Source organism: Methylocella sp. (assembly GCF_041905455.1).
GTDB lineage: Bacteria > Pseudomonadota > Alphaproteobacteria > Rhizobiales > Beijerinckiaceae > Methylocapsa.
Genome location: NZ_JAYRLA010000003.1, coordinates 165,218 through 212,405, shown reverse-complemented (window position 1 = coordinate 212,405; position 47,188 = coordinate 165,218). Strand labels below are relative to the sequence as shown.

45 protein-coding genes and 1 pseudogene (1 of these 46 only partly in view) are annotated in these 47,188 nt (G+C 71.4%); 24 read left to right on the top strand and 22 right to left on the bottom strand.

The features are described 5' to 3' along the window. Window positions 1–110: pseudogene (locus tag ACE3OG_RS04435) on the top strand (IS5/IS1182 family transposase); the annotation flags it as partial. Between the two features lie 255 nt (window positions 111–365). Then, window positions 366–2,069, top strand: a complete 1,704-nt coding sequence (locus ACE3OG_RS04430; RefSeq protein ID WP_374306307.1) for a chloride channel protein — start codon at window positions 366–368, stop codon at window positions 2,067–2,069. 65 nt (window positions 2,070–2,134) lie between these two features. On the opposite strand, the gene ACE3OG_RS04425 is transcribed toward ACE3OG_RS04430, so the two are convergent. Next, window positions 2,135–3,403, bottom strand: coding sequence for an adenosylmethionine--8-amino-7-oxononanoate transaminase (locus ACE3OG_RS04425; RefSeq protein ID WP_374306306.1), 1,269 nt, complete (start codon window positions 3,401–3,403; stop codon window positions 2,135–2,137). 115 nt (window positions 3,404–3,518) lie between these two features. On the opposite strand from ACE3OG_RS04425, the gene bioF reads away from it, so the two are divergent. After that, the gene (bioF, locus tag ACE3OG_RS04420; RefSeq protein ID WP_374306305.1) at window positions 3,519–4,667 is read left to right on the top strand and encodes an 8-amino-7-oxononanoate synthase; all 1,149 of its coding nucleotides are present in this window, start codon (window positions 3,519–3,521) and stop codon (window positions 4,665–4,667) included. After that, entirely contained in the window at window positions 4,664–5,329 is a 666-nt protein-coding gene (gene bioD, locus ACE3OG_RS04415) for a dethiobiotin synthase (RefSeq protein ID WP_374306304.1), read from the top strand. Before bioF ends, bioD begins: the two co-directional genes overlap by 4 nt. Before the next feature lie 15 nt (window positions 5,330–5,344). Here bioD and ACE3OG_RS04410 read toward each other — a convergent pair whose 3' ends face one another. After that, entirely contained in the window at window positions 5,345–6,460 is a 1,116-nt protein-coding gene (locus ACE3OG_RS04410) for an ATP-dependent RecD-like DNA helicase (protein WP_374306319.1), read from the bottom strand. 87 nt (window positions 6,461–6,547) lie between these two features. Between ACE3OG_RS04410 and ACE3OG_RS04405 the strand changes: the two genes are divergently transcribed. Then, complete coding sequence (locus ACE3OG_RS04405; protein ID WP_374306303.1) at window positions 6,548–7,072, top strand: DUF3455 domain-containing protein; 525 nt, start codon at window positions 6,548–6,550, stop codon at window positions 7,070–7,072. Between the two features lies 1 nt (window position 7,073). On the opposite strand, the gene msrP is transcribed toward ACE3OG_RS04405, so the two are convergent. Continuing rightward, window positions 7,074–8,063 (bottom strand): protein-methionine-sulfoxide reductase catalytic subunit MsrP, encoded by a 990-nt coding sequence (gene msrP, locus ACE3OG_RS04400; protein ID WP_374306302.1) that lies wholly within the window; start codon window positions 8,061–8,063, stop codon window positions 7,074–7,076. A 243-nt stretch (window positions 8,064–8,306) separates the two neighbouring features. Between msrP and ACE3OG_RS04395 the strand changes: the two genes are divergently transcribed. Next, window positions 8,307–9,110, top strand: coding sequence for a DUF2189 domain-containing protein (locus tag ACE3OG_RS04395; protein ID WP_374306300.1), 804 nt, complete (start codon window positions 8,307–8,309; stop codon window positions 9,108–9,110). Window positions 9,111–9,132: 22 nt separating this feature from the next. On the opposite strand, the gene ACE3OG_RS04390 is transcribed toward ACE3OG_RS04395, so the two are convergent. The 6 genes from ACE3OG_RS04390 to ACE3OG_RS04365 all read right to left on the bottom strand — a co-directional run bounded on the left by ACE3OG_RS04390 (window position 9,133) and on the right by ACE3OG_RS04365 (window position 13,672). Next, window positions 9,133–9,549, bottom strand: a complete 417-nt coding sequence (locus tag ACE3OG_RS04390; protein WP_374306299.1) for a cytidine deaminase — start codon at window positions 9,547–9,549, stop codon at window positions 9,133–9,135. Between the two features lie 106 nt (window positions 9,550–9,655). After that, window positions 9,656–9,940: a KGG domain-containing protein gene (locus ACE3OG_RS04385; RefSeq protein ID WP_374306298.1), complete on the bottom strand. Its 285-nt coding sequence runs from the start codon at window positions 9,938–9,940 to the stop codon at window positions 9,656–9,658. A gap of 111 nt (window positions 9,941–10,051) precedes the next feature. Continuing rightward, entirely contained in the window at window positions 10,052–10,324 is a 273-nt protein-coding gene (locus ACE3OG_RS04380) for a hypothetical protein (protein WP_374306296.1), read from the bottom strand. Window positions 10,325–10,472: 148 nt separating this feature from the next. Then, window positions 10,473–11,219: a 6-phosphogluconolactonase gene (pgl, locus tag ACE3OG_RS04375; RefSeq protein WP_374306295.1), complete on the bottom strand. Its 747-nt coding sequence runs from the start codon at window positions 11,217–11,219 to the stop codon at window positions 10,473–10,475. Window positions 11,220–11,253: 34 nt separating this feature from the next. Next, the gene (locus ACE3OG_RS04370; RefSeq protein WP_374306294.1) at window positions 11,254–12,915 is read right to left on the bottom strand and encodes a Na/Pi cotransporter family protein; all 1,662 of its coding nucleotides are present in this window, start codon (window positions 12,913–12,915) and stop codon (window positions 11,254–11,256) included. A gap of 106 nt (window positions 12,916–13,021) precedes the next feature. After that, a complete protein-coding gene (locus tag ACE3OG_RS04365; RefSeq protein ID WP_374306293.1) occupies window positions 13,022–13,672 on the bottom strand; it encodes a MarC family protein in 651 nt (216 codons plus the stop codon). On the opposite strand from ACE3OG_RS04365, the gene ACE3OG_RS04360 reads away from it, so the two are divergent. Then, window positions 13,671–15,152 carry a sodium:proton antiporter gene (locus ACE3OG_RS04360; protein WP_374306318.1) on the top strand — a complete coding sequence of 494 codons (1,482 nt, stop codon included), beginning with the start codon at window positions 13,671–13,673 and terminating at the stop codon, window positions 15,150–15,152. The genes ACE3OG_RS04365 and ACE3OG_RS04360 overlap by 2 nt on opposite strands. A gap of 181 nt (window positions 15,153–15,333) precedes the next feature. On the opposite strand, the gene ACE3OG_RS04355 is transcribed toward ACE3OG_RS04360, so the two are convergent. Next, the gene (locus tag ACE3OG_RS04355) at window positions 15,334–15,543 is read right to left on the bottom strand and encodes a cold-shock protein (protein WP_374306292.1); all 210 of its coding nucleotides are present in this window, start codon (window positions 15,541–15,543) and stop codon (window positions 15,334–15,336) included. Between the two features lie 328 nt (window positions 15,544–15,871). Between ACE3OG_RS04355 and fae the strand changes: the two genes are divergently transcribed. Next, window positions 15,872–16,411: a formaldehyde-activating enzyme gene (gene fae, locus ACE3OG_RS04350; protein ID WP_374306290.1), complete on the top strand. Its 540-nt coding sequence runs from the start codon at window positions 15,872–15,874 to the stop codon at window positions 16,409–16,411. A gap of 17 nt (window positions 16,412–16,428) precedes the next feature. After that, window positions 16,429–17,412, top strand: coding sequence for an MBL fold metallo-hydrolase (locus ACE3OG_RS04345; RefSeq protein ID WP_374306289.1), 984 nt, complete (start codon window positions 16,429–16,431; stop codon window positions 17,410–17,412). Here ACE3OG_RS04345 and ACE3OG_RS04340 read toward each other — a convergent pair. Further along, a complete protein-coding gene (locus ACE3OG_RS04340) occupies window positions 17,399–18,769 on the bottom strand; it encodes an L-serine ammonia-lyase (protein ID WP_374306287.1) in 1,371 nt (456 codons plus the stop codon). The genes ACE3OG_RS04345 and ACE3OG_RS04340 overlap by 14 nt on opposite strands. Window positions 18,770–18,805: 36 nt before the next feature. Then, window positions 18,806–19,759 carry a DUF5996 family protein gene (locus ACE3OG_RS04335; RefSeq protein ID WP_374306285.1) on the bottom strand — a complete coding sequence of 318 codons (954 nt, stop codon included), beginning with the start codon at window positions 19,757–19,759 and terminating at the stop codon, window positions 18,806–18,808. Between the two features lie 213 nt (window positions 19,760–19,972). On the opposite strand from ACE3OG_RS04335, the gene ACE3OG_RS04330 reads away from it, so the two are divergent. After that, window positions 19,973–20,701 carry a type 1 glutamine amidotransferase gene (locus ACE3OG_RS04330; protein WP_374306283.1) on the top strand — a complete coding sequence of 243 codons (729 nt, stop codon included), beginning with the start codon at window positions 19,973–19,975 and terminating at the stop codon, window positions 20,699–20,701. Window positions 20,702–20,723: 22 nt separating this feature from the next. On the opposite strand, the gene ACE3OG_RS04325 is transcribed toward ACE3OG_RS04330, so the two are convergent. Further along, a complete protein-coding gene (locus tag ACE3OG_RS04325) occupies window positions 20,724–21,455 on the bottom strand; it encodes a 2OG-Fe dioxygenase family protein (protein WP_374306282.1) in 732 nt (243 codons plus the stop codon). A 152-nt stretch (window positions 21,456–21,607) separates the two neighbouring features. On the opposite strand from ACE3OG_RS04325, the gene ACE3OG_RS04320 reads away from it, so the two are divergent. Together ACE3OG_RS04320 and ACE3OG_RS04315 are read left to right on the top strand one after the other, a co-directional pair. After that, window positions 21,608–21,874 (top strand): hypothetical protein, encoded by a 267-nt coding sequence (locus tag ACE3OG_RS04320; RefSeq protein ID WP_374306281.1) that lies wholly within the window; start codon window positions 21,608–21,610, stop codon window positions 21,872–21,874. A gap of 27 nt (window positions 21,875–21,901) precedes the next feature. Continuing rightward, window positions 21,902–22,894 carry an MDR family oxidoreductase gene (locus ACE3OG_RS04315; protein ID WP_374306280.1) on the top strand — a complete coding sequence of 331 codons (993 nt, stop codon included), beginning with the start codon at window positions 21,902–21,904 and terminating at the stop codon, window positions 22,892–22,894. A 60-nt stretch (window positions 22,895–22,954) separates the two neighbouring features. Here the strand turns inward: ACE3OG_RS04315 and ACE3OG_RS04310 are convergent, their stop codons facing one another. Continuing rightward, complete coding sequence (locus ACE3OG_RS04310; RefSeq protein ID WP_374306279.1) at window positions 22,955–24,949, bottom strand: elongation factor G; 1,995 nt, start codon at window positions 24,947–24,949, stop codon at window positions 22,955–22,957. Window positions 24,950–25,242: 293 nt separating this feature from the next. On the opposite strand from ACE3OG_RS04310, the gene ppc reads away from it, so the two are divergent. The 3 genes from ppc (at window position 25,243) to adhP (ending at window position 30,674) form a co-directional block, all read left to right on the top strand. Beyond that, window positions 25,243–28,014 (top strand): phosphoenolpyruvate carboxylase, encoded by a 2,772-nt coding sequence (ppc, locus tag ACE3OG_RS04305; protein WP_374306278.1) that lies wholly within the window; start codon window positions 25,243–25,245, stop codon window positions 28,012–28,014. 34 nt (window positions 28,015–28,048) lie between these two features. Beyond that, window positions 28,049–29,563: a threonine ammonia-lyase, biosynthetic gene (ilvA, locus tag ACE3OG_RS04300; protein WP_374306277.1), complete on the top strand. Its 1,515-nt coding sequence runs from the start codon at window positions 28,049–28,051 to the stop codon at window positions 29,561–29,563. A gap of 73 nt (window positions 29,564–29,636) precedes the next feature. Continuing rightward, a complete protein-coding gene (adhP, locus tag ACE3OG_RS04295; protein ID WP_374306276.1) occupies window positions 29,637–30,674 on the top strand; it encodes an alcohol dehydrogenase AdhP in 1,038 nt (345 codons plus the stop codon). A gap of 3 nt (window positions 30,675–30,677) precedes the next feature. Here adhP and ACE3OG_RS04290 read toward each other — a convergent pair whose 3' ends face one another. The 5 genes from ACE3OG_RS04290 to ACE3OG_RS04270 form a co-directional block, all read right to left on the bottom strand. Continuing rightward, window positions 30,678–32,483, bottom strand: coding sequence for a PHA/PHB synthase family protein (locus tag ACE3OG_RS04290; protein WP_374306275.1), 1,806 nt, complete (start codon window positions 32,481–32,483; stop codon window positions 30,678–30,680). Window positions 32,484–32,594: 111 nt separating this feature from the next. Further along, entirely contained in the window at window positions 32,595–33,311 is a 717-nt protein-coding gene (locus ACE3OG_RS04285; RefSeq protein WP_374306273.1) for a helix-turn-helix domain-containing protein, read from the bottom strand. Window positions 33,312–33,416: 105 nt separating this feature from the next. Further along, entirely contained in the window at window positions 33,417–33,809 is a 393-nt protein-coding gene (locus tag ACE3OG_RS04280) for a response regulator (RefSeq protein WP_374306272.1), read from the bottom strand. A 132-nt stretch (window positions 33,810–33,941) separates the two neighbouring features. Beyond that, on the bottom strand, window positions 33,942–34,556 hold the full coding sequence (fixJ, locus tag ACE3OG_RS04275) for a response regulator FixJ (protein ID WP_374306271.1): 615 nt from the start codon (window positions 34,554–34,556) through the stop codon (window positions 33,942–33,944). Next, complete coding sequence (locus ACE3OG_RS04270; RefSeq protein WP_374306269.1) at window positions 34,549–36,444, bottom strand: PAS domain S-box protein; 1,896 nt, start codon at window positions 36,442–36,444, stop codon at window positions 34,549–34,551. The genes fixJ and ACE3OG_RS04270 overlap by 8 nt, the downstream gene beginning before the upstream one ends. A 79-nt stretch (window positions 36,445–36,523) precedes the next feature. Here ACE3OG_RS04270 and ACE3OG_RS04265 point away from each other — a divergent pair, with 79 nt between their 5' ends. After that, window positions 36,524–36,844, top strand: a complete 321-nt coding sequence (locus ACE3OG_RS04265) for an alcohol dehydrogenase catalytic domain-containing protein (protein WP_374306268.1) — start codon at window positions 36,524–36,526, stop codon at window positions 36,842–36,844. A gap of 16 nt (window positions 36,845–36,860) precedes the next feature. On the opposite strand, the gene ACE3OG_RS04260 is transcribed toward ACE3OG_RS04265, so the two are convergent. Next, window positions 36,861–37,841, bottom strand: coding sequence for a cation diffusion facilitator family transporter (locus ACE3OG_RS04260; RefSeq protein WP_374306267.1), 981 nt, complete (start codon window positions 37,839–37,841; stop codon window positions 36,861–36,863). 169 nt (window positions 37,842–38,010) lie between these two features. Between ACE3OG_RS04260 and ACE3OG_RS04255 the strand changes: the two genes are divergently transcribed. The 6 genes from ACE3OG_RS04255 to rplT all read left to right on the top strand — a co-directional run bounded on the left by ACE3OG_RS04255 (window position 38,011) and on the right by rplT (window position 43,260). Continuing rightward, entirely contained in the window at window positions 38,011–39,360 is a 1,350-nt protein-coding gene (locus tag ACE3OG_RS04255) for an MATE family efflux transporter (protein WP_374306266.1), read from the top strand. A 79-nt stretch (window positions 39,361–39,439) separates the two neighbouring features. Further along, window positions 39,440–40,309 carry a DUF937 domain-containing protein gene (locus ACE3OG_RS04250; protein WP_374306265.1) on the top strand — a complete coding sequence of 290 codons (870 nt, stop codon included), beginning with the start codon at window positions 39,440–39,442 and terminating at the stop codon, window positions 40,307–40,309. Window positions 40,310–40,467: 158 nt separating this feature from the next. Then, window positions 40,468–41,841 carry a glutamate--cysteine ligase gene (locus ACE3OG_RS04245; RefSeq protein ID WP_374306263.1) on the top strand — a complete coding sequence of 458 codons (1,374 nt, stop codon included), beginning with the start codon at window positions 40,468–40,470 and terminating at the stop codon, window positions 41,839–41,841. Window positions 41,842–42,135: 294 nt separating this feature from the next. Continuing rightward, window positions 42,136–42,492, top strand: coding sequence for an SWIB/MDM2 domain-containing protein (locus tag ACE3OG_RS04240; RefSeq protein WP_374306262.1), 357 nt, complete (start codon window positions 42,136–42,138; stop codon window positions 42,490–42,492). Between the two features lie 175 nt (window positions 42,493–42,667). Continuing rightward, window positions 42,668–42,868: a 50S ribosomal protein L35 gene (gene rpmI, locus ACE3OG_RS04235; RefSeq protein WP_374306261.1), complete on the top strand. Its 201-nt coding sequence runs from the start codon at window positions 42,668–42,670 to the stop codon at window positions 42,866–42,868. A 32-nt stretch (window positions 42,869–42,900) separates the two neighbouring features. After that, window positions 42,901–43,260, top strand: coding sequence for a 50S ribosomal protein L20 (rplT, locus tag ACE3OG_RS04230; protein ID WP_374306259.1), 360 nt, complete (start codon window positions 42,901–42,903; stop codon window positions 43,258–43,260). A 101-nt stretch (window positions 43,261–43,361) separates the two neighbouring features. Here rplT and ACE3OG_RS04225 read toward each other — a convergent pair whose 3' ends face one another. Together ACE3OG_RS04225 and pheT are read right to left on the bottom strand one after the other, a co-directional pair. Next, window positions 43,362–43,811 carry a hypothetical protein gene (locus tag ACE3OG_RS04225; protein ID WP_374306258.1) on the bottom strand — a complete coding sequence of 150 codons (450 nt, stop codon included), beginning with the start codon at window positions 43,809–43,811 and terminating at the stop codon, window positions 43,362–43,364. A gap of 4 nt (window positions 43,812–43,815) precedes the next feature. After that, window positions 43,816–46,245 carry a phenylalanine--tRNA ligase subunit beta gene (gene pheT / locus ACE3OG_RS04220; protein ID WP_374306256.1) on the bottom strand — a complete coding sequence of 810 codons (2,430 nt, stop codon included), beginning with the start codon at window positions 46,243–46,245 and terminating at the stop codon, window positions 43,816–43,818. Between the two features lie 201 nt (window positions 46,246–46,446). Between pheT and ACE3OG_RS04215 the strand changes: the two genes are divergently transcribed. Then, complete coding sequence (locus tag ACE3OG_RS04215) at window positions 46,447–46,824, top strand: hypothetical protein (RefSeq protein ID WP_374306255.1); 378 nt, start codon at window positions 46,447–46,449, stop codon at window positions 46,822–46,824. 130 nt (window positions 46,825–46,954) lie between these two features. After that, a protein-coding gene (locus tag ACE3OG_RS04210; RefSeq protein ID WP_374306254.1) for an SDR family NAD(P)-dependent oxidoreductase crosses the window boundary here: on the top strand, window positions 46,955–47,188 show its 5' portion. The gene runs 564 nt beyond the window's last position; 234 of the gene's 798 nt are visible here — the first part of the coding sequence; the start codon lies at window positions 46,955–46,957; its stop codon lies beyond the right edge, outside the window.

Here is a 47,188-nt window from a genome sequence, read left to right as displayed (position 1 = left end):
GCTTCAACAAGCTCAAGCACTTCCGCAGGTTCGCGACACGCTACGATCGACGCGCCAACCTCTATCTCGCATTCATCCACCTCGCCGCAATCGATCTATGGCTGCGTTGAATGTGGATTCGTCCTAGTCTGGTCTTGCGACCGTCCTCTTCGTCCGTCTGACGCACGATCAAGCCTAATCCGCCAACGCGGCGTAGTCGTCGTCATGCAGAGCCTCGGGCTTCTTCGACATCGATTCGTCCAGGATTGAATAATATCGTAATACGATATAATAGGAGCGCGCCGCCCTAAAGGACAAAGATGAGCTTTCCCTCCCGCTCCGCCGTCGAGAGCCACCGCCTCGCCGATCACAGCGCCGATTTCAGGATGATTCTGCTCGCCGCGATGGCGGCGCCCGTGGGCGCCGGCGGCGCCTGCGGCGCATGGGTTCTGACGAAGCTGATCGCGCTGGCCGCCAACGTCTTCTGGCTCCGCCGGTTTTCGACGGCGCCGGCGTCGATCGCCGACGCCGCGCACGGCTGGAGCACGCTTTTCATTCCCGTAATCGGCGGCCTTGTCATCGGGCTCATGGCGCGCTTCGGATCGGAGAAAATCCGGGGCCATGGCATCCCTGAGGCGATCGAGGCGATACTCTACGGAGAAAGCCGGCTGTCGCTGAAAGTGGCGATCCTCAAGCCTGTCTCCTCGGCGATCTCGATCGGCAGCGGCGGCCCGTTCGGCGCGGAAGGGCCGATCATCATGACGGGCGGCGCAATCGGCTCTCTCTTCGCGCAATGTTTCCACCTGAGCGCCGCCGAACGCAAAACCCTGCTGGTCGCGGGCGCCGCCGCAGGCATGACGGCGATCTTCAACACGCCGCTCGCGGCGATCCTGCTGGCGGTCGAGGTGCTGCTGTTTGAATGGAAGCCGCGCAGCTTCGTTCCTGTGGTGGCCGCGGTTCTTGTCTCCTCGGTTTGTCGCCCGCTGATGATAGGCGCAGGGCCCATGTTCACGTTCGCGGCCGCGACGCCGTCCGCCGCATGGGCGGTCGCCGCGGCTTCGGGAGTCGGAGTCATTTCAGGTCTGCAGGCCACGTTGGTCTCGAGCGCCCTCTACAGGGTCGAGGATGTCTTTCATCGCCTGCCCATTCACTGGATGTGGTGGCCGGCGATCGGCGCCGTCGTGGTCGGCTTTGGCGGACTGATAGACCCTCGCGTTCTGGGCGCCGGCTACGCCAATATACAAGCGTTGCTCGACAGTTCGTTGACGACGCAAGCTGTGATCACGCTGCTGGCGGTGAAGGCGGCGGTGTGGCTGGCGGCTTTGGGATCGGGCACTTCGGGCGGCGTGCTGGCCCCGCTGCTCATCCTGGGCGGCGCCTTGGGCTGTCTCGTCGGCTACGCCCTTCCGGGCGACGCAGGCCTTTGGGCGATGGTCGGAATGGCCGGAATCATGAGCGGCGCCATGCGCGCGCCGATAACAGGCGCGCTGTTCGCCGTCGAGCTGACGGATCATTTCGAGGCGTTGCCGCTCACCATCGCCGCAGCCGGCGGCGCCTATGCGGTGAGCGTTCTGCTCATGCGGCGCTCCATCCTCACCGAGAAGCTCGCGCGGCGCGGGCGGCATATCCTTCAAGAATACACGGTCGATCCCCTCGACTTCATGCAAGCCCGGCAACTGATGACCTGCAACCCGGCGACGCTTCCGGGAAGCATGCTGGTCTCCGACATGCTGGCGTTCTTCGGCAAGGACGCGACGTACCGGAGCTACCCTGTAGTCGACGACGAGGGCCGGCTCCTCGGTCTTGCGTCCCGCACGGACGCATTGCGGTGGCAGGGCCGCGACAGTCCTGCGGCGACGCTAGCCGAAGCGCTGTCGGACGCTTCGCTGCCCGTCGCCTATCCCGATACGCCCAGCAGCATTCTCGCGGACCTCATCATCGAGACCGGCGTCGGACGCATTCCGATCATCGATCCTGCGACGCGCCGCGTCGTCGGCATCCTCTCGCGGCAGGATCTTCTCCAGGCCCGCCATATCCACCGCAGGGCCGAAACACATCGCAGCCGCTTCGACGAGCGACGAGGCCAATAGATCATGATTTCATTCGCGCGAACCGCCGTCCAGTGGGACGCCGAGCGAACGGGCCGAGCGGCTTTCTAACCCTTCTCCGCCAGCGCGGCGACGATCGCCTGCGTCAGCGTCGCGAGCTCGTCGTCGGAAATGGTGAAGGCCGGCGTCAGATAGACGATCCGGCCGAACGGGCGCACGAATACGCCGCGCTCGACGAAGCGCCGCTTCAGCCCGGCGAGGTCGGAAATCTTTTCGAGCTCGACGACGCCGATCGCCCCCATCGCGCGCACGTCGACCACGCCCTTCAGATCGCGGCAGGGCTCGAGCCCGCGCGCCAGCAGGGCGGAGACATGCGCGACCTGATCGAGCCGCGGCTCGCGCTCGAAGAGGTCGAGCGAGGCGTTGGCCGCAGCGCAAGCGAGCGCGTTTCCCATGAAGGTCGGCCCGTGCATCAGCGCATGCGCCGGATCGTCCGACCAGAAGGCGTCGAACACCTCGCCCGTGGCGATGGTGGCGGCGAGCGGCAGGGTTCCGCCGGTCAGCGCCTTGGACAGGGTCAAGATGTCGGGGACGACGCCCGCCGCCTCGCAGGCGAACATCGTCCCGGTGCGGCCGAAGCCGGTGAAGATCTCGTCGAGGATGAGCGGAACGCCGATGCTGTCGGCGGCGCGGCGCAGGCGGCGCAGGACTTCGGCGTCGTGAAAGATCATGCCGCCCGCCCCCTGGACCAGAGGCTCGGCGAGGATCGCGGCGAGTTCGCCCTCATGCGCGGCGAGCGCCGTCTCGAACGCCTTTTCGCTCTCTTCGTCGCGCGGCAGGTCGACGACGACCTGCGCCGGGACGACGCCGGCGAAGGCCGCGTGCATACCCTCGTCGGGATCGCACACCGACATGCAGGCGAACGTGTCGCCGTGATAGCCGCCGCGGAAGGAAAGGAATTTCACGCGGCCGCGCTCGCCCCGGTTGAGATGGAGCTGCACGGCCATCTTCATCGCCACCTCGACGGCGACCGAGCCCGAATCGGTGAAGAAGACGCGGTTCAAGCCGCCCGGCGCGAGCTGCGCGAGCCGTCGCGCGAGGGTCAGCGCCTGCTCGTGGACGAGGCCGCCGAACATCACATGCGGCATCGCCTCGAGCTGGCGGCGCACCGCCTGCGCGATATGGGGATGATTGTAGCCGTGGCAGGCCGTCCACCAGCTGGCGATCCCGTCGACGAGCTCGCGCCCGTCGGCGAGTTTTATGCGCGAGCCTTGCGTCGCGACGGCCGCCAGCGGCGGCGGCGTCGTCTTCATCTGCGCATAGGGCAGCCAGACATGGGGCAGCCCTTTCGCGAACCAGGGCGGAGGCTCGATCATTCCTGAAGCTTCCCGCGTCGCGCCGCGCATTTGATCCGGCGCGCCGATTGCGCGAAAACCGCGTAAGTCAACACGGCCTTCCGCGTCAAACGCGCCGGCCCGCCCGCAGGCGCCTATGGACTCCCTCGACCGTTTCGCCGCGCAAAAGCTCGAGGAGCTCGAGGCCGCGCATCTGCGCCGCCGGCTCGTCCCGACCGCGCGCGAGGACGGGGTCCATGTGCTGCGCGAGGGGCGCCGGCTCGTCTCCTTCGCCTGCAACGACTATCTCGGCCTTTCCCATCATCCTGAGGTCAAGGCGGCGGCGGTCCGGGCGATCGAGCGCTACGGAACCGGCGCCGGCGCCTCGCGCCTCGTCACCGGCGACTGCCCGCTCATCGAGGAGCTGGAGGAGCGGCTCGCGCGCTTCAAGGGAAGCGAAGCGGCGATCGTGTTCGGCTCGGGCTATCTCGCCAACGCCGGGATCGTCCCGACGCTCGCGGGCGAAGGCGACCTCATCCTCATCGACGAGCTGGCGCACGCCTGCCTGTTCGCCGGAGCGCAGCTTTCCCCGGCGAGGACGCTGCGCTTCCGCCACAACGACGTCGCGCACGCCGCCGAACTGCTCGAAGCCCATCGCGGCGGCGCGCGGCGCGCGCTGATGCTGACCGACGGCGTGTTCTCGATGGACGGCGACCTCGCACCGCTCGCCAGGCTCGCGGCTCTGTGCGCGGCGCATGACGCCTGGCTGATGAGCGACGACGCGCACGGGCTCGGCGTGCTGGCGCAGGGGCGCGGCTCGGCGGCGCTCGCAGGCTGCGCGCCGCCCCTGCAGATGGGCACGCTGTCGAAGGCGGGCGGCGGCTATGGCGGCTATCTCGCCGCCTCGCGCCCCGTCGTCGAGCTTCTGCGCACGCGCGCGCGCACTTTCGTCTATTCGACCGGCCTGCCGCCGGCGAACGCGGCCGCCGCCCTCGCCGCGCTCGAAATCATCGAATCCGAGCCGACGCTGACCGCCCGCCCGCTGGCGCGCGCCCGCGACTTCTGCGAGGCGCTCGGCCTGCCCGCGCCGCAAAGCCCGATCGTGCCGCTCGTGCTCGGCGCGCCGCAGGCGGCGCTCAACGCCTCGGCGCGGCTCAAGGAGGCCGGCTTCCTCGTCGTCGCGATCCGTCCGCCGACGGTGCCAGAGGGAACGGCGCGCTTGCGCTTCGCCTTCAGCGCCCTGCATGGCGAGGACGACGTCGCCCGCCTCGCGCTGGCCGTCGCCGAAATCGGGCGCGCGGCGTGAGCGCCTGCTTCGTCACCGGCTCCGGCACCGACGTCGGCAAGACCTTCGTCGCCGCCGCGCTCATCCGCGCGCTGCGGGCGATGGGGCGCGGTTGCGCCGCGCTGAAGCCGGTGGTCAGCGGCTTCGATCCGCTGGCGCCTCAGGGGAGCGACCCGGCCGTGCTGCTCGAGGCGCTCGGCCTTGCGCCGGACGAGGAGGCGATCGCGAAAATTTCGCCGTGGCGCTTCCGCGCCCCGCTCTCGCCCGACATGGCGGCGGCGCGCGAAAACCGCGCCATCGATTATGACGAGCTCGCGCGCGCCTGCCGGCGCGCCGTCGCCGCCTCGCCGGGCGTCCTGCTGATCGAGGGGGCGGGCGGCGTCATGGTCCCGCTCGCGCCCGGCCGCACGACGCTCGACCTCATGACCGCGCTGCGCCTGCCGCTCGTCTTCGTCGCCGGCTCCTATCTCGGCGCGATCAGCCACGCGCTGACGGGGCTCGAGGCGGCGCGCTCGCGCGGCCTTGCGGTGCGCGCCGTCGTCGTCAACGAGACGCCGGGCTCGGGCGTCGGACTCGAGGAGACCTGCGCGGCGGTGGCCGGCTTCTGCGCCGCGCCCGTGCTGGCGCTGCGGCGCGGCGAGGACGCGGCGCAGGCGCTCGCTCCGCTCGCGCGGGCGCTGTAGCGTCGAGGCGGACGTTCACACGACGACCGTCAGCCGCTCGGCGGCCCGCGTGACGCCGGTGTAGAGCCAGCGGCTGCGATGCTCGCGGAAGGCGGCGCTCTCGTCGAACAGGGCGACCGAGCCCCATTGCGAGCCCTGCGCCTTGTGCACGGTGAGCGCGTAGCCGAAATCGAACTCGTCCGACTCGCGGCGTTGCTGCGGCGTCAGCTCCTCCTCGCGACCCAGAAAAAACTCCGGCCGCACGCCGACGCGCAGCGGCTTGCGCGCAGGCTCGTCCTCGGGCGTCACATGCAGGACGAGCTTCGCCTTGCGCGTCGTCCCGGCGGTCTTGACGGTCCACACGCCGCCGTTGAGCAGCCCCTTGGCGCTGTCGTTGCGCAGGCAGACGAGCCGGTCGCCCGCCTCGGGAAGCTCCGAGGCGTAGCCGTAGAGCTCGCGCAGGCGCCTGTTGTAGGCGCGCCGCGTGCGGTTGACGCCGACGAGCACCTGGTCGCAGGCGGTCACCGTCGCCGCGTCGATGTTCCCGCGCCGCACGACCTTCGCCTCGCCCCAGTCGCCGGGCTCGAGGCGGGCGCCCTCGCGCACCTGCATGGAGAGGCGGATGATCGGATTGTCCGCCGCCTGGCGGTGGATTTCGGTCAGCATGACGTCGGGCTCGGCGTCGGTGAAGAAACCGCCGCCGCGCACGGGCGGCAGCTGCGCCGGATCGCCCAGCACCAGCACCGGCTTGCCGAAGGAGAGCAGGTCGCGCCCGAGCTCCTCGTCGACCATCGAGCATTCGTCGACGACGACGAGGCTCGCCTGCGCGAGCGCGGAGTCGGCGTTGAGCGTGAAGCTCGGCGCCTCGTCCTCGGCCTCCATCTCGCGCGGACGGTAGATCAGGCTGTGGATGGTGCGGGCGCCGCGGCAGCCGCGCGCGCGCATCATCAGCGCCGCCTTGCCGGTGAAGGCGGCGAAGATCGTCTCGCCGTCGACGTCCTCGGCGACGCGGCGGGCGAGCGTCGTCTTGCCGGCGCCGGCGTAGCCGAACAGGCGGAACACCTGCGCCTGCTTCCGCGTCGTCCATTCGGCCCGCTTCAGCCAGGCGGACACCTCCTTCAGCGCGCGGTCCTGCTGCGGCGAGAGGCTCATGCGCGGCGGCTCGCCCGATTTCGGCGCTGGCGCAACCCAGGCGGCTTCGCTAAGCTGCGCCGCGCGCGCCGCACGAAAGAGAAAGCCGTGCACCCTTCCATCCCCGCCAGCCCCCGCCTCGCCCGCCTCGTCGCAGTCGGCCTCGCCGCAACGCCCTGCGCCGCGCGGGCGCAGGATGCGCCAGCCGCCCCCGGCGGGTCAAACCTCGTCCTTTCGGCCGTCGCGGACGGCGTGCAGATCTATGTCTGCGCGAAGAAGGGCGACGCCTTCGTCTGGACCTTCGACGCGCCGGCGGCGGCGCTGTTCGACGCCTCGGGCCGCGAGATCGGGCTGCACGGCAAGGGGCCGGTCTGGCGTCTGTCGGACGGCTCGGCGGTCGCCGGCGAGACGGTCGAGACGCGGCAGGCGCCGGACGGGCGCTCGATTCCCTGGCTGACGCTGAAGGCGACGGCGCATCCGGGCGATCCCGGCAGGCTCAGCCGCGTGACGAGCGTGCGCCGGATCGACACGGTCGGCGGCCTCGCGCCGCAGGGCGGCTGCGACGGGGCGCGCCTCGGCGACACGGCGCGCATGCGCTACTCGGCGCGCTACGAATTCTACGGCGACAATTGACCTACATGAACAGCCGGCCCTGCGGCATGCCCGCGTAGAGCTGCGCGACGAACTCGCCGTAGCCGTTGTAGATCAGCGTCTTGCGCCGCTCGCCCGCGCCAAGGACCTCCTCGCTCGCCTGGCTCCAGCGCGGATGCGGCACATCCGGGTTGACGTTGGCCCAGAAGCCGTACTCCGACGCCTGCAGCCCCTCCCAGAAGGTCTTCGGCTTCTCCGCGACGAAGGAGATCCGCACGATCGACTTGATCGACTTGAAGCCGTATTTCCACGGGACGGCGAGGCGCAGCGGCGCGCCGTGCTGGCGCGCGAGCGGCGCGCCATAGGCCCCCGTGACGAGGAAGGCGAGGTCGTTTCCCGCCTCCTCGATGGTCAGCCCCTCGACATAGGGCCAAGGGTAGAAGGCGCGCTGGCCCGGCGCCATGGCGCGGTCGAGGAAGGTCTCGAAGCGGACGAATTTCGCGCCCGAGAGCGGGCGCGCCGTCGCGACGAGGCTTTTCAGGGGAAATCCCGTCCAGGGAATGGCCATCGACCAGGCCTCGACGCAGCGATGGCGGTAGAGCCGCTCCTCGAGCGGAAAGGCGCGGACGAGGTCGTCGATTCCCATCTCGCGCGGGGCCTCGACGAGGCCGTCGATCTTCACCGTCCACGGCCGCGTCCTCAGCGCCTGCGCCGCGGCGGCGATGTCCTTGACCATGCCGAATTCGTAGAAATTATTGTAATGGGCGTTGATCTCCTGCGCCGTCACCGCGCGGTCGAGGACGTAGGCGCCGTTGCGCCTCGCCGGATAGAGGTCGGCGGTCGGATCGGGCGGCGCCGGCGCGGCCGGCTTCTCCTCCCCGCCGAACCATGAGAAGGCGGCGGCGGGCCGCGTCGCCGCAACGACGAGCCCGGCGACGCCCGCCTCGAGCGCGCTCCGGCGCGAGAAGGCGATTTCAGGCGGCGTCGCCTCGCTCTCGGGTATTTCCCAGCCCTTGCGGCGATGAAAGCGCATGGCGTCGCTCCGTGCGTGTGAACTGCGCGAGATTACGTCGGCGCGACGCGCTTTGTTGCGGACGGCGCGGTCACGAGCAGGTGAACGGCGCGCCTCGCGCCCAGCCTGGCCGCGACGCAGGCGTTGCCAAACCGCTTCGGGCGTGCGTTCATGGCCGCGACAGCGCGTCGCACGCTGAATGTCGGCCCCCGTCCCGGAGGCCGTGCGCGTGCGCGTGAAAAAATGCGCGTGGAGGAGAAAATAGTGAGCGACAGACTTCCGACCGACGGGACGGCTGCGGCCGGAGCCGTCGCGACGCCTCCAGAAGTCAGAAGCGTTTCGACCGAAGACATCCTCGACGCGCTGCGGCGGGGCTGGCGCGACTTCGAGGAGGCGCCGTTCCATGGCCTCGTGTTCGGCGCGGTCTACGCTCTCGGCGGCCTGGCGCTGGCCTTCTGGGCGTTCGAGAGCGGCCTCAGCTATCTGATGTATCCGGCGATCATCGGCTTCGCGATGCTCGGCCCCTTCGCAGCCGTCGGCCTCTACGAGATCGCGCGCCTGCGCGAGAAGGGCGTGCGGCCCACCTGGGGGGCGATCCTGCGCACGCTCAAGGCGCAGGGCGGCGCGGAGCTCGCCTGGATGGCCTTCGTCACCCTCTTCGTGTTCATGGCGTGGATGTATGCGGCGCAGCTGCTCGTCGCCATCTTCTTCGGGCTCGACCATTTCTCGACGTTCGGCGAATTCCTTTCGCTCATCGCCACGACCGGCGAAGGCTGGCTGTTTTTCGTGATCGGCAACGCGCTCGGCGCGGCGGCGCTGTTCGTGGTGTTCTCCCTGACGGTGATCTCGGTGCCGCTGCTGCTCGACCGCGAGGTCGACTTCGTCACCGCCATGCTGACCAGCCTGCGCGCGGTCGCGACGAGCCCGAAGCCGATGCTGGTATGGGCGGGAATCGTCTTCGCGATCCTGCTCGTCGCCGCGCTGCCGGCTTTCCTCGGCCTTCCCGTCGCCATCCCCGTGCTCGGCTTCGCCACCTGGAGGCTCTACAGGAAGATCGTCGCGCAATAGAACGGGAGCGCGCCGCCTCCGGCTAGCGGCCGAACGCGGCGGGACCGAAGGCGTGAGGCAGAAGCGCGCGCGCGGAGAAGGCGAGGCGCGTTCCGTCCGGCCCCATGACATGGACGACCGGATCGCCGTCGCCGGCGAACTCCAGGATGCGCTGGCGACAGGCGCCGCATGGCGTCGTCAGCGTCCCGGCCTCCCCGACGACGGCGATCTCGACGAGCCGCCGCTCGCCGGCGAGGGCCATCGCCGCGAGGGCGACGGCCTCGGCGCAGACGCCGACCGGATAGGAGGCGTTCTCGACATTGGCGCCGCGAAAGATCGCGCCGCCCGCCCCGCGCGCCGCGGCGCCCACGCGAAAGCGCGAATAAGGCGCGTAGGCCTTCGCCCGCGCCGCCGCCGCGGTTTCGAACAGCTCGTCGAGAGCGGCGTCAGGATCGCGCACGGCGATTTCCTTGAATAAAGGCGCGAAAGAAAACGGCGGCCGGACGGCCGCCGCTTCCTTGCTCCATACAGGCCTGGCGCGCCGCCCGGAAGCCGGCGCCCGAACCCTAGTCTTCGCCCGTCTTCTTCGGGCCGCCGTGGGAGGCGTGGCCGCCCTTGCGGCCGGCCTCGGACGCGAGCATGTGGTTGCGCGAGAAGCTGCGCTTATTGGGGTTCACGCTCTGCCCGCCCTTGCGGCCCGCCTCCGCGGCGAGGCCCGGGTTCTGCGAGAAGCTACGCTTCTCATGCGGAACGCTCTCGCCGCCCTTGCGCGCGATGGCGCGCTGTTTCTCGGGATCCATCGAGGCGAAGCCGCGCGTAGACGTCTTCTTCGGGGTTTCGACTGCGCTCATGATCATGTCTCTGCGAAAATCGAACTGAGTTGCAGATGTAATGTCTGGCGCCGGCAAAGGTTGCGCAGATGTGATCAAACTCACGTCATGGAGGCGGCGGCCGTGTGGCCGTTAGTAGCCGACGCCGAGGATGATCACCCCTGGGCAGGCGATCGAATCGCAGGGCCTTTGCGTCTGCGTCGCGCGCGCCTCGCGCAGCGCGCGGCCTTGCGCCGCGACCCGCAGGCGGCGCGCGATGCGCAAGGTCGCCTCCGGCGCGGCGGAAAAGACCGGCGAGAGCGGCGTCTCGCAGGCGTCGAAGGCGCGCGCCGGGGAGACGATGGCGAGCGCGGCGGCGAGCGCGGCCGCTCCCCGCGTCAGACCTCGTCCAGCAATTTCCGCCAATCCAGCGACCTCCGCGCCATCCGCGGCGAACGCGCGTCAAGCCGGAGGTTGCGGACGCAATCCGGCGCGACCAGAGCGCGCCGTCGCTTTCCGCACACTCCGCGCCGCGACGGGCGCGCTCCGTGCGCCTGCGCACATCGCGCGAGGCTCAGATGGGAAACGCGGCGCGGTCGGCGAAGATCCGCACGGCGCCGAGCGGCGCGTCGCGCGTCGCCGCGCTCGCCAGCACGCGCGAGGCGGGCAGGCTCGGGTCGCCGTCGAGAACGCGGCGCAGCGCCTGCCGCTTGGCCTCGCCGCAGACGAGGAAGGCGATCTCCGACGAAGCCTCGAGGGCGCGATAGGTGAGGCTCACCCGCGCCTCCGGCATGACGCCTTCGACGGCGACGGCGAGGCGCTCGTCGGCCGAGAGGGCCCTTGAACCCGGAAACAGCGAGGCCGTGTGGCCGTCGGCGCCGAGGCCGAGCAGGGCGAGGTCGAACAGCGGCCGGCCCGGGTCGAGTCGCGGCGCGCCGTAGAATTCATGCAGCAGCCTGTCGTAGCGCGCCGCCGCCTCCTGCGGCGTCGGCGCCTCGACATCGAGCGGATGCACCTGCTGGCGCGGGATGGCCACGCGGGCGATCAGCGCGTCCCACGCCATACGGTAGTTGCTGCGCTCGTCGTCGCGCGGCACGAAGCGCTCGTCGCCCCAGAACAGATGCACGCCGCTCCAGTCGACGCGCTCGCGCAGCGGCGCGGCGGCGAGGCGGGCGTAGACGTCGCGCGGGGTCGAGCCGCCGGAAAGGCACAGCGCGAAGCGTCCGGGCGCGGCGGCGATCCTGCCGGCGATCCAGGCGGCGGCGCGCGCGCCGAGGTCGTCCGCGTCCTCGGCGACGTCGATGATCGGCTCGAAGCTCATCAGGTCCTCGTTCGGCCAGCGGCTCCCGCGGCCGTCATTCGCCGCTCGAGGCGAGCCGGGTCGGCAGCAGGTCGCCGGTGCGCTCGAGCACCGGATAGGCGGCCGCCGAGACGATATGGCTGTTGATCATCTTCATGTCGCGCAGGAGGTCGAGGTAGAGGGAGCTCGTCTCGATGGCGTCGAGGCGTCCCCTGCGCATCGCCTCGAAATGGGCGCCGGTGGCGCGCGTCTCGGCGTCGCGGAAGGTCGCCTTCTCGGCCGCGAGCAGCCGCGCCGCGCGCGCGTCCTCGGTCATCAGCAGCGAGGCGCTGGCGCGCAGGTTGACGACGAGGCGCTCCATCAGGGCGCGGATCTCGTCCTCGCTCTCCTTCGGCAGCGCGAGGCCGCGCTTGAGGCGCTTGGCGGCGTGCGGCAACAGGCTGCGGTCGACGACGTCGCCGGCCTGCTCGAGATTGGTCGAGAAGACGAGGATCTCGGTCATCCGGCGGTGGTCGTCGCGGGAGAGCTCCTCATGGTCGAGCGAGGACAGATAGGCCTTGATCGCCCCGTTCAGCCGGTCGAGCACGTCGTCGAGGCGTCTTGCGTCGGCGATCTGGCGCCGGTCGCCCTGCACCAGCGCGTCGAGCGCCCCCGTCAGCATGGCCTCGAGCGCGTCGACGAGGCGCAGCGCCTCGCGCGCCGCGGCGCCCAGCGCGACGATCGGCGTCTCGCGCGCGTTGGCGTCGAGATAGAGCGGGCGCGAGGGATCGGCGGGAGAGATGCGCGCGGGGATGAGGCGGCGCAGCAGCGCCGCGTAGGGGGCGAGCAGCGGCAGGAAGAGCGCGGCCAGCGCGACGTTGAACAGCGTATGGAAGTCCGCCGCCGCCCGCGCCGGATCGGGCTCGAGCGTCACCATGAGCCGGCTCGCCGGCGCGAGCAGGGCGAGGCCCGCGGCGACGCCGAGCGCGCGGTTGAGGAGATTGCCGATGGTGAGCCGGCGCGCCGCCGCGTCGTCGCCCGCGGGGCCCTCCAGCACGGGATTGAGCGCCGTGCCGAAGTTGGCGCCCAGAATCATCGCGAAGGCGGTCTCCGGCGGCACGACGCCGCGCGCGGCGAAGGACATCACGAGCAGCACGACGGCGACGCTTGAATGCAGCGCGAAGGTCGCCGCGGCCGCGAGGAAGGCGGCGAGCAGCGGAACGCTCGCCACCGCGCCGAGGAACATGCGCAGGCTCGGCTCGTCCTCGTAGGGGGCGGCGAGGGCGATGATCTGATGCAGCGCCAGCAGCATCAGGCCGAAGCCGATGAACACGCGCCCGAGGTCATGGACGAGCGGCGAGCCGGCCCGGCGGAACAGGACGTAGCCGACGAGCACGAGCGCCGGCGAGAAGGCCGCGACGTCGAAGGAGAAGGCCTGCGCGATCAGCGTCGTGCCGACGTTGGCGCCCAGCATGACGGCGAGGGCCGGAACGAGGTCGACGAGACCGCCGGCGACGAAGCCCGCGGTCATCAGTCCGGTCGCGGTCGAGCTCTGCAGCGCGGCGGTGACGCCGAGGCCGGCGAGGAAGGCGCGCAGGCGCCCCTTGAGCGCGCCGCCGAGCACGGCGCGCAGCCGCGGACCGAAGGCCCGCTGCACGCCGGTGCGCACCATATGCGTCCCCCACAGGAGGAGCGCCGCGGCGCCGGCGACGCCGACGAGGGGAAGCGAAAAGTCCAACGAGCGCCCTTTCGCCAAAGGCGCCGGGCGGCTGTCTCCGCGCGGCCGTGGAATTTGCGCGCCGGGGCGCGCCAGCCGGGATGATAACGCGCCGCCGCGCGGCGCGCTACATATGCGCGAGGACGCCGTGCTCGCGCAGCCCCTCGACGACGCCGTTGAAGACGAGGCCGACGCCGATCGCCGAGACGAAGAAGCCGACGATGCGCGTCGCCGCGTCGATGCCCATCGGGCCGAGCTTTTCGGCGAGGCGGCCCGCGTAGGAGAGGCAGACGAAGGTGACGACCATCGCGGCGAGGATCGCGCCGGCGATCGCCGCGAAAGCCATGACCTCCTGCGGCGACTGGCGGATCTGCGACTGCATGCCGAGCACGGTGGCGATCGCCCCCGGCCCGCACATGATCGGCATCGCGAGCGGCACGAAGGCGACGTTCGCCGCGGCGCTGGACGACGCAGGGATGATCGAGGCCCCGGGCGAGGGCGCGAACAGCTCGAAGCCGATCTTGGTCAGGATGATGCCGCCGACGATGCGCACCATCGAGAGCGGCACGCCGAAGACGTTGAGGATGAACGCGCCGAATATCAGGAAGAAGAACAGCAGCAGCGTGGCGTAGACGCAGGCGCGCAGCGCGACGCCGCGATGGGAGGCTTGATCCTTGCCTTCCATCAGTTGCAGATAGACCGGCAAGGCTTGAAGCGGGTTGATGATGGCGAGCAGGGTCGTGAAGGTGCCGATGAAGAGCGCCCATTCCTTGTTCATGCCCGTCCTCCTCGCGTCATGGCTCAGCCTCTTGCCACGGGCCTTCCCGCCTCACAAGGGCGCCCGCCTTCTCGCCGCGTCCGCCGCCGTCTTTCTTTGCCCGGCCGCTCCCGCGCGCGCGGCGCAGGCGCTCGACGGCGCGGCGCTCCCCGTCGCGCTCGCGCTGCCCTTCGCGGGCCTGCTCCTGACCATCGCCCTCGCCCCGCTCCTCGCGCCGAAATGGTGGCACGCCCGCTATCCGCTCGCCGCCGCCGCCTGGGCGCTGGCCTCGATCGCCGCGCTCGTCGCGGCGGCGGGACCGTCCGCGGCGGCGGCGGCGCTGCTCCACGTCTTCGCGCTCGACTACGTCCCGTTCATCCTGATGCTGTTCGCGCTGTTCACATGCGCGGGCGGCCTCGCGCTCACTGGCGCGCTGCGCGGATCGCCGCTCCTGAACTGCGCCATCCTCGCGCTCGGCGCGGCGGCGGCGAGCGTCGTCGGCACGACGGGCGCGGCGATGATCCTGATCCGGCCGCTGATTCGCGCCAACGCCGGACGCCCGTTCAACGCCCATGTCGTCGTGTTCTTCATCTTCCTCGTCGCCAACGTCGGCGGCGCGCTGACTCCGCTCGGCGACCCGCCGCTGTTCCTCGGCTTCCTGCACGGGGTCGACTTTTTCTGGCCGGCGCGTCATCTGTGGCCGGCGACGCTCGGCCTCGCCGGCGCGCTGCTCGCGCTGTTCCTCCTCGTCGACTGGTTTTTCGCGCAGCGGGACGGGCTTCCCGGCGCAGCGCGCGAGGCGGGGGCCGAGCCGCCGGGCGTCGTCGGGCTCGTCAACGTTCCGCTCATCGCCTGCGTCGTCGCGGCGATCGCGGCGAGCGGGCTCCTGCGCTGGCCGCCGGCCTTCGAGGCGATGGGCGTCGCGGTCCCGTGGCGGAACGTGCTGCGCGAGGGCGTCATGCTCGCCGCAGCCCTCGCCTCGCTCCGGCTGACGCCGGCGGCGGCGCGGGCGGCGAACGGCTTCGACTTCGAGCCGATCCGCGAGGTGGCGATCCTGTTCGCCGCCATCTTCGCCTGCATCGTTCCGGTCATGGCCATGCTGCAGGCGGGCGGGTCGGGGATCTTCGCGCCGATCCTCGCCCTGCTCGAGCGGGCGGACGGCGCGCCGAACGCGGCCACCTATTTCTGGGCGACGGGGCTCTTGTCCTCGCTGCTCGACAACGCGCCGACCTATCTCGTCTTCTTCGAGCTCGCGGGCGGCGACCCGGCGCAGCTGATGGGCGAAGGGGCTCTGACGCTCGCGGCGATCTCGTGCGGGGCGGTGTTCATGGGGGCGCTCACCTATGTCGGCAACGCGCCCAATTTCATGGTCTACGCCATCGCCCGCGGCGCAGGCGTGAAGATGCCGGGATTTTTCGGCTACATGCTGTGGTCGGGGGCGATTCTTCTGCCGCTGTTCGCGCTGGTCACGCTCGTCTTCTTCCGTCAGGCGCCGGCCTGAGCGGACGCGGGAGGGGAGGCGAGGAGCGGGAAGAGGCGCGAGGGAAAGCGAAGCGGCGACGGCGGCGGAGCGCCGGTCCCGTCAGGTTCGATCCGCGCACGGCTAATCCGGCGCGCCGCCCGCCAGAGGCCGCGCAAGCGCGCCGATCAGAGGCCCCGGCGGAGCCGGGGCCGTCGAGGGCTCAGGCGGCCCGAAGATTGTCGGCGGAAGACTTGCCGGTGCGCTTGTCGGCGACGACCTCGAAGTTGATCTTCTGGCCTTCCTGCAGGTGACGCAACCCGGAGCGCTCGACGGCGCTGATGTGGACGAACACGTCCTTCCCGCCGTCGTCAGGCTGGATGAAGCCGTATCCCTTGTCCGGATTGAACCACTTCACAGTTCCAGTAGTCATTTAGTGCATCCCTAGAGTCTATTCAGGCGAGCGTCAGTCGATGACGCCGATGTCGCATCGTCTTTTTCAGAAGTCGTCAGCGGACGCAGAACTGCGATAGCCAAGTCGTAGGTCGAAAACACGACATTCTTCACCATACGGGCGGACCGCCGCGAACACAAGGGCGCTGCGGCGATTTGCCGACATGCCAGAAATTTGGATGTGGTGTATAAATTTTTGTCCCCCTCCGACGTCGCCGCCTCCCCGCCCGCGTCCTTTGCGTCCGCGCGGCGGCGATGCTATGCGGGCCGCTCCAAGACGACCCTTGCGAACGAATCTGGAGCGTGAAATGAGCGAGATCTGGCTGCGCACCGGCGAGGCGACCGTGCTCGCCGCCGAGGGCCAATTCACCGACGCCATGCCCGAGGTCATGATCGGCAGCGTCAGGGGTCCGGTCGGCCAGGCCTTCGCCGCCATGGCCGGACAGGTCGCCGGCCACCCGCGCATGTTCGTCATCCGCGACCTCAACCAGATGGTGCGGCCGGCGACGATGATGACCACCAAGGTCACCGTGAACTCGGCGGCCTACGTCGAACTGCTCGGCGGCGTGGTGCAGGGCGCGATCGGCGACGCCATCGTCGATTGCCTCGCCGAGGGGATTCTGCCGAAGGACCAGGCGGACGAACTCTGCATGATCGTCATGGTCTGGCTCGACCGCCGCTGCGCCGACGACCCCGACCTCGACCGCAGGGACCTCTACCGCGCCAATTACGAGGCGATGAAGCTCGCGGTCTCGCGCGCCATGAAGGGCGAGCCGACCGTCGACCAGTTGATCGCCAACCGCAGGAGCGTCTCGCATTACGCGCTGGAAGGCGTCATCGAGACCTGAGCGGGCGCGCCGCCCGCGTGCGCCCCTATTACGCCGGACCGCCGTCCGACCATTTCGACGGCGCGAGATTCTTCACGCCCGGCCCCGTTGCGGCGCGGCCGGCCTCGTCCTTCCTGCGCTGGCGGCTTTCGCGGGCGCCGGCGCCTTGGCCGAAGTCCGTTCCGAGCCCCTTCCGCGACGCGCCGCCGGAATGCGTCGAGGGCCTGCGCATCTGCCTCATCGGCCACGCGAGCCTGCTCATCCAGGCGGACCGCCTCAACATCCTCGTCGATCCGGTCTTCTCAATGCGCGTTGGGCCGTTCGGGCGCTTTGGGCCAAAACGCGTCAACGCGCCGGGCGTCGCCTTCGACGACCTGCCGCCGATCGACGCTGTCCTGATCACCCACGCCCATTACGACCATCTCGACCTCGCGAGCCTCAGACGGCTCCAGGCGACGCATCGGCCGCGCTTCCTCGTCCCGCTCGGCGTCGACGAAATTCTTCGGCGCGGCGGGGTGACCGGCGCGAAGGCGCATGACTGGGGCGGGCGCGCCGCGCTCTCGGAGAGCGTTTCGGCGCGCCTGACGCCGGCGCGCCACTGGTCGGCGCGCACCCCCTTCGACCGCAACCGCTCGCTCTGGTGCGGCTTCCTCATCGAGGCGAGGGCGGGCAAGGCCTATGTCGCCGGCGACACCGGCTATGGCGACGGCGCGTTTTTTCGCGCGCTGCGCGAGACTCATGGCGCGCCCGATGTCGCGGTGCTGCCCATCGGCGCCTACGCGCCGCGCTGGTTCATGGCGCCGCAGCACGTCGATCCGCGCGAGGCGCTGGCGATCCTTGAGGCGTGCGGCGCGGCGCAGGGGCTCGGCGTCCACTGGGGAACCTTCAACCTCTCCGACGAGGGGCCGGACGATCCCGCCGTCGAACTCGCCGAAGCGTTGCGCGCGAAAGGCGTCGCGCCGGAAAGATTTCTGGCGCTGCGGCCCGGGCAGGCGTGGACGCGCGATCTCAGCACTCGGTAAAATTGACGGCGAGCCCTCCGAGCGAGGTCTCCTTGTACTTGCTCTGCATGTCCGCGCCGGTCTGCGCCATCGTCGCCGCCACCTGGTCGAGCGACACGAAATGAACTCCGTCGCCGGCGAGCGCCAGCGAGGCCGCCGCCACCGCCTTCACCGCGCCGAAGGCGTTGCGCTCGATGCAGGGGATCTGCACGAGCCCGCCGACGGGATCGCAGGTGAGCCCGAGATGATGCTCCATGGCGATCTCGGCGGCGTTCTCGACCTGCGCGTTGGTTCCGCCGAGCGCGGCGGCGAGCCCCGCCGCGGCCATCGACGAGGCGACGCCGACCTCGCCCTGGCAGCCGACCTCGGCGCCCGAGATCGAGGCGTTCATCTTGAACAGCGCGCCGACCGCCGCCGCCGTCAGGATAAAGACGCGCTCGCCCTCGCGCGTCGCGCCGGGGCAGAGGTCGCGGTAATGGCGCAGCACGGCGGGCACGACGCCGGCGGCGCCGTTGGTCGGCGCCGTCACCACCCGCCCGCCGGCGGCGTTCTCCTCGTTGACGGCGATGGCGTGAAGGCTCAGCCGGTCCATCGCCTCGTGCGGCGGCCGCAGGTTAAGCAGCTTCTGCGCCTCGAGCCGCTCGGCGAGCCGCTTCGCGCGCCGGCGCACATGCAGGCCTCCGGGCAGCTCGCCCTCGAAGCGCAGCCCGCGGTCGATCGAGGCCATCATCGTGGCGACGACCAGCGCCACGTGGCGCTCGACCTCCCCGGCCGGGCGCAGCGCCGCCTCGTTGGCGGCGACGATTTCGGCGATCGAAAGCTTTTCGCGCGCGCCGACGGCGAGCAGCTCGCCGGCGTCGGCGAAGGGGTAGGGAATCGCGGCCTCGAGCGCCGGCGGGGCGTCGGCCTCGTCCTCGCGCATGACGAAGCCGCCGCCGACCGACAGCCAGCGCTCCTCGCGCAGAAGCTCGCCGCCCGCGTCGAAGGCGCGCAAGCGCAGGGTGTTCGGGTGGCGCGGCGTCGCCGTCATCTTGTCGAAGACGATGTCGAGCGCGGGATCGAAGGCGATCTCCCGCGCTTTCAGAAGCGTCAGCCTGCGCTCGCGCCCGACGGCGGAGAACAGCGTCTCGGCCGCGTCCGGATCGACCGTCTCCGGCTCTTCGCCGCAAAGGCCGAGGATCGCCGCCTTGTCGGTGGCGTGGCCGCGCCCGGTCCAGGCGAGCGAGCCGTAAAGGTCGACGACGACGCGCTCCGTCGCCGCCAGAAGGCCGTCGCGCGCAAGCCCGCGCGCGAAGGCGAGAGCCGCCTTCATCGGGCCCACGGTGTGCGAGGAGGAGGGCCCGATCCCAAGCTTGAAGATGTCGAAGACGCCGATCACGCCGCCGCCTCGCGGCGGAGCCGGCGGGTCGCGACGCTAAGGACGCTCATGCGGATGACGCTCCAGCGCGGCGCGGTCCCAACGCCCGAAGCCGGCCGCCGCCTCATATGCGCTTTGCAAGAAACGCGTCAAGGAGGCCTCGGGCGAGGCCGCCGCGCGCACGCGGTCATATGGCAGGATGAATTCGTCGGCCTTCCTGCTGAAAAAGGCGGCTTCCGGCTCGACGGCGGCCTCGGCGAAGCGCCGCGGGACGGGCCACGCGCCGCAATAGAAGGCCGCGCCGCCGCGTCCGCCGCAGCCCGGCCGGAAGCCGGCGGTGAAGACCTCATGCGAATAGGCCTCGCGCATCGCCGCAAGGGGCAGGTTCGGCGCGCCGCCCGGATGCGGCGGCGCCGCGCGTCCGGAAAACCGCGTCACGGCGAGGTCGAAACTGCCCCAGTAGAACTGCGGCGGCGAGGCCTTGCCGACGAAAAGCGCCCGGAACTCCTCGAACACGCGGCTCGCCGACAGCAGCGCGGCCCAGAATCGCCGCGCCGCCTCGCCGTCATAGGCGCGGGGGGCGCCGTCCCGCGCGAAGGGGATCGCGTCGGCGATCTCGTTCGGCCGCCCGGAGATTTCAACCCCGAGGCCGATCCCGGCGAGCCCATCCATCAGGGCGCCGTAAAACTGCGCGATCGGGCGCGCTTCGAGCGGCAGCGCGAAACGCGCGCCGTCGCTCGCCTCGACGACCAGCTCGCCGGCGAGGAAGTCGAAGCGAATCTCGAAGCCGCGTCCTTCGTGGAACATCAGCCCGGTGGCGAGGCCGCGGGCGTCGACATGGAGCGTCGCGGTCCAGCAATGGTTGAGCCGGGGAAAGCGGCGCAGGCGCACCTTGCCGACGATCTGCGTCATCAGGCGCAGCGTCGGCGCAGTCTCCCGCCAGGCCGCGCAGTCGAGCTCGGGCCATGGGTCGGGGGCGCGCCGGATCGCCTCGGCCGGAACTTGCGTCATGGCCCTGACACTCGGCTCCGCCGGGCTCGCGCGCAAGCGCCAAGGACGCAGAATGTGGTTTTCTCCGCGGCCGGGGACGCCGCAGCGGATTTTCCCGCCGTCGTAATTTTTCCCTGAGAAATAATAATTCTTTATGATAAACTGAACGCTCTCGTCCGAAAGGCCCGCGTCCCGCTCGCCCGGCGCCGGGCCGCCGCAACGTCTGGAGCGCCGATGCGCATTCTCGTATTTCAACATCTCGCCGTCGAGCATCCGGGCTCGTTCCGCAGCTTCTGGGCGCAGGCGGGGCACGAGTGGCGCGCGGTGGAGCTCGACGAGGGCGAGCCGATCCCGGCGCTCGAACCGTTCGACCTTCTCGTCGTCATGGGCGGGCCGATGGACGTGTGGGAGGAGAAGCCGCACCCCTGGCTCGTCCCTGAGAAAGAGGCGATCCGCCGCTGGGTCGGGGAGCTCGGGCGGCCCTATCTCGGCGTCTGCCTCGGCCACCAGCTGCTGGCCGCCGCGCTCGGCGGCGAGGTCGGGCTGATGGCGCGCCCGGAGGTCGGCCTCTCGACGGTCGACCTGACGCCGGCGGGACAGGAGGACCCCCTGTTCGCGGGCTTCGCGCCGAGCTTCACGACCTTCCAGTGGCATGGCGCCGAGGTCTCGGGCCTGCCGAAGGACGCCGTCATCCTCGCCGGCAACGCGGCCTGCCCGGCGCAGGCCATTCGGGTCGGGCGCCGCGCCTACGGGCTGCAGTTCCACACCGAGATCGAGCCCTCCGCGATCGGCGAATGGGAGGAGATCCCGGAATACCAGGCGAGTCTCCGGAAAGCGCTGGGACGCGAGGCGGCGGCGCGGCTGGGGGAGACGGTCGCGCCGGAATTTCCGGGGTTCGAGGCGGCGGCGCGGCGCGTCAACGACCATCTGACGCGCCTCGTCGCGTCCGCGGCGCGGGCGTAAGCCGCCCTTCGCGCCGCGGGCCCTAACGCCGGAAGGTCAGCACCAGCACGTCGCGCAGGGCGTGCGAGGTCTCGTCCTGCGGCGTTACCGGCGTCACGCCGTGGAAAACGCGCGCGTCGTCGACGAAGGCCGCGTCGAGCGGCGCCGTCAGGGTGAAGGCGCCAAGCTCCTCGCCGGCGAGGCTGTGGATCGTCGTGCGCCCGCTCTCGACGTTGACGCGCTTGACGAGCAGCACCATCACCCAGTCGACGCCGTCGCGGTGCAGGCCCTCGGGCGTCGGCCGCCCTTCGGCCTGCGCCGTCGCCTCGATGCGGAACTGGTGCGCCTCGACGTGCCACGCCTGCGGGCGCTCCCGCCGCGGCGTCAGCGGGTCGAACAGCGCGAAGCACGCGCGGATCGCCGCGAGCATCGCCGGATGGCGCCCCGCCGCCTCGCTCACCGGCGCGAACCAGCGCTCGATCCCGCCGTTCAGCGGATTGTAGTCCATGCTCTGGTAATGCGGCTGGTGCGGCTTGCGCGTCGCCCCTTGCGCGTCGACGGCGTAGGCGGCGAAACGGCGGCGGCGATAGCGGCCGCCGTCGGCCATGTAGCGGTCGACGCCGAGATCGTCCCAGGTCGCGGCGAAGCTCTCCCAGCCGGAGAAGCCGAAACCCTCGAAAGCCGCGCGCGTGCGCGGCGCCAGCGAGAAGGCGAAGCCGTCCCGCTCGAGCGGGCGCGCGATCCCCGGAAGGGGAGCGTCGAGGGTGCTCTCCATGTGCGTCCCGTCTTGAAGCCTGCGCGGTTTCCGGCCGCGCGTCGGCGCTCTATACGACCTTCGGCGCGTGAAGACGAGCATATTGCGCAAAAACGCGCCGTCCGCGCCGCGGGCGCGCGGCCGAGCCGGAGCTTTCCGCGTCCGCGGACGTTATGAAGGAAGCAGTCGAGGAGCGCGGCATGAACACCATCGTCTATAAAATCGTCGAGCATGACGGCGGCTTCGCCTACAAGGTCGGCGACGTCTTCTCCGAAACCTTCCGCACCCATGCGCAGGCGCTCGCCGCGGCGAAGCTCGCCGCCGCCGAGCAGCGCGCCCCGGGCGAGGCGGCGGAGATCGAATACGAGACCGAGCAGGGAAAATGGATGACCGAGCACGCGGACGGCTCCGACCGTCCCTCGACCGAGGTGCTGGACTGAAATAGGTTTCCCAAAAGGAGGAAAGCCATGTTCGAGGCCGTGCTCGTCGAGAAAAGCGGATCGGGACAGGCGCGGCTCGCGCGCCTCGACGACGACGCCCTGCCCGACGGCGACGTGCTCGTGCGCGTCGCATGGTCGACCCTCAACTACAAGGACGCGCTCGCCGTCACTGGCAAGGGGCCGATCCTGCGCAGCTTCCCGATGGTTCCGGGCATCGACCTCGTCGGCGTCGTCGAGGACTCGCGCGATCCGGCCTGGAAGGCGGGCGACCGCGTGCTCGTCAACGGCTACGGGATCGGCGAATCCTGGTGGGGCGGCCTCGCCGGCAAGGCGCGCCTCAAGGGCGCATGGCTGCTCGCCCCGCCTTCGAGCCTCACCGCGCGGCAGACCATGGCGATCGGCACGGCGGGCTATACGGCGATGCTGTGCGTGATGGCGCTGGAGCGCTGCGGGCTCTCGCCCGACAAGGGCGACGTGCTGGTCACCGGCGCCTCGGGCGGGGTCGGCGGGATCGCGATCGCGCTTCTCGCGCGGGCGGGCTATCGCGTGATCGCCTCGACCGGGCGGCTTTCGGAGGAAGCCTATCTGAAGAGCCTCGGCGCCGCGGAGGTGGTCGACCGCGCGCAATTCTCCGCGCCCGGCGCGCCCTTGCAGAAGGCGCGCTTTTCTGGCGCGATCGATTCGGTCGGCAGCCACACCCTCGCCAACGTCTGCGCCAGCCTGAAGGAGGACGGCGTCGTCGCCGCATGCGGCCTCGCGCAGGGCATGGACCTGCCGGCGAGCGTCGCGCCCTTCATCCTGCGCGGCGCGAGCCTCATCGGCATCGAATCGGTGCGCCGCCCGATGGGCGTCCGCGTCGAAGCCTGGAGCCGCCTCGCCCGTGAGCTCGACGGCCAGAAGCTCGAGGCGATGACGCAGGAGATTGCGCTCTGCGAGGCGATTCCCGCCTCGGCGCGGGTGCTGGCGGGCGAGGTGCGCGGGCGGCTGGCGGTGGCGGTCGATCCGCAGGCGGCAGGGTGAGAGGGCGGCTCCGGCGCCTGACGCCGGGCCGCCGATTTTGCAGACGTCCCGGCGCCCGCCCTACCGCCGCGCCTCGGACAGGTGGTCGAAGCGCCTTTTGTAGGCGCCAAGGCCCATGGTGTCGGAGCGCAGCTCCATGATGAGGTCGTGCAGCTCCGCCTCGGGAGCGAGCGCCTCGACGTCGTCCCAGCCCGGCCAGCCGGGCTTCTCATGATAGCCCATGATCTGCCCGCGCCGGCCGCTGAGCAGCTTTTGCACGGCGGCGGTGAAGGCGTTGGGGGCGCTGACCACGACATGGTCGACCGGCTCGAGCAAGACGGGATCGGCCTTCGCCAGCGCCTCGGCGACCGCCGCCTTGGTCGCCGCGCGAAACGCCATGTCGGACGAATCGACGGAATGGAAGCCGCCGTCGACGAGCGTGACGGCGACGTCGACCACCGGATAGCCGAGCGGGCCCTTGCGCATCGCCTCCTCGGCCGCCTCGCGCACCGCGGGAATGAAATTCTTCGGCACCGAGCCGCCGACCGTCTTGTCGAGGAAGGCGAAGCCCACGCCGCGCGGGCGCGGCTCGACCTCGATCTTCACGTCGGCGAACTGGCCGTGGCCGCCCGTCTGCCGCTTCAGCCGCCCGTGCTGCGAGACGGCGCGGCGGATCGTCTCCTTGTAGGCGATGGAGGGCGTCGCGACGGCGACCTCGACGTTGTGGACGGCGGCGAGCCGCTCGATCGCGGCGGACAGATGAAGCTCCCCCTGCCCGCGCATCACCGTCTCGCCGGTTTCGGGGCGATGCTCGACGCTGAGCGAGGGGTCGTCCTGCGCGAGCTTCGTCAGCGCGGTCGAGAGCTTGACGTCGTCCTTGCGGTCCTTCGGCGCCACGGCGAGCTCGTAGACCGGCTCGGGCGGGCGCGGAAACGGCGCGGCGTCCTGCGCCAGTCCCCCCAGAAGGTCGCCGGCGCCGACCCCCTCGAGCCGGCCGAGCGCGACCACTTCGCCGGCCTGCGCCTCGCTGGCGCGGGTCTGGTCCGCCCCGGCGAAGCGGTAGAGGCCGCCCACCCTGACCTGACCGGCTCCGCCGCCCTGGCCCGCTCCGACCTGGCCGAGCGTCGCGCCGTCGCGCAGCACGCCGCGCCACACGCGCCCGAAGCAGAGCCTGCCGCCCTGCGCCGTCTTGAAGATCTGCACGGCGGGCGCCTCGTCCGGCTGGCCTTCCCCCTCGCCCGCGAGCCCGCGCCGGCGCGCCGTCTCGGCGGCGGGCGGCGCGTCGTGGCGCAGCGCCTTCCACAGCCGAAAGACGCCGTGGCCGCGGTTGGCCTGGCCGATCAGCGCCTCGACGATCTGGTCGCCGGACTGGTCCTTCGAGATATGCGCGTAGAGCTCGTCCGCGCCGGGCTCGACGTCCTCGAGGATCTTTTCGAGCAGCGCGTCGTCCTGGTCGGCGAGCGCCTCGGTCAGCTCCTCGTGCGCCTTGCGCTCGTCGTCGCGCAGCGCCTCGGGCAGCTCGATCGGCTGCGCCGCGTCGCGCTCGCCGTAGCGGAAGGCGCGGCCGGTGACGACGTCGACATAGCCGATCACCGCGTCGCCGGCGCGCATCGGCAGCTGGCGCGGGGCGATCCGGCGCGCCGAGGCGCCCTGCAGCGCATGCAGCAGCGCGTCGAAGGAGCCGTCGAGCTGGTCGATCTTGTTGACGAACACGAGATGAGGCAGGCGATGCGCCTCGAGCGAGCGCATGAGCGGCTCGAGCGCTCCGAGCCGCGCGGCGCTCGGCTCGACGACGACGACGGCGAGGTCGACGGCGGTCAGCGCCGCCTCCGTCTCGAAGGCGAATTCGATCGAGCCGGCGCAGTCGAGGATCGACCAGCGCTCGCCCATGAACGCGCAGTGGCCGAGGCGGATTTCGCTGCGCGCCTCGCCGCGGGCCTCGCCCCTGTCGGCGCGCGGACGGCGCACCGGCTCGCCGGCGGCGGCCATCAGCGCGTCGAAGAGGGTGGATTTGCCGGCGCCCTGCGGGCCGACGAGGGCGATGGAACGGGGCCCGGCAGGGTGCTCGCAGGTCATGACGCCTTCTCCCGACGCCCCTTGATCGGCCATGGCCGGCGAGAGGCGTCCGTCGCGGCGGCCCGATGCTTGTTGCTTTTGCGCCAGTTTTCGGGCGATCGCGCGGCTTGTCAATCGCGCGCCGCGGCCGGAGCTGGCGCGCGACTTGCTGGACGCAAGAGCCCCTTGTAGGGCATACGACGTTTCGACTAGGCGCTCCCGCCGACACGCCGTCCGTTTCCCGCCGCCCGCGCCCTGAAGCCGCGCGGGCTTCGCGTGCGCTTGCGCCCTTCCGAACAATCCATGAGGCGAAGATGACGAAAGCACTCGAGCCCATCCCGGCGCCCGCCGCCTCGACGATCGAGCGCCCGCTGATCGAGGACATCCGCTTCCTCGGGCAGATCCTCGGCGACACGGTGCGCGAGCAGGAGGGCGAGGAGACGTTCGAGCTGGTCGAGCGCATCCGCCGCCTCAGCGTCGAGTTCGAGCGCAGCGCCGACCCGCAGGCCGCGGCCAGCCTCAACGAGACCCTGCGCGGCCTCACCCCCACGCAGGCGATGGCGGTGATCAGAGCCTTCAGCTACTTCGCCCACCTCGCCAACATCGCCGAGGACCGGCACAACATCCGTCGCCGCGCCGCCCGCCTCGAGGAGGCGCCCGACGAATATGACGGCGGCACGCTCGAGAAGACCTACGAGCGCCTCGCCGCCGCGGGAATCGGGCCCGCCGCGGTCGCGCAGGCGCTTCGGGCGAGCCTCGTCTCGCCCGTGCTCACCGCCCATCCGACCGAGGTGACGCGCCGGGCGCTGCTCGACGCCGAGCGCGCCGTCGCCGAGCTCCTCGCCGCGCGCGACCAGGCGACCGCCGCACCCGCCAGGAAGCGCAACGAGACGCTGCTGCGCGCGCGCATCGCCCAGCTCTGGCAGACCCGCCTCTTGCGCCACCAGCGCCTGACCGTCTCGAACGAGATCAGCAACGCGCTGAACTTCTACACCCTCACCTTCCTCAACCAGATCCCGCAGCTCTACGCCAAGATCGAGGAGCTCACGCCCGGCGAGCGCGTGCCGTCCTTCTTCCGCATGGGCTCATGGATCGGCGGCGACCGCGACGGCAACCCCAACGTCGACGCGGACACGCTGCGGACGGCGCTCTCGCGCCAGTGCGACGCGGCGCTGCGCTTCTACCTGCGCGAGGTCCATGCGCTCGGCGGCGAGCTGTCCATCTCGGGGCTCCTGTTCGGCTACAGCGAGGCGCTCGGCGCGCTCGCCGACGCCTCCGGCGACGATTACAACCACCGCGCCGACGAGCCCTACCGGCGCGTCCTGATCGGCGTCTATTCGCGCCTCGCCGGCACGCTCGCCTTCCTCACCGGCGGCGAGGCGCTGCGCCACGCCCTGCCGCCGGGCGAGCCCTACGCCAGCGCCGCCGAGCTGCAGGCGGACCTTGGAACCATCGAGGACTCGCTGCGCGAAAACCATGGCGCGGCGCTGATCCCCGCCCGCCTCGCGCCGCTGCGCCGCGCCGTCGACGTGTTCGGCTTCCACCTCGCCTCGGTCGACCTGCGCCAGAGCTCCGACCGCCACGAGGAGACGCTGAAGGAGCTTCTCGCCGTCGCGCGCGTCCATCCCGACTATTCCGCCCTGTCCGAGGAGGAGCGCCGGACGCTGCTGACGACCCTGTTGCGCGATCCGCGCCCGCTGCGCGTGCCGGGCGTCGCCTATTCGCAGCGCACGACCTCGGAGCTCGAGATCTTCGAAGCGGCGCGCGAGGCGCGCAGGACCTACGGCGCGCCCGCCGTCGTCCACTACATCATCAGCCACACCGAGACGGTGAGCGACCTCCTCGAAGCGCTGCTCTTGCAGAAGGAATGCGCGCTGACCCATGGCGTGCCGGGCGAGGAGGGCGCGCGCGCCGAGCTGATCGTCGCGCCGCTGTTCGAGACCATCGAGGATCTGCGCAACGCCCCCGGCATCATGAAGGACTTCCTTTCGATTCCCGGGATCGTCGAGACGATCCGCGCCTCCGGCGGCGAGCAGGAGATCATGCTCGGCTATTCGGACTCGAACAAGGACGGCGGCTTCTTCACCTCGAACTGGGAACTCTACCGCGCCTCGACCGCGCTGGCGAAGCTGTTCGCCGGCGTCGAAGGCGTACGGCTGCGCCTGTTCCACGGCCGCGGCGGCACGGTCGGGCGCGGCGGCGGCCCGAGCTATCAGGCGATTCTCGCCCAACCGCCCGGAACGGTGGGCGGCCAGATCCGCCTGACCGAGCAGGGCGAGGTGATCTCGTCGAAATACGCCAATCCGGAGATCGGCCTCGCCAACCTCGAGGCGCTCGCCGCCGCGACGCTCGAGGCGACCCTGCTGCCGGCCGGGGCCGAGGCGCCGCAGGAGTTCCTCGACGCCGCGAACGAGCTGTCGCCGGCCAGCATGAAGGCGTTCCGCGCGCTGATCTACGACAACCCGCGCTTCGTCGACTATTTCTTCGCCGCGACGCCGATCGCCGAGATCGCCGAGCTCAACATCGGCTCGCGCCCCGCCTCGCGCAAATCGACACGCCGCATCGAGGATCTGCGGGCGATTCCATGGTCCTTCTCGTGGGGGCAGGCGCGCATCAACCTGCCCGGCTGGTACGGCTTCGGCTCGGCGGTCGAAGCCTTCGTCGCCAGGGACCCCGAAAAGCGCATGGCGCTGCTGCGGCGGATGGCTGCGGAATGGCCGTTCTTCAAGGCGCTGCTGTCCAACATGGACATGGTGCTGGCCAAGGCCGACATGCGGCTCGCCAGCCGCTACAAGGAGCTCAGCCCCGACAAGGAGCTGGCCGAGGCGATCTTCGCCGAGATCGAGGCGGAATGGGCGCGCACGGTGAAGGCGCTCAACGAGATCACCGGGACGACGACGCGGCTCGCCGACAATCCGGCGCTCGCCGGGGCGATCCGCCATCGCTTCCCCTACATCTCGGCGCTGAACCACATGCAGGTCGAGCTGCTGCGCCGCTGGCGCGCCGGCGAGCATGACGAGAAGACGCTGCGCTCGATCCTCATCACCATCAACGGCGTCGCCGCGGGCTTGCGCAACACGGGCTGAGGCGTAAGCTCCGCAGCCGCCGCCCGGAGCCCCCGTGACCGACGCCATAAGACGAATCCTCGACGCCCGCGTCTATGACGCGGCCGTCGTCACGCCCCTCGATCCGCTGCCCCGCCTCTCGGCCCGCCTCGGCGCGAACGTCCTTTTGAAGCGCGAGGACCTGCAGCCGGTCTTCTCGTTCAAGATCAGGGGCGCCTACAACAAGGCCGCAAGGCTCGACGCGCAGGCCCTCGCGCGAGGGCTGATCTGCGCATCGGCCGGCAATCACGCGCAGGGCGTCGCGCTCTCGGCGCGCAAGCTCGGCGCGCGGGCGGTGATCGTGATGCCGGTGACGACGCCGCAGATCAAGATCGACGCGGTGCGCCGCCTCGGCGGCGAGGTCGTGCTGAAGGGCGACGGCTTCGACGAGGCCTACGCCCATGCGCGCGCGCTCGAGGCGCAGGAGGGCCTGACCTTCCTGCATCCCTTCGACGACGAAGACGTGATCGCCGGCCAGGGCACGATCGGCGTCGAGATCCTGCAGCAGCATCCAGACCCCGTCGAGGCCGTGTTCGTCCCAATCGGCGGCGGCGGCCTCGCCGCCGGCGTCGCCGCCTACGTCAAGTTCCTGCGCCCGGAAACGAAGGTGATCGGCGTCGAGCCGGCCGACGCCGCCTCGATGAAGGCCTCGATCGACGCCGGCGCGCGCGTGACGCTGGCGCGCGTCGGCCTGTTCGCCGACGGCGTCGCCGTGCGCCAGCCGGGCGAGCAGACCTTCCGCGTCTGCCGCGCGCTGCTCGACGACGTCATCCTGTGCGACACCGACGAGATGTGCGCGGCGGTGAAGGACATCTTCGAGGACACCCGCGTCATCGCCGAGCCGGCCGGCGCCCTCTCGCTCGCCGGGCTGAAATCCTACGCCGCCGCCAACCCCGGGCGGACCGGCGCGCTGATCGCGATCAACAGCGGCGCCAACATGAATTTCGACCGTCTGCGCCACGTCGCCGAGCGCGCCGAGATCGGCGAGGCGCATGAGATCCTGCTCGGCGTCGCGATTCCCGAGCGCAGGGGCAGCTACCGCGCCTTCATCGAGCGGCTCGGACGGCGCGTCATCACCGAGTTCAACTACCGCTACGCCGGCCCCGGGCGCGCCCATGTCTTCGTCGGCCTGCGCCTCAAGGACGCCAAGGCCGAGAAGAGCAGGCTCGTCGCCGAGCTCGAAAGCGAGGGCTACGGCGTGCTCGACATGAGCGCGGACGAGACGGCCAAGCTGCACATCCGCTACATGGTCGGCGGGCGCGCCGGCGCCCTTTCGAACGAGCGGCTGATCCGCTGCGAATTCCCCGAGCGTCCGGGGGCGCTGCGCGAATTCCTCGAGTGCCTCGGGACCGATTTCAACATCACGCTGTTCCACTACCGCAACCACGGCGCCGACTACGGGCGCGTGCTGTTCGGCGTCGAGGCGCCGCAGGGCGAGCGCGCCGCGCTCGACGCCCGGCTCGAACGGCTCGGCTATCCGTATGAGGACGAGACCGGGAACCCGGCCTACCGCATGTTCCTGAAGGGGTGAGGGCCGCTTTGATCCAGCCCAAACGCGCCCGTGGAGGAGCGGCCTAAGCTCGGGCGGACACAGGGAGAGGACAATGGCCGAGACCATGAAAGCCGCCGTGGTGCGCGAATTCGGCGAGCCGCTGGCCATCGAGGAGGTTCCAGTCCCGACGCCCGGCCCCGGCGAGGTTCTGGTGAAAGTCGCCGCCTGCGGCGTCTGCCACACCGACCTGCACGCCGCCGACGGCGACTGGCCGGTGAAGCCGTCGCCGCCGTTCATCCCCGGCCATGAGGTCGCCGGCCACGTCGCGGCGCTCGGCGCGGGCGTCACGGAGCTCAAGGTCGGCGACGCCGTCGGCGTCGCCTGGCTGCACGATTCCTGCCTGCGCTGCGAATATTGCGAGACCGGCTGGGAGACGCTGTGCGAGCATCAGCACAACACCGGCTACAGCGTGAACGGCGGCTTCGCCGAATATGTGGTCGCCGCCGCGCCCTTCGCCGCGCGCCTGCCGGAGGGCGTCGACCTCTTCCACATCGCGCCGATCCTGTGCGCGGGCGTGACCACCTACAAGGGCCTGCGCGAGACCGAGGCGCGCCCCGGCGAGTGGGTCGCCATCTCCGGCGTCGGCGGCCTCGGCCATGTCGGCATCCAGTACGCCAAGGCGATGGGCCTGCATGTGGCCGCGCTCGACATTTCGCCCGACAAGCTGGAGCTGGCGAAGGAGGCCGGCGCCGACCTCGCCGTCGACGCGCGCGCTCCCGACGCGGCGGCGCAGGTCGTGAAGGCCACCGGCGGCGGCGCCCATGGCGTGCTGGTCACCGCCGTCTCGCCGCCGGCCTTCGCGCAGGCGCTCTCCCTCGTCCGCCGCAACGGCACGGTGAGCCTCGTCGGCCTGCCGCCGGGCGACTTCCCGACGCCGATCTTCGACGTGGTGCTGAGGCGCATAACGATCCGCGGCTCGATCGTCGGCACGCGCCGCGACCTCGACGAGGCGATCGCCTTCGCCGCCGAGGGCAAGGTGAAGGCCGAGGTCACGCGGGCCCCGCTCGCCGCGATCAACGACATCTTCGCCCGGCTCAAGGCCGGGACGGTCGAGGGCCGGATGGTGCTCGACCTGACCATGCCGGTCTGAGGCTCACGGCTCGCGCACATAGGCGCCCGGCGCCGGGTAGAGCGCCGGAAAGCGCGCCGAGCCCGACGGCGGAGGCGCGACCGGCTCGCCCGAGCGCTCGGCGAGCCACGCCCACCAGGCCGGCTGCCACGAGCCCTCGCGCCGCTCCGCGCGCTTCAGCCATTCGTCGGGGCCGACATAGAGCGCGCCCGCCGCGCGGCGGGCGATCGAGAAGCGCCGCCCCTTGTGGCCCGGCTCGCTGACGACGCCGGCGTTGTGGCCGCCCGAGGTCAGCGCGAAGGTGATCTCTCCGTCGTTGAGGAGATGGATCTTGTAGACCGAGCGCCAGGGCGCGATGTGGTCGGTCTCCGTGCCGACGACGAATATCGGGACGCGGACGTCGCCGACCACGATCGGACGGCCCTCGACGAAATAGCGTCCCTCCGCCAGCGCGTCTTCGAGGAACAGGCGGCGCAGATATTCGGCGTGCATGCGCGCCGGCATGCGCGTGCCGTCGGCGTTCCAGGCCATCAGGTCGTTCGGATGCGTGCGCTGGCCCAGCATGCCGGTCTTGATCATGCGCGACCAGACGAGGTCGTTCGAGCGCAGCAGGCGGAAGGCGCCGGACATCTGGCGGCTGTCGAGATAGCCCTGCGCCCGCATCATGTCCTCGAGGAAGGCGACCTGATCCTCGGTGATGAACAGCTGCAGCTCGCCGGGCTCGGAAAAGTCCGTCTGCGCGCACAGCAGGGTGACGCTCTGGAGCCGGTCGTCGCCGTCGCGGGCCATGGCGGAGGCGGCGATGGCGAGCATGGTGCCGCCAAGGCAATAGCCGCAGGCGTGGATCTTCGTTCCGCCGCAGATGTCGGAGACGGCGTCGAGCGCCGCCATGACGCCCAGCCGGCGGTAGTCCTCGAGCGACAGGTCGCGCTGGTCGGAGCCCGGATTGCGCCAGGAGATGCAGAAGACGGTGAAGCCCTGCGCGACGAGCAGCCTTATGACCGAATTATGCGCCGAGAGGTCGAGGATGTAATATTTCATGATCCACGCCGGGACAATGAGCACGGGCTGCGGCCGCGTGCGCGACGTCGTCGGGGCGTACTGGATGAGCTCGATCAGCTCGTTGCGGTAGACGACCTCGCCCGGCGTCGCGGCGAGGTCGCGGCCGATCACGAACTGGTCCTGCCCGGAGGGGCGTCCGCTCTCGGCCTCCTGCAGGTCGGTCAGGAAGTTGACCGCGCCGACGACAAAATTGGCGCCTCCCGTGTTCATCGCCTCGCGCAGCACCTCCGGGTTGAGCCAGGGCAGGTTCGAAGGCGAGGCCATGTCGGCGAGCTGGCGCAGCGCGAAGGAGACGATGCGGCTGTTGGCCGGCTCGACGCCGCGCGGCCCATTCGCCGCCTGCTCGAGCCATTCCTGCGTCAGCAGGAAGCCTTGCGCGTAAAAGTTGAACGGCGGCGTGCGCCAGTCGGCGTCCTTGAAGCGGTGGTCGTTCGGCGCGCGCTCGATCGCCGTCTCGCCGAAGGCGGCGACGTCGTAGAGGCGATGCAGCTGGCGCGCCCACGCCTGCGCCAGCTCGTAGCGGCGAAAGGGAGCGTTGGCGAGATGCAGGCCCCAGTCGGCGAAGGCGAGCCATTGCGCGCCGGGCGACAGCCCGCCCGACATCATCCCCTCGGCGGCGTGGATCACGCCGTCCAGGGTGACGCCGTGGCGCGGGCGGGGCTCAGGGGCGGACGGCGCTGCGGCGGGCGCAGGCGCAGGAAGAAGCGCTGCGGGCGGAAGCGTCGCGGGTGGTAGCGTCGCGGGGGGAAGGAGCGCATCCTTGGTCATGGGGTCATCCTCGCCGACGCCGGCGTTTTCATCCGGCGCGTTGGAGGTTTAGCACGTCGCCGGAACGCAGGCGAGCCGGCGCCCCTCCGCCCGGGCGCGCGGCGTCGCGGCTCAGGCGGCGGCGGCGCGCAGCGCGGCGCGGTCGACGAGGCGCAGGCGGCGCGCCGCCGGCAGGGCGATCGCCTCGTCGCGCTCGAGCAGCGACAGGGTGCGCGACACCGTCTCGATGGTGAGGCCGAGATAGTCGGCGATGTCCTGGCGCGACATGGCGAGCTCGACGCCGTCCTCGTCGTGACGGCGCTGGCGCGCGGAGAGGCGGTCGACGATGTCGATGACGAAGGCGGCGACCTTCTGCAGCGCGCTGCGGCGCCCGAGCAGCAGCGCATGCTCCTGCGCGCGGCGCATCTCATTGAGCGCCTCGGCGAACAGATCCTGCGCGGCGCGCGCGTCGTCCGGCAGGCTCGCCTGGCCGCGCCAGCGGAAGGCGACGACGACCGCCTCGCTCACCGCCTCGGCGCAGAGCGTGTGGCGGGCGCCGGCCTCGAAGCCGAAGGCTTCGCCCGGAAGGTAGAAGGCGTCGATCTGGCGGCGCCCGTCGCTGCGGAACTTGCAGGTGCGCACGACGCCACTGACGACGCGGTAATAGGACTGGCACTCGTCGCCGTCGGCGTAGATCTCGCTGTCGGGCGAAAAATGCAGCGTCCGGCCGGCCGAGCCGTGGCCGGCGTCCGCGCTGACGCGCTCCTGCGCCGGCCGCGTCCAGGGCGTCGGCGCGAACGGAGGACGCGCTGCGGCGTCGTCGTGAACGAGGGAAAGCGAGGCCGGCATCGCGGGGGCTCCGAAGCTGGGACAGGCGCGGCTTCTGGATACGCCCGCGCTGAAGCGCGGCCTATTGGGAATGGCTCTACGGGATTCTACGTAGCGGCCGGTCTTTCAGGCGCCGATCTGCGGGCGGCGCGCCTCGACGAGGCGCAGGACGCTGTCGACGAGGGCGGTGTCGAGCAGCGGCTTCTCGAGCAGCAGCTGGACGCCCGCCTCGCCCGCCCGGGCGCGCACGCCGTCGGTGGCGTTGTTGGTCAGCATGATCGCCGGCAGGGCGCTGTTGCCGGCGCGCAGGAGCCGCAGGAGCTCGAAGCCGTCCATCAGCGGCATGTGGTCGTCGAGCACCACGCAGGCGGCGCGCGGCAGGTCGCAGTCGGCGAGCAGCTCCGCGCCGCCGCGATGCGCGTGCACGTCGAAGCCCTCGAGCCGCAGGGCGAACCCGAGCGCGTCGCGCACGCCGAGATCGTCGTCGGCGATCAGGACGAGGCGCCCGGCGTCGGCCATGAACGGAAAGCTCCATGCGGCGGCGAAGGCGCCGACCCGATCCGCCGACCATAGGTCGAAGCGCCCGCCGCCGCGTTGATTTGGCGCAACGCCCGGCCCTGCGCGCATGTCCGGCCGCGCATGTTCCCGGCGTCAGTCTTCCGCCGCGCGGGCGAGCAGGGCCATGCGCACGAGGTCCGAAAGGCTCGACGCGCCCGTCTTGGCCATGACGGCGGCGCGATGCGCCTCGACGGTGCGCGGGCTGATGTCGAGGTCGTAGGCGATCGCCTTGTTCTGCCGGCCGGCGACGAGCCCGGCGAGCACCTCGCGCTCGCGGGCGCTCAGCGCGTCGAGCCGCGCCCGCGCCGCCGCCGCCGCCTCGGCGCGGGGCGCGTCGTCGCGCGCCCGCTCGAGCGCGAGCCGGACGGCGGCGAGGAAGCTCTCGTCGTCGAACGGCTTCTCGAGGAAGTCGACGGCGCCCGCCTTCATCGCCTCAACGGCGAGCGGCACGTCGCCATGGCCGGTCATCACCACGACGGGCGGGCGCACGCGCTGGCGCCTCAGCAGGCGCAGGAGCTCGAGCCCGTCGATTCCGGGCATCCGCACGTCGGTGACGACGCAGCCCGGCCGCGCCGGGTCGAAGCGCTCGAGGAAGGCCGTCGCGCTCTCGTGCGCGCGCACGGCGAAGCCCGACGTCATCAAAAGGAAGCCGAGCGCCTGGCGCACCGCGTCGTCGTCGTCGATGAGATGCACCACCGGCTCAGCCATCGCCGGCCTCCCGCGAAAGCGCCTTCAGGGTCAGCCGGAACACGGTTCCGCCGTCCGCGGCGGGCTCGGCCCACAGCCTGCCGCCATGCGCCTCGACGATGGTGCGCGAGATCGAGAGGCCGATGCCGAGCCCCTCCGGCTTCGAGGAGACGAAGGGCTGGAACAGCTGCGCGGCGATCTCGGGCGCGACGCCCGGCCCCGTGTCGGCGACGGCGACCTCGACCATGTCGTCGTCGCGCGCCGCGGTGGAGAGGCGCAGCTCGCGGCGCGGCGCGCCCTCCATCGCCTCGATGGCGTTGCGCATCAGGTTGAGGATCACCTGCTCGATCTGGATCTTGTCGACATGGACGAAGCCGGCGCGCGGGTCGAAGGCGAAGGAGACGCGCACGCCCGTCTCCTTGACGCCGACGAGGGCGAGCGCCGCCGCCTCCTCGACGAGCTTGGGCAGGCCCTCCGCCTGGCGCTCGCATTCGCCGCGCGCCACGAACTGGCGCAGCCGGCGGATGATCTGGCCGGCGCGCAGCGCCTGGTCGGCGGCGCGCTCGACGCCGTCGCGCGCCATCGCCCGCCGCGCGTCGTCCAGCGCCTCCTGGTCGAGGAGGCGGCGGCAGCCGCTGAGGTAGCTCGCGATCGCCGTCAGCGGCTGGTTCAGCTCATGGGCGAGCGTCGAGGCCATTTCGCCCATCGCCGTGTAGCGCGAGATATGCACGAGCGCGGCCTGCAGGTCCTGCAGCCGCTGCTGCGTCTCCTGCCGCTCGGTGAGGTCGCGCACGAAGCCCGTGAAGAAGCGCCGCTCGCCCTGCGCCATCTCGCCGACGGAGAGCTCCATCGGAAAGGTCGAGCCGTCCTTGCGCAGGCCGACGACGACGCGCCCCTGGCCGATGACGCGCGGCTCGCCGCCGCCCATGTAGCGCGCGAGGTAGGAATCATGCTGCTCGCGGTAGGGCGAGGGCATCAGGAGGCTGACGTTGCGGCCGATAGCCTCGGCGGCGCAATAGCCGAACAGGCGCTCGGCGGCGGCGCTGAAGGACTGCATCACGCCGACGTCGTCGATGACGACCATCGCGTCCGGCACGGTGGCGAGGACGAGGCGCAGATGCGCCTCGCGCGACGTCAGCGCCGCCTCCGCGCGCTTGGCGGCGCTGACGTCGCGGGCGATCCAGGCGAGCCCGGCGAGGGCGCCGCCCGCGTCCCACACCGGCGACACGGAGACCGAAAGGTCGACGATCCCGCCGTCCTTGCGCCGGCCGCGCGTCTCGAAATGGTCGATCCGCTCGCCGGCCCTGATGCGCTCGCGGATGGCGAGAACCTCCGCGCCCCGCCCCTCGAACGCGAGGATCGCGACGTCCTCGCCGAGCATCTCCGCCGCGGCGTAGCCGAAGATCGCCTCGGCGCCGCGGTTCCAGTCGGTGACGACGCCCTCCAGCGTCTCGCCGATGATCGCGTCGTCGGAGAAGGCGAGAATGGAGAAAAGGCGGCGCGCGGCGCCCTCGCGCGGGGGCTTCGCCTCCGCCGGCAGCATGAGGCCGCCGGCGGCGCCGGGGCCGGCGAGGGCGCGGATTTTTCGCGCGTCGCAGGGCCGGGCCGCGGCGAACACGAGGTCGAGCGCGGCGCCCTCCCGCGCCAGGGCGCGCAGCGCCGCTTCGAGGCGGGCGCGGTCCGGCGCGTCGACGAGGGCGAGAAAGACGCCCGCGTCGATCTCGCCAGGGCCCGCCGCGCCGACCAGCGCCGCGGCGCCGGCGTCGAGGCCGACGCGCGCGCCTCCGGCGAGAAGGCGAAAGGCGCCCCCGCCGGCCGCGGCGAGGGCCGCCGCCGCGCCGGCGTCGTCCAGCCGCCGCGCGCGCGTCTCCCGCGCCGATTCCTCCGTCAGGATCGCGTCTTGTCGCATCGTCCCGGCCTTCCGCGATCAGCCCCGCGCGACCAGTATAAGGAGCGGCGCCGGACGAATCGAGTTTCGCCGTCGCGCATTGCGGATCGTCAAGACGACCATCTGCGGCGCCGACCTGCATGTCCTCAAGGGCGACGCGCCGACCTGCGAGCCGGGCCGCGTGCTCGGCCACGAAGGCGTCGGGATCGTCGAGGCGGTCGGCGTTCCAGCGACCTTCGAGCTCTGCGAGGACATCGTCGCGCCGGGCGGCGTCATCGCCAACGTCGGCGTCCACGGCGTCAAGGTCGACCCCGGCCTGCTGGTGACGCGCCGCTTCGCGCCCGACGACATCCTCGAAGCCTGCGACACCTTCGGCCGCGCCGCCGACTCGAAGGCGCTGAAGGTGGCCATCTCGCCCTGACCTCCGGCGGCGCGCGTCAGACCCGGTCGTCGGGGGCGAGCGCGCAGGGCGTGCGCGAATCGGTCTCGACCTGCAGCGTCACGTGGCCGACGCCGAAGCGCGCATCGAGCTCGCGCGCCGTCTCCATCAGGAAGGCGTCGCCGGGATGGCCGGCGGGCGTCAGCAGATGGGCGGTGAGCGCCGTCTCGCTGGTGCTCATCGGCCAGACGTGCATGTCGTGCAGCCCGGCGACGCCGGGGCGCGAGGCGAGGAAGGCGCGCACCGCGGCGAGGTCGACGCCCTGCGGCGCGGCGGCGAGCGACATGAAGGCGCTCTCGCGCAGGAGGCTCCAGGTTCCGGCGACGATCACGGCGTTGATGAGGAGGCTCGTCAGCGGGTCGAGCCACAGGAGGCCGGTGGCGAGGATCAGGAGGCCGGCGACGACGACGCCGGCCGAGATCGCCGCGTCGGCCGCCATGTGCAGGAAGGCGCCGCGCATGTTGAGGTCGGCGCGCCCGCTGAAGAACAGCGCCGCCGTCGCCCCGTTGACGAGGATGCCGGCGAACGCGACGCCGACCATCACCCCCGCCTCGACAGGCGCCGGCTCGAAGAAGCGGCGCACGGCCTCAAGGCTCAGCGCGCCCACGGCGACGAGCAGGAAGACGGCGTTGAACAGGGCGGCGAGGATCGTCGCGCCCTTGAACCCGTAGGTGAAGCGGCCGCGCGGCGGGCGGGCGGCGAGCGCGGCCCCGCCCCAGGCGACGAGAAGGCCGAGCACGTCGGAGAGATTGTGCCCGGCGTCGGCGATCAGCGCGACGGAGTCGGACAGCAGCCCGAAGCCGAGCTCGACGACGACGAAGCCGGCGTTGAGGACGATCCCGATCAGGAACCGGCGGCCGAAATCCGTCGGCGCATGGGCGTGGACGTGGCCAGGCGCATGGGCGTGGCCCGGCGCATGGGAATGGCCATGCCCGTGACCATGGCCGCCGCAGCAGTCGTGATCGTGGTCGTGCGCCATCAGCCCGGCTCTCCGCGCCCGGCGCCCCGGCGCCGTCCCGCGCCTGTCGTCGCACGCCGCAGGCGGCTTGTCAGCCCCGGCGCCGCTTGCATCGGCGCGCGCGCCGCCGCACAAGGACGCGCCGCGCGAGCCCGCTCCGCGGGCCAAAACCCGCAAGAGGAGCGCCTGCTTGGACGCGCAGCCGCACGCCGCCGTCTTCACGCAAGGATCGACCCTGCGCCACGTGCTGGCGATGACCGGGGCGGCCTCGGTCGGGCTGATGGCGCTGTTCGTCGTCGACCTTTTGTCCCTCATCTACGTCTCGCGCCTCGGCGATCCGGCGCTGACCGCCGCCGTCGGCTTCGCCACCCAGGTCCTGTTCATCTCCGTCTCGGTGGCGATCGGCCTCGCCATCGCCATCGGCGCGCTGGTCTCGCGCGCCGTCGGGGCGGGCGACCGGGCGCGGGCGCGCCGCCTCGCGAGCTCCGGCCTCGTCCATGTCGTCCTCGTCTCGGGCGCGGCCGGCGCGGCGGGCCTTTTCGCGCGGAACGACCTGCTCCGTCTTCTCGGCGCGCAAGGCGAGGCGCTCGACGTCGCCTCCTCCTACCTGCTGCTCACGCTGCCGGCGACCGTCGGCCTCGGCCTCGGCATGGCGCTCGCCGGCGTGCTGCGGGCGGTCGGCGACGCGCGCCGCGCGATGTATGTGACGCTCGCGGGCGCGGCGACGACGGCGGCGCTCGATCCGCTGCTGATCTTCCATTTCGGCCTCGGGGTTCAGGGCGCGGCGATCGCCACCATCGTCTCGCGCCTCGTCTTCGTCGTCGTCGGCCTGCACGGGGCGGCGCTGCGCCACGGCCTCGTCGCCCGTCCGCGCCTTCGCGCCGCGCTCGCGGACGCCCGGCCGCTCTACGCCATCGCCTTTCCGGCGGTGCTGACCAATCTCGCGGCGCCGGTCGGCAGCGCCTACGTCATGCGGGCGTTCTCGGGCTTCGGCGAGCCGGCGGTCGCCGCCCTCGCCATGATGGACCGCGTCGCGCCGGTGGCCTTCGGGCCGCTGCTCGCCCTCTCCGGCGCGGTCGGCCCGATCCTCGGCCAGAATTTCGGCGCGCGCCGCCACGACCGGCTGCGCCGCGTGCTGAGCGACAGCCTCATCCTCAACGCGCTCTACGTCGTCCTCGTCTGGCTGGCGCTGACGCAGGCGACGGGCCTCGTCGTCGCGCTGTTCTCGGCGCATGGCGAGACGGCCGACCTCCTGCGCTTCTTCGTCCTCGCCTGCGGGCCGCTGTGGTTCTTCCTCGGCGGCGTGTTCGTCGCCAACGCCACCTTCAACAATCTCGGCTTTCCGCTGTTCTCGACCTTCTTCAACTGGGGCCGGGCGACGCTCGGCGTCATTCCCTTCGTCGCCTTCGGGGCGGCGCGCTTCGGGCCGCGGGGCGGCTATGTCGGCCTCATCGCCGGGGCGGCGCTGTTTGGATGCCTCGCCGTCGGCGCGGCCTTCTGGGCGCTCTCCCGCCTCGCCCGCGAGGACGCCCGGGGCTGAGGCCGAGGCGCCCGCTTGAGCGCGCGCGCGAAAAGTGCGACGCATCAGGGAGAGCCGCGAAGGGCACGAAGGAACGCCGATGTTCAATCTCTACGAGATTCTCCAGAACGCCCAGGGCGGCGAGGCCGTCGCCAATCTGGCGCGCCAGTTCAACATCACGCCCGAGCAGGCGGACACGGTGCTGCGGTCGCTCGCGCCCGATTTCTCCGCCGCCTTCCTGGGACAGTCCGGCCAGCCCGCGAGCTTCGCCGCGATGCTCGGCGCGATGGCCGACCCGCATCACGCGGCGGCCTTCGCCGACGCCGCCGCGGCGAACTCGCGCGACACCATGCAGAAGGGCGCCGAGCTCGCCGGCCAGCTGTTCGGCGCGGACCAGACGGCGGCGCTGCAGAACGCGGCGCAGTTCGCCGGGATACCGGCCTCGCTCGTGCAGCAGATGCTGCCGGTGATCGCCTCGATGCTGGTCGGCGGCCTGTCCAAGGCGATGGCCAACCAGGGCTGGGGCGGGATGCTGGGCCAGCTCGCCGGCGCCGCGAGCCAGGGCGGGCTCGGGCAGATTCTCGCCTCGATGTTCGGACACGGCGCGTCGGGAGCGCCGGGACCCGCCCCGACCGGGCCGCAGGCGGGCGCCGGACAGGCCGCGCCGGGCGGCTTCGGCGGACTTGGCGGCGTCTTCGGCCAGATCCTCGGCAATTTCTTCAACCCGGCCGGCGCGGGCCCGGCGAGCCCGTCCGCCGGCCCGGCGCCGGGAGCCGGGACGGCCTCCCCGCCGACCGGCCAGCCCCATCCGGCCGGCTTCGACCCCGCCTCGTTTCAGGCGGCGATCGAGGCCCTGACCAAGATGCTGCAGCCCGGCGCCGGCCCGGCCGCGCCGGCCGCGACGGCGCGCGGGGACGGGCTCGACGACGACATCGGCGCGATCTTCTCGGGCCGCAAGAAGGGCTCCTGAGGCGCGGCGCGCGGGCGGACGGGCGGGCGCGTTGCGCTCGCCGGCGCGCGCGCTTATGAAGCTTCGCGCAGGGCGCGCCCGCAAACGGCGCGTCCGCCTTCGGCCGCCGTCGGCGACGGACGCGCCGCAATTCCCGCCTCAATGGACTGCGATCGAAAATGGCGCGCGACGTCTCCGATTCCACGCCCGTGTCGTCGCGCGACGAGCTTGTCGCCTTTCTTGAAGAAGGCTGCAAGCCGAAGGAGCGCTTCGCCGTCGGCACCGAGCACGAGAAAATCCCCTTCTACGCGGCGACGCGAACCCCGGTCGGCTACGACGGACGGCCGGAGGGCGGCGGCGTGCGCGCCCTGCTCGAAGGCGTGCGCGACGCGCTCGGCTGGAGCGAGATCCGCGACGAATGCAACCTCATCGGCCTCCACGACGCGGCGGGCGGAGCGATCTCGCTCGAGCCCGGCGGCCAGTTCGAGCTCTCCGGCGCGCCGCTCGCCACGATTCATGACACGGCGGCCGAGCTCGACCGGCATTTCGACGTCCTGCGCAAGGTCGCCGACCCGCTCGGGATAAAATTCCTCGCGCTCGGCATGAGCCCGAAATGGCGGCTCGACGAGACGCCGGTGATGCCCAAGCAGCGCTACGGCGTCATGCGCCGCTACATGCCGAAGGTCGGGACGCGCGGGCTCGACATGATGTTCCGCACCGCCACGGTGCAGGCCAACCTCGATTTCTCGAGCGAGGCCGACATGGTGAAGAAGCTGCGCGTCTCGCTCGCCCTGCAGCCCGTGGCGACCGCGCTGTTCGCCAACTCCCCCTTCGCCGACGGCGCGCTCAACGGCTTCCTGTCGGCGCGCTCGCAGATCTGGCTCGACACCGATCCCGACCGCACGGGGATGCTGCCCTTCGCCTTCGAGGACGGCATGGGCTTCGAGCGCTACGTCGACTACGCGCTCGACGCGCCGATGTATTTCGTCAAGCGCGGCGAGGCCTATGTCGACGTCGCCGGCCAGAGTTTTCGCGACCTTCTGGCGGGAAAGCTGCCGGGCCTGCCCGGCGAACGGGCGACGCTGTCGGACTGGGCGAACCATCTCTCGACGATCTTCCCCGAGGTGCGCCTCAAGCGCTACCTCGAGATGCGCGGCGCGGACGCCGGGCCCGCGCCCATGCTGCTCGCCCTGCCCGCCCTGTTCGTCGGCCTGCTCTATGACGAGGCCGCGCTCGACGCGGCCTGGCGGCTGGTGCGGCCGTGGAGCGAAGCGGAGCGCCTCGCGCTGCGGCGCGACGTCCCGCGCCTCGCCCTTGCGGCGCGGGTCGGCGGACGCCCGCTCGCGGAGGTCGCGCGCGACGTGCTCACGCTCGCCCGCGGCGGCCTCGAACGCCGCGCGCGGCGCGACGCGCAGGGACGCGACGAAGCGCGCTTCCTCGATCCGCTCGACGCCGTTCTCGCCGGGCGCACGCAGGCGGAGCGGCTGATCGAGGCGTTCAAGACGCAATGGGGCGGCTCGGTCGATCCGGCTTTCGAGGCCTGCGCCTACTGAAGGCGAATCGGCCGCGGCCGCGCGCCGCCTCAAGATTTGAGCGGCCCCAGAAAAGCGTGAAAGCGCGCGGCGCGAAAAAGGGATAATTTCATCGGCCTGCGCCGGAGCGCGGCCCGCGCGCGCGCAAGGAGCGGGGAAAGCGACGCTCCTCGCTTGACGGGACGGCCCTCTTGAGGTTCCGTCAGACGAGGCTGCGTGGCGAGTTCGCGTTCGAGCCGACGCCAGACGGCCGATTCCGGCGCCGCGGCGCGCCGAAAGCGTTCTCCACGCCCCAGTTCATGGAAGGTCGACGGAATGACGAGTTCAAGCAAGACGGCTGCGCCGGCGAAGGGCGAGGCCGCCGCGAAGAGCGGCAAGGCCGCGCCCAAGGCCTCCTCCAAGACGCCCGCCAAGGGCGGCAAGGAGGCCGGCCAGAGCGCCTTCGCCAAGCCGTTGACGCCCTCGAAGGAGCTCGCCGAGATCGTCGGCGCCGAGCCGCTGCCGCGCACCGAGGTCGTCAGCAAGGTCTGGGAGTACATCAAGAAGCACAAGCTTCAGAACGAGGCGAACAAGCGCGAGATCGTCGCCGACGCCAAGCTCAAGGCCGTGTTCGGCCGTGACAAGGTGACGATGTTCGAGATGAACAAATATCTCGCGCAGCACCTCAAGTAGCGCGCCCGCGCCGCGGTTGATTTCGTCGCGGCTTCCTGTATAAGGCGCACCTTCGAACCGCCCGGCCGTAGGGCTGCCGTGGCGGTTCGTTTCGCTCGTTCGCATGACGAACGGGAGCGGCTCGCGCCGCTCTGACCACACCAATACGGGCGACAAGCCCGCGGAGACGAGCAAAATGCCCAAGCTGAAGACCAAATCGGGCGCGAAGAAGCGCTTCAAGATCACCGGGACAGGCAAGGTGCTCTACGCCCAGGCCGGCAAGCGGCATGGCATGATCAAGCGCACCAACAAGCAGATCCGCAACCTGCGCGGCACGGCGACGCTGTTCAAGTCGGACGGCGACAACGTCATCAAGTACTTTCTGCCGAACGGCTGACCCCGCGCAGAACCGCCAACCGGAGATTTTGAATGGCCCGCGTCAAACGCGGCGTGACGTCCCACGCCAAGCACAAGAAAACGCTCGAGGCGGCGAAGGGCTTCTACGGCCGCCGCAAGAACACGATTCGCGCCGCCAAGGCCGCCGTCGACCGCTCGATGCAATATGCGACGCGCGACCGGCGCGCCAAGAAGCGCGTGTTCCGCGCGCTGTGGATCCAGCGCCTCAACGCCGCCGTGCGCGAGCTGGGGCTCACCTATTCGCGCTTCATCGACGGCCTCGCCAAGGCCGGCGTCGAGATCGACCGCAAGGTGCTGTCCGACCTCGCCATCCGCGAGCCGGAGGCGTTCAAGGCGATCGTCGAAAAGGCGAAGTCCGCGCTGCCGGCCTGAGCGCCGCGTCGAAAACGCGCCGGAGCAAGCCGACGCGAAAAGATCAAGGGGCCCGCGCGGCCCCTTTTTCATGTCTTCCTGCCGACTTGACTATTCCGCCTTCAGCGCGTGCGGCGGTTCGAGACCGTGTTGAAAGCCATGCGCTTCACGCCCGCCTGCGCCGCATGGGCGTGGCGGCCGTGGCGATGGGCGTAGACATGGCCGCCGCCATGACGGCGCCCGTGCGCGTGGCGGGAGCGGCCCCGATGATGGGCGCCGGCCTTGGCCGGCGCCTCGTCCGCCGGTCCGGCGCCGTCCTGCGCCGTGACGTCCTGCGCGCCCGCCGCGTCCTGGACGCCGGCGTCTTGCGCCCCGTCGTCCCGCGCGTCGCCGACGCCGCCCCTGGTCAGCGCGCCGAGCTTCCTGGCCGGCGGCCCGAAGCGGGCGAGGCAGCGGTTGTAGGCGTCGGCCTCGGCGATCTTCTCGCAATCGCCGATCGACCTCTCGACGGCGCCCGCCAGCGTCGCGAAGGCGAAGAAGGTCGAGAGGGCGGCGATCGCGATCCGTTTCAAGTCATCATCCCCTGAGGCTCGCCCCGGTCCGTCGGGCGACTTCCGCCACGATCCTGCCTGCGGCGGCTTCGATGTCCGCCTCGGTCAGCGTCTTTTCGCGCGGCTGCAGCGTCACGCACACGCCGACCGACTTGCGGCCCGGCGCGACGCCCGCGCCCTCGTAGACGTCGAACAGCTCGGCGCCCGAGATCAGCGTCCTGTCGCCCGAAAGCGCCGCCTTGAGCACCTCTCCGGCGGGAACGTCCTTCTCCACGACGAAGGCGAAGTCGCGTCGCACGGGCATCAGCTCGATGAGTTCAAGCTTTGGTTTAGCCCTTGTCGGCCTCGATTTTGGCGAGGGTATGTCGTCGAGGACGATCTCGAAGCCGACGAGCGGCCCCTGTGCGTCGAGAAGCTCCAGAACGCGGGGATGCAGCTCGCCGAAATAGCCGAGGACCGTTTTCGGGCCGAGCTGGAGGCGCCCGCTGCGGCCGGGATGCATGTGGTCCGGCCCGCCGGGAACGACCTGCAGCGCGCCGACCGGAACGCCGAGCGCTCCGAGCAGGGCGAGGGCGTCGGCCTTGGCGTCGAAGGCGTCGACGGCGCCCGAGCCCATCCAGCTGCGTCCGGTCCCGGAAATCTTCGCCGAGCCCTGGCGCAGGGCGCAGGCGGCGGTCTTCTGGCCGTCCGCCGCCTCGCTCCTGAAGATCTGCCCGACCTCGAACAGCGCGGCGTCGCCATGGCCGCGGTCGGCGTTGCGGCGCGCCGCCGCGACGAGGCCCGGCATCAGGCTGGGGCGCATGTCGGAGAGGTCCGCGGCGATCGGGTTGGACAGGCGCAGCTCCGGCGCGCCGCCGCCGAAGGCCTGCGCCTGCGCATGCGGGACGAAGGACCAGGTGACGGCCTCGACGAGGCCGCTCGCCGCGAGCGCGCGGCGCGCGCTCGAGACGCGCCGCTGCGCCGGGGTGAGCGCCGGCTCGCCGACGCCTTCGGCGGCGCGCGGAAAGGGCGTCGAGGCGACGCGCTCGAGGCCGGCTATGCGCACCACCTCCTCGACGAGGTCGGCGGGCCCCTCGACGTCGGGCCGGAACGAGGGCGCCGTGACGGCGAGGCGCCCTGACGAGTCGGGCGCCTCGGACAGCGCGAAGCCGAGCCGCTCGAGGATGGCGCGGACTTCCGCCTCGGGCAGCTTGAGGCCGGCGAGGCGCTCGACCTCGGAAGGCGCGAAGGCGACGCGCGCCCCGCTTTCGGGGATCCGCCCGGAGAGCGTGACGGCCGAGGGCTCGCCGCCGCAGAACGCGAGGATCAGGGCGGTCGCGAGCTCGAGGCCGGGCAGCAGGAACGCGGGATCGACGCCGCGCTCGAAACGATAGCGCGCGTCCGAGTTGATCGAAAGCCTTCGCCCCGTGCGGGCGATGTTGACGGGGTCCCACAGCGCCGATTCGACCAGCACGTCGACGGTCTCCCCGTCGCAGCCGCTCGAGGCCCCGCCCATGATCCCGCCGATCGACAGCGGGCCCGTCTCGTCGGCGATCACCACCGTCTCCGGATCGAGGGCGTAGGTCCTGCCGTCGAGCGCGGCGAGGCTTTCGCCGGCGCGGGCGCGGCGCACGACGAGCTCGCCCGCAATCTTCCTCGCGTCGAACACATGCAGCGGGCGCGCACGGTCGAAGGCGAGATAGTTGGTGACGTCGACGAGGGCGTTGATCGGGCGCAGGCCGATCGTCCGCAGCCGGCGCGCGAGCCAGTCCGGGCTCGGGCCGTTGCGCACGCCGCAGATGAGGCGCAGCGCGAAGGCGGGAGCGAGGCGCGCCTCGTCCGGCGCGAAATCGAGACGGGCCGGCGCGGGCGCGGGCAGCGCGGGCGGGACGGGCTTGACCGCGCGTCCCTTGAAGCGGCCGAGCCCGGCCGCGGCGAGGTCGCGGGCGACGCCCTCGACCCCCATGGCGTCCGGCCGGTTGGGCAGCAGGTTGAAGTCGACCACCGGATCGTCGAGCCCCGCGGCCTGCGCGAAGGGCGCCCCGACCGGCGCGTCCTCGCCCAGCTCCATGATGCCCTCGGCGGCGTCGGAAAGGCCGAGCTCGGCGCCCGAGCACAGCATGCCGGCCGATTCGACGCCGCGGATGACGCCTCTCGCCAGCGTCGCCCCGCTCGCCGGAATGACCGCGCCGGGCGGCGCGAAGACGGTTTTGAGCCCCGCGCGCGCGTTCGGCGCGCCGCACACCACCTGCACGAGAGCGCCGGCGCCGACGTCGACCTGACAGACCCGCAGCCGGTCGGCGTTGGGATGCGGCGCGGCCTCGACGATCCGCGCGACGCGGAAATCCTTCAGGGCGGCGGCGGGATCGCCGACATGCTCGACCTCGAGGCCGATGCGGGTCAGCGTCTCGACGACCTCCTCAAGGCTCGCGCCGGTTTCGAGATGGTCCTTGAGCCAGGAGAGCGTGAATTTCATTGCGGGTCCAGATCGCCGGCGAAGCTCGCGCGCATGCGCGCTGCGGGAGGGTCGCGCCTTCTCTAGCTTCTTCGGCCGCGCGAGGGAACCGCGCGCGATCTGCGGCGAAAGCTGTGGCGCCGGCGCCCTTGCGCGCCCTGCGCTTTGCGGGCAAAGCTCGGCGCGCGCCCGTTGACGCGGCGGCGCTTCGAAAGGCCCTTCATGACCCGCGCCCTTTTCGCCTTCGCACGCGCCGCGGCCGCCCTCATGGTCTGCGCCGGTCCGACCCTGGCCGCCGACTACTCCGGCCCGTCCGGCGCGCCGCAGGGGGGCGTTCCCTGCTCGATCGGCCAGCCGTTCTGGGAGCCGTCCAACGTCGACGCGCAGACGCTCGCCGAGACCTATGGCTGGCCCTCGGTCTATTACGGCCATTTCTCGGGCGGGCGGCCCTACCTCGACGCGTCGGGCCGGAAGCTCGTCGACTGGCGCGACGAAGCGGTCTGCTTCCCCACGAGCCGCGAATGCCATGAATGGGTCGCCGCCTCCTACGCCAGCCATCACGACCCCGAGGGCTATCGCACCTGCCTGCTGCTGCGCTGAGCGCCGGCGTTTTCCGCGCAGGCTTCCCAAAATTTTGATTCCTTGTGGTTAATTCGGCGTTTACTCTCGGCGCCTAAGCCTTGGCCTGCGCCGGCGGCGCGAGAGCCGGGCGGAGCCGCGCGGGCCGAACATGACGGATCGATCCACACATACGCGCGGCGTCGCGCTGGTCACCGGCGCCTCCGGCGGCATCGGCGCCGATCTCGCCCGCGCGCTCGCGCGCCATGGCCACGACCTGATGCTCGTCGCGCGCAGCGGCGACCGTCTGGAAGCGCTCGCCGACGAAATCGCCGCCGGCGGCGCGGCGCGCCCGCTCGTCCTCGCGCTCGACCTCGCCGCCGCGGACGCCGCCGACCGGATCGAA

Coding starts and splice junctions, on each gene's coding strand:
- ACE3OG_RS04430 (WP_374306307.1), top strand. CDS start 366: ATGATTCTGCTCGCCGCGATGGCGGCGCCCGTGGGCGCCGGCGGCGCC.
- ACE3OG_RS04425 (WP_374306306.1), bottom strand. CDS start 3,403: ATGATCGAGCCTCCGCCCTGGTTCGCGAAAGGGCTGCCCCATGTCTGG.
- bioF (WP_374306305.1), top strand. CDS start 3,519: ATGGACTCCCTCGACCGTTTCGCCGCGCAAAAGCTCGAGGAGCTCGAG.
- ACE3OG_RS04410 (WP_374306319.1), bottom strand. CDS start 6,460: ATGAGCCTCTCGCCGCAGCAGGACCGCGCGCTGAAGGAGGTGTCCGCC.
- msrP (WP_374306302.1), bottom strand. CDS start 8,063: ATGCGCTTTCATCGCCGCAAGGGCTGGGAAATACCCGAGAGCGAGGCG.
- ACE3OG_RS04385 (WP_374306298.1), bottom strand. CDS start 9,940: ATGAGCGCAGTCGAAACCCCGAAGAAGACGTCTACGCGCGGCTTCGCC.
- pgl (WP_374306295.1), bottom strand. CDS start 11,219: ATGAGCTTCGAGCCGATCATCGACGTCGCCGAGGACGCGGACGACCTC.
- ACE3OG_RS04360 (WP_374306318.1), top strand. CDS start 13,671: ATGCCCGTCCTCCTCGCGTCATGGCTCAGCCTCTTGCCACGGGCCTTC.
- ACE3OG_RS04365 (WP_374306293.1), bottom strand. CDS start 13,672: ATGAACAAGGAATGGGCGCTCTTCATCGGCACCTTCACGACCCTGCTC.
- ACE3OG_RS04355 (WP_374306292.1), bottom strand. CDS start 15,543: ATGACTACTGGAACTGTGAAGTGGTTCAATCCGGACAAGGGATACGGC.
- fae (WP_374306290.1), top strand. CDS start 15,872: ATGAGCGAGATCTGGCTGCGCACCGGCGAGGCGACCGTGCTCGCCGCC.
- ACE3OG_RS04335 (WP_374306285.1), bottom strand. CDS start 19,759: ATGACGCAAGTTCCGGCCGAGGCGATCCGGCGCGCCCCCGACCCATGG.
- ACE3OG_RS04330 (WP_374306283.1), top strand. CDS start 19,973: ATGCGCATTCTCGTATTTCAACATCTCGCCGTCGAGCATCCGGGCTCG.
- ACE3OG_RS04325 (WP_374306282.1), bottom strand. CDS start 21,455: ATGGAGAGCACCCTCGACGCTCCCCTTCCGGGGATCGCGCGCCCGCTC.
- ACE3OG_RS04320 (WP_374306281.1), top strand. CDS start 21,608: ATGAAGGAAGCAGTCGAGGAGCGCGGCATGAACACCATCGTCTATAAA.
- ACE3OG_RS04315 (WP_374306280.1), top strand. CDS start 21,902: ATGTTCGAGGCCGTGCTCGTCGAGAAAAGCGGATCGGGACAGGCGCGG.
- ACE3OG_RS04310 (WP_374306279.1), bottom strand. CDS start 24,949: ATGACCTGCGAGCACCCTGCCGGGCCCCGTTCCATCGCCCTCGTCGGC.
- ppc (WP_374306278.1), top strand. CDS start 25,243: ATGACGAAAGCACTCGAGCCCATCCCGGCGCCCGCCGCCTCGACGATC.
- adhP (WP_374306276.1), top strand. CDS start 29,637: ATGGCCGAGACCATGAAAGCCGCCGTGGTGCGCGAATTCGGCGAGCCG.
- ACE3OG_RS04290 (WP_374306275.1), bottom strand. CDS start 32,483: ATGACCAAGGATGCGCTCCTTCCCCCCGCGACGCTACCACCCGCGACG.
- ACE3OG_RS04285 (WP_374306273.1), bottom strand. CDS start 33,311: ATGCCGGCCTCGCTTTCCCTCGTTCACGACGACGCCGCAGCGCGTCCT.
- ACE3OG_RS04280 (WP_374306272.1), bottom strand. CDS start 33,809: ATGGCCGACGCCGGGCGCCTCGTCCTGATCGCCGACGACGATCTCGGC.
- fixJ (WP_374306271.1), bottom strand. CDS start 34,556: ATGGCTGAGCCGGTGGTGCATCTCATCGACGACGACGACGCGGTGCGC.
- ACE3OG_RS04270 (WP_374306269.1), bottom strand. CDS start 36,444: ATGCGACAAGACGCGATCCTGACGGAGGAATCGGCGCGGGAGACGCGC.
- ACE3OG_RS04260 (WP_374306267.1), bottom strand. CDS start 37,841: ATGGCGCACGACCACGATCACGACTGCTGCGGCGGCCATGGTCACGGG.
- ACE3OG_RS04250 (WP_374306265.1), top strand. CDS start 39,440: ATGTTCAATCTCTACGAGATTCTCCAGAACGCCCAGGGCGGCGAGGCC.
- ACE3OG_RS04245 (WP_374306263.1), top strand. CDS start 40,468: ATGGCGCGCGACGTCTCCGATTCCACGCCCGTGTCGTCGCGCGACGAG.
- ACE3OG_RS04240 (WP_374306262.1), top strand. CDS start 42,136: ATGACGAGTTCAAGCAAGACGGCTGCGCCGGCGAAGGGCGAGGCCGCC.
- rpmI (WP_374306261.1), top strand. CDS start 42,668: ATGCCCAAGCTGAAGACCAAATCGGGCGCGAAGAAGCGCTTCAAGATC.
- rplT (WP_374306259.1), top strand. CDS start 42,901: ATGGCCCGCGTCAAACGCGGCGTGACGTCCCACGCCAAGCACAAGAAA.
- pheT (WP_374306256.1), bottom strand. CDS start 46,245: ATGAAATTCACGCTCTCCTGGCTCAAGGACCATCTCGAAACCGGCGCG.
- ACE3OG_RS04215 (WP_374306255.1), top strand. CDS start 46,447: ATGACCCGCGCCCTTTTCGCCTTCGCACGCGCCGCGGCCGCCCTCATG.